Annotated in this window: 51 protein-coding genes and 1 pseudogene (1 of these 52 cut by a window edge); 16 read left to right on the top strand and 36 right to left on the bottom strand. The window is 71.1% G+C overall.

Annotated elements, in window-relative coordinates; genetic code table 11:
• Nucleotides 1–151: 151 nt before the first annotated feature.
• Nucleotides 152–1831, top strand: coding sequence for a DNA polymerase/3'-5' exonuclease PolX (gene polX, locus WBK31_RS06745; protein WP_364066547.1), 1680 nt, complete (start codon nucleotides 152–154; stop codon nucleotides 1829–1831).
• An 839-nt stretch (nucleotides 1832–2670) separates the two neighbouring features.
• Here polX and WBK31_RS06740 read toward each other — a convergent pair.
• On the bottom strand, nucleotides 2671–3108 hold the full coding sequence (locus WBK31_RS06740; RefSeq protein ID WP_378784278.1) for a YkvA family protein: 438 nt from the start codon (nucleotides 3106–3108) through the stop codon (nucleotides 2671–2673).
• A gap of 1084 nt (nucleotides 3109–4192) precedes the next feature.
• On the opposite strand from WBK31_RS06740, the gene WBK31_RS06735 reads away from it, so the two are divergent.
• Nucleotides 4193–5239, top strand: coding sequence for a sulfite oxidase (locus tag WBK31_RS06735; RefSeq protein WP_364066553.1), 1047 nt, complete (start codon nucleotides 4193–4195; stop codon nucleotides 5237–5239).
• Nucleotides 5240–5376: 137 nt separating this feature from the next.
• Complete coding sequence (locus tag WBK31_RS06730; protein WP_406674489.1) at nucleotides 5377–6864, top strand: WS/DGAT/MGAT family O-acyltransferase; 1488 nt, start codon at nucleotides 5377–5379, stop codon at nucleotides 6862–6864.
• Here the strand turns inward: WBK31_RS06730 and WBK31_RS06725 are convergent.
• Entirely contained in the window at nucleotides 6802–7347 is a 546-nt protein-coding gene (locus WBK31_RS06725) for a helix-turn-helix domain-containing protein (protein WP_364066559.1), read from the bottom strand. The genes WBK31_RS06730 and WBK31_RS06725 overlap by 63 nt on opposite strands.
• Before the next feature lie 147 nt (nucleotides 7348–7494).
• Here WBK31_RS06725 and WBK31_RS06720 point away from each other — a divergent pair, with 147 nt between their 5' ends.
• Entirely contained in the window at nucleotides 7495–8070 is a 576-nt protein-coding gene (locus WBK31_RS06720) for a TetR/AcrR family transcriptional regulator (protein WP_378784282.1), read from the top strand.
• A 185-nt stretch (nucleotides 8071–8255) separates the two neighbouring features.
• Here WBK31_RS06720 and WBK31_RS06715 read toward each other — a convergent pair whose 3' ends face one another.
• Nucleotides 8256–8705, bottom strand: coding sequence for a helix-turn-helix domain-containing protein (locus tag WBK31_RS06715; protein WP_378784283.1), 450 nt, complete (start codon nucleotides 8703–8705; stop codon nucleotides 8256–8258).
• Between the two features lie 143 nt (nucleotides 8706–8848).
• Between WBK31_RS06715 and WBK31_RS06710 the strand changes: the two are divergent.
• Nucleotides 8849–9187: pseudogene (locus WBK31_RS06710) on the top strand (STAS domain-containing protein); the annotation flags it as partial.
• 288 nt (nucleotides 9188–9475) lie between these two features.
• Here WBK31_RS06710 and WBK31_RS06705 read toward each other — a convergent pair.
• The gene (locus WBK31_RS06705) at nucleotides 9476–10405 is read right to left on the bottom strand and encodes an aldo/keto reductase (RefSeq protein WP_364066567.1); all 930 of its coding nucleotides are present in this window, start codon (nucleotides 10403–10405) and stop codon (nucleotides 9476–9478) included.
• 268 nt (nucleotides 10406–10673) lie between these two features.
• Nucleotides 10674–11696 (bottom strand): polyprenyl synthetase family protein, encoded by a 1023-nt coding sequence (locus tag WBK31_RS06700; protein ID WP_364066570.1) that lies wholly within the window; start codon nucleotides 11694–11696, stop codon nucleotides 10674–10676.
• 425 nt (nucleotides 11697–12121) lie between these two features.
• Here WBK31_RS06700 and WBK31_RS06695 point away from each other — a divergent pair, with 425 nt between their 5' ends.
• From WBK31_RS06695 to WBK31_RS06685, 3 genes are read left to right on the top strand one after another with little or no spacing between them, the layout of a single operon-like run.
• Entirely contained in the window at nucleotides 12122–13471 is a 1350-nt protein-coding gene (locus tag WBK31_RS06695) for a cytochrome P450 (RefSeq protein ID WP_364066573.1), read from the top strand.
• Nucleotides 13468–14160 carry a hypothetical protein gene (locus tag WBK31_RS06690; RefSeq protein WP_406674488.1) on the top strand — a complete coding sequence of 231 codons (693 nt, stop codon included), beginning with the start codon at nucleotides 13468–13470 and terminating at the stop codon, nucleotides 14158–14160. Before WBK31_RS06695 ends, WBK31_RS06690 begins: the two co-directional genes overlap by 4 nt.
• A gap of 43 nt (nucleotides 14161–14203) precedes the next feature.
• A complete protein-coding gene (locus WBK31_RS06685) occupies nucleotides 14204–15043 on the top strand; it encodes a prenyltransferase/squalene oxidase repeat-containing protein (RefSeq protein WP_378784288.1) in 840 nt (279 codons plus the stop codon).
• A 15-nt stretch (nucleotides 15044–15058) separates the two neighbouring features.
• Here WBK31_RS06685 and WBK31_RS06680 read toward each other — a convergent pair whose 3' ends face one another.
• The gene (locus WBK31_RS06680) at nucleotides 15059–15460 is read right to left on the bottom strand and encodes a terpene synthase family protein (protein ID WP_406674487.1); all 402 of its coding nucleotides are present in this window, start codon (nucleotides 15458–15460) and stop codon (nucleotides 15059–15061) included.
• A gap of 140 nt (nucleotides 15461–15600) precedes the next feature.
• Between WBK31_RS06680 and WBK31_RS06675 the strand changes: the two genes are divergently transcribed.
• From WBK31_RS06675 to WBK31_RS06655, 5 genes are all read left to right on the top strand, one after another.
• On the top strand, nucleotides 15601–16053 hold the full coding sequence (locus tag WBK31_RS06675; RefSeq protein WP_406674486.1) for a hypothetical protein: 453 nt from the start codon (nucleotides 15601–15603) through the stop codon (nucleotides 16051–16053).
• A gap of 371 nt (nucleotides 16054–16424) precedes the next feature.
• Nucleotides 16425–18731, top strand: coding sequence for a nitrate- and nitrite sensing domain-containing protein (locus WBK31_RS06670; protein ID WP_364066582.1), 2307 nt, complete (start codon nucleotides 16425–16427; stop codon nucleotides 18729–18731).
• Complete coding sequence (locus WBK31_RS06665; protein ID WP_406674485.1) at nucleotides 18728–19150, top strand: roadblock/LC7 domain-containing protein; 423 nt, start codon at nucleotides 18728–18730, stop codon at nucleotides 19148–19150. Before WBK31_RS06670 ends, WBK31_RS06665 begins: the two co-directional genes overlap by 4 nt.
• Before the next feature lie 35 nt (nucleotides 19151–19185).
• Nucleotides 19186–19527, top strand: coding sequence for a DUF742 domain-containing protein (locus tag WBK31_RS06660; protein WP_364066588.1), 342 nt, complete (start codon nucleotides 19186–19188; stop codon nucleotides 19525–19527).
• The gene (locus WBK31_RS06655) at nucleotides 19508–20095 is read left to right on the top strand and encodes an ATP/GTP-binding protein (RefSeq protein ID WP_364066591.1); all 588 of its coding nucleotides are present in this window, start codon (nucleotides 19508–19510) and stop codon (nucleotides 20093–20095) included. Before WBK31_RS06660 ends, WBK31_RS06655 begins: the two co-directional genes overlap by 20 nt.
• Nucleotides 20096–20275: 180 nt before the next feature.
• Here the strand turns inward: WBK31_RS06655 and WBK31_RS06650 are convergent, their stop codons facing one another.
• From WBK31_RS06650 to WBK31_RS06620, 7 genes are all read right to left on the bottom strand, one after another.
• A complete protein-coding gene (locus WBK31_RS06650) occupies nucleotides 20276–20986 on the bottom strand; it encodes a TioE family transcriptional regulator (protein WP_364066594.1) in 711 nt (236 codons plus the stop codon).
• A 118-nt stretch (nucleotides 20987–21104) separates the two neighbouring features.
• Nucleotides 21105–23102, bottom strand: a complete 1998-nt coding sequence (locus tag WBK31_RS06645) for a hypothetical protein (RefSeq protein WP_406674484.1) — start codon at nucleotides 23100–23102, stop codon at nucleotides 21105–21107.
• Nucleotides 23099–25645 (bottom strand): glycoside hydrolase family 38 C-terminal domain-containing protein, encoded by a 2547-nt coding sequence (locus WBK31_RS06640; protein ID WP_364066600.1) that lies wholly within the window; start codon nucleotides 25643–25645, stop codon nucleotides 23099–23101. The genes WBK31_RS06645 and WBK31_RS06640 overlap by 4 nt, the downstream gene beginning before the upstream one ends.
• 29 nt (nucleotides 25646–25674) lie before the next feature.
• Nucleotides 25675–26259: an SIS domain-containing protein gene (locus WBK31_RS06635; RefSeq protein ID WP_364066603.1), complete on the bottom strand. Its 585-nt coding sequence runs from the start codon at nucleotides 26257–26259 to the stop codon at nucleotides 25675–25677.
• A 140-nt stretch (nucleotides 26260–26399) separates the two neighbouring features.
• On the bottom strand, nucleotides 26400–27365 hold the full coding sequence (locus tag WBK31_RS06630) for an ROK family protein (protein ID WP_364066606.1): 966 nt from the start codon (nucleotides 27363–27365) through the stop codon (nucleotides 26400–26402).
• A gap of 1525 nt (nucleotides 27366–28890) precedes the next feature.
• Nucleotides 28891–29934, bottom strand: coding sequence for a LacI family DNA-binding transcriptional regulator (locus tag WBK31_RS06625; protein ID WP_378784295.1), 1044 nt, complete (start codon nucleotides 29932–29934; stop codon nucleotides 28891–28893).
• Nucleotides 29931–31778: an MBL fold metallo-hydrolase gene (locus tag WBK31_RS06620; RefSeq protein ID WP_364066612.1), complete on the bottom strand. Its 1848-nt coding sequence runs from the start codon at nucleotides 31776–31778 to the stop codon at nucleotides 29931–29933. The genes WBK31_RS06625 and WBK31_RS06620 overlap by 4 nt, the downstream gene beginning before the upstream one ends.
• A gap of 32 nt (nucleotides 31779–31810) precedes the next feature.
• Between WBK31_RS06620 and WBK31_RS06615 the strand changes: the two genes are divergently transcribed.
• Nucleotides 31811–33433, top strand: a complete 1623-nt coding sequence (locus WBK31_RS06615) for a beta-N-acetylglucosaminidase domain-containing protein (RefSeq protein WP_364066615.1) — start codon at nucleotides 31811–31813, stop codon at nucleotides 33431–33433.
• 55 nt (nucleotides 33434–33488) lie between these two features.
• Here the strand turns inward: WBK31_RS06615 and WBK31_RS06610 are convergent, their stop codons facing one another.
• The 12 genes from WBK31_RS06610 to WBK31_RS06555 form a co-directional block, all read right to left on the bottom strand.
• Nucleotides 33489–35003 carry an FAD-dependent oxidoreductase gene (locus WBK31_RS06610; protein ID WP_364066618.1) on the bottom strand — a complete coding sequence of 505 codons (1515 nt, stop codon included), beginning with the start codon at nucleotides 35001–35003 and terminating at the stop codon, nucleotides 33489–33491.
• Nucleotides 35000–36709 (bottom strand): hypothetical protein, encoded by a 1710-nt coding sequence (locus WBK31_RS06605; RefSeq protein ID WP_406674483.1) that lies wholly within the window; start codon nucleotides 36707–36709, stop codon nucleotides 35000–35002. The genes WBK31_RS06610 and WBK31_RS06605 overlap by 4 nt, the downstream gene beginning before the upstream one ends.
• Nucleotides 36710–36717: 8 nt before the next feature.
• Entirely contained in the window at nucleotides 36718–37545 is an 828-nt protein-coding gene (locus tag WBK31_RS06600; RefSeq protein WP_364066624.1) for a carbohydrate ABC transporter permease, read from the bottom strand.
• Nucleotides 37542–38426 (bottom strand): sugar ABC transporter permease, encoded by an 885-nt coding sequence (locus WBK31_RS06595; protein WP_364066627.1) that lies wholly within the window; start codon nucleotides 38424–38426, stop codon nucleotides 37542–37544. The genes WBK31_RS06600 and WBK31_RS06595 overlap by 4 nt, the downstream gene beginning before the upstream one ends.
• A gap of 49 nt (nucleotides 38427–38475) precedes the next feature.
• Nucleotides 38476–39867, bottom strand: a complete 1392-nt coding sequence (locus tag WBK31_RS06590; protein ID WP_364066629.1) for an extracellular solute-binding protein — start codon at nucleotides 39865–39867, stop codon at nucleotides 38476–38478.
• A 340-nt stretch (nucleotides 39868–40207) separates the two neighbouring features.
• A complete protein-coding gene (locus tag WBK31_RS06585) occupies nucleotides 40208–41806 on the bottom strand; it encodes a cation acetate symporter (RefSeq protein ID WP_378790123.1) in 1599 nt (532 codons plus the stop codon).
• Between the two features lie 17 nt (nucleotides 41807–41823).
• Entirely contained in the window at nucleotides 41824–42153 is a 330-nt protein-coding gene (locus WBK31_RS06580) for a DUF485 domain-containing protein (protein WP_364066631.1), read from the bottom strand.
• A gap of 205 nt (nucleotides 42154–42358) precedes the next feature.
• On the bottom strand, nucleotides 42359–43210 hold the full coding sequence (locus WBK31_RS06575; protein ID WP_406674482.1) for a carbohydrate ABC transporter permease: 852 nt from the start codon (nucleotides 43208–43210) through the stop codon (nucleotides 42359–42361).
• Entirely contained in the window at nucleotides 43207–44091 is an 885-nt protein-coding gene (locus WBK31_RS06570) for a sugar ABC transporter permease (RefSeq protein ID WP_364066634.1), read from the bottom strand. Before WBK31_RS06570 ends, WBK31_RS06575 begins: the two co-directional genes overlap by 4 nt.
• Nucleotides 44088–44246 carry a hypothetical protein gene (locus tag WBK31_RS06565; protein ID WP_406674481.1) on the bottom strand — a complete coding sequence of 53 codons (159 nt, stop codon included), beginning with the start codon at nucleotides 44244–44246 and terminating at the stop codon, nucleotides 44088–44090. The genes WBK31_RS06570 and WBK31_RS06565 overlap by 4 nt, the downstream gene beginning before the upstream one ends.
• Nucleotides 44243–45247, bottom strand: coding sequence for an extracellular solute-binding protein (locus WBK31_RS06560; RefSeq protein WP_406674480.1), 1005 nt, complete (start codon nucleotides 45245–45247; stop codon nucleotides 44243–44245). Before WBK31_RS06560 ends, WBK31_RS06565 begins: the two co-directional genes overlap by 4 nt.
• A gap of 163 nt (nucleotides 45248–45410) precedes the next feature.
• Complete coding sequence (locus tag WBK31_RS06555) at nucleotides 45411–46568, bottom strand: PLP-dependent aspartate aminotransferase family protein (RefSeq protein ID WP_364066638.1); 1158 nt, start codon at nucleotides 46566–46568, stop codon at nucleotides 45411–45413.
• Nucleotides 46569–46579: 11 nt separating this feature from the next.
• On the opposite strand from WBK31_RS06555, the gene WBK31_RS06550 reads away from it, so the two are divergent.
• Complete coding sequence (locus tag WBK31_RS06550) at nucleotides 46580–47626, top strand: LacI family DNA-binding transcriptional regulator (protein ID WP_364066640.1); 1047 nt, start codon at nucleotides 46580–46582, stop codon at nucleotides 47624–47626.
• Between the two features lie 68 nt (nucleotides 47627–47694).
• Complete coding sequence (locus tag WBK31_RS06545; protein WP_406674479.1) at nucleotides 47695–48711, top strand: hypothetical protein; 1017 nt, start codon at nucleotides 47695–47697, stop codon at nucleotides 48709–48711.
• Here the strand turns inward: WBK31_RS06545 and WBK31_RS06540 are convergent.
• The 11 genes from WBK31_RS06540 to WBK31_RS06490 form a co-directional block, all read right to left on the bottom strand.
• Nucleotides 48708–50195, bottom strand: a complete 1488-nt coding sequence (locus WBK31_RS06540) for a cation acetate symporter (protein WP_364066646.1) — start codon at nucleotides 50193–50195, stop codon at nucleotides 48708–48710. The two genes, WBK31_RS06545 and WBK31_RS06540, sit on opposite strands and share 4 nt — an antisense overlap.
• 25 nt (nucleotides 50196–50220) lie before the next feature.
• On the bottom strand, nucleotides 50221–50694 hold the full coding sequence (locus WBK31_RS06535) for a hypothetical protein (RefSeq protein WP_364066647.1): 474 nt from the start codon (nucleotides 50692–50694) through the stop codon (nucleotides 50221–50223).
• Nucleotides 50691–51440 (bottom strand): LytTR family DNA-binding domain-containing protein, encoded by a 750-nt coding sequence (locus WBK31_RS06530; protein ID WP_364066649.1) that lies wholly within the window; start codon nucleotides 51438–51440, stop codon nucleotides 50691–50693. Before WBK31_RS06530 ends, WBK31_RS06535 begins: the two co-directional genes overlap by 4 nt.
• A 33-nt stretch (nucleotides 51441–51473) precedes the next feature.
• The gene (locus tag WBK31_RS06525) at nucleotides 51474–52655 is read right to left on the bottom strand and encodes a histidine kinase (RefSeq protein ID WP_364066651.1); all 1182 of its coding nucleotides are present in this window, start codon (nucleotides 52653–52655) and stop codon (nucleotides 51474–51476) included.
• 270 nt (nucleotides 52656–52925) lie between these two features.
• Complete coding sequence (locus WBK31_RS06520) at nucleotides 52926–53330, bottom strand: HIT family protein (protein WP_364066653.1); 405 nt, start codon at nucleotides 53328–53330, stop codon at nucleotides 52926–52928.
• A gap of 21 nt (nucleotides 53331–53351) precedes the next feature.
• On the bottom strand, nucleotides 53352–54086 hold the full coding sequence (locus WBK31_RS06515; RefSeq protein WP_364066654.1) for a DUF1838 family protein: 735 nt from the start codon (nucleotides 54084–54086) through the stop codon (nucleotides 53352–53354).
• Between the two features lie 25 nt (nucleotides 54087–54111).
• Nucleotides 54112–54567: a protease inhibitor I42 family protein gene (locus WBK31_RS06510; protein WP_406675457.1), complete on the bottom strand. Its 456-nt coding sequence runs from the start codon at nucleotides 54565–54567 to the stop codon at nucleotides 54112–54114.
• Nucleotides 54568–54631: 64 nt separating this feature from the next.
• On the bottom strand, nucleotides 54632–56023 hold the full coding sequence (locus WBK31_RS06505; protein ID WP_364066656.1) for a DUF3618 domain-containing protein: 1392 nt from the start codon (nucleotides 56021–56023) through the stop codon (nucleotides 54632–54634).
• On the bottom strand, nucleotides 56020–56400 hold the full coding sequence (locus WBK31_RS06500; protein ID WP_364066658.1) for a phage holin family protein: 381 nt from the start codon (nucleotides 56398–56400) through the stop codon (nucleotides 56020–56022). The genes WBK31_RS06505 and WBK31_RS06500 overlap by 4 nt, the downstream gene beginning before the upstream one ends.
• A 61-nt stretch (nucleotides 56401–56461) precedes the next feature.
• A complete protein-coding gene (locus tag WBK31_RS06495; protein ID WP_364066660.1) occupies nucleotides 56462–56647 on the bottom strand; it encodes a hypothetical protein in 186 nt (61 codons plus the stop codon).
• 9 nt (nucleotides 56648–56656) lie between these two features.
• Nucleotides 56657–56852, bottom strand: partial view of a methyltransferase domain-containing protein gene (locus WBK31_RS06490; protein ID WP_406674478.1) — the 3' portion only. Its footprint extends 620 nt past the window's final position; only the last 196 of its 816 coding nucleotides appear in the window; the start codon falls outside the window, past its right edge — the gene reads right to left on this strand; the stop codon is at nucleotides 56657–56659.

The raw sequence follows: 56852 nt of genomic DNA, 5'->3' as shown, positions 1-56852 counted from the left end.
CGCGCCGATCGATTGTTGACCATCTCCCATGATCCCCTTGCGCTAGGAGAGCGTTGGACATCGCGGACGCTCTGTCCGGCCGTGTTATTGACAATTTCGTCGGCAAATCGGGCTGCGCGGAATTGTCGGAGCGAGGCCCTAAGGTGGGGGCATGCGGGCAAACGAGGAGGCTGCGGCGGCGCTGCAGGAATACGCCGAGCTGTTCGCGCTCACCGGCGGCGACGCCTTCAGGGTGCGCAGCTACCAGAAGGCGGCGAAGGCCATCGCGGGGTTCCCCGAGGACATCTCGGTCGTCGACGTGCGCTCGGTCCCGGGGGTCGGCGAGGCGATCGCGAAGAAGATGGAGGAGTTCCTGCAGCGCGGGAGCTTCCGCCAGCTCGACGACCTGCGCGGGCGTGTCCCCGAGGGCGTGCGGCGGCTGACCAGGGTCCCCTCGCTCGGGCCCAAGACCGCCATCATGCTGTACGAGGACTTCGGCATCGACTCCACCGAGGCGCTCAGCGAGGCCATCACCTCGGGCCGGCTCGACGGCGTCAAGGGCCTCGGCCCCAAGACCCTGGCCAACCTCCTCAAGGGCATCCAGCAGCTCGAGCAGTCGGGCCGCCGGGTCCACATCGGCATCGCGATGGCGCTGGCCGAGCAGGTGATGGAGTCGCTGAAGGCCGAGCGCATCGCGTACGCGGGGTCGCTGCGGCGCATGAAGGACACCATCGGCGACATCGACATCCTCGCCGTGGCGCCCGAGTCGATCATGAGCGACTTCCGCGCCCAGCCCTACGTCGCCGAGGTCATCGCCGCCGGCGACAAGAAGACGTCCGTACGCACCACCTCCGGCATCCAGGTCGACCTGCGGGTGGTGCCGGCCGGGTCGTGGGGCGCGGCCATGCAGTACTTCACCGGCTCCAAGGAGCACAACGTCGCCATCAGGGAGCTGGCGGTCAAGAAGGGCTGGAAGCTATCCGAGTACGGGCTGTTCGAGGGCGACCGGGTGATCGCCGCCGAGTCCGAGGAGGACATCTACCACGCGCTGGGCATGCAGTACGTACCGCCGCCACTGCGCGAGGACGGCGGCGAGGTCAAGGCGGCGCTGGCCGGCGAGCTGCCGGTGCTGGTGGAGCTGGGCGACCTCAAGGGCGACCTGCACACCCACACCGACCTCACCGACGGCATCGCGACGCTCGAGGACATGGTGGCCGCCGCCGCTGCCCGCGGCTACTCCTACTACGCGGTCACCGACCACGCCCCCGACCTGGCGATGCAGCGCATGACCCTGGACAAGGCGCTGGAGCAGCGCGGGCGGGTGGCCGAGCTGCAGGCGAAATACCCGAAGATGCGGCTGCTGCACGGCACCGAGCTCAACATCGCGCCCGACGGCTCGGTCGACTGGCCCGAGGAGATCCTGCGGGAGTTCGACGTGTGCGTGGCCTCGGTCCACTCCCACTTCACGATGTCGCGCGACGAGATGACCCGCCGCTTCATCGCGGCCTGTGAGAATCCGTACGTCGACATCATCGGCCACCCCACCACCCGCAAGATCGGCAAGCGGCCGCCGGTCGACGCCGACTGGGACGCCGTCTTCCGCGCCGCCGCCCGCACCGGCACCGCCATGGAGATCGACTCCTACCCCGACCGCTCCGACCTGCCGTCCGACCTGGTACGGCTGGCCCGGCACCACGGGGTCAAGTTCTCGATCGACAGCGACTCTCACGCGATCCCGCACCTCGCGCACCAGCGCTACGGGGTGGGCATCGCGCAGCGGGCCTGGCTGACAACGGACGACGTCATCAACACCTGGCCCCTCGACCGGCTGCTCGCCTTCCTGGGCAGGTAGGTTTCCCCGGTTCGCTTGCTTGGGCAGGCGGGTCTGCCCTAAGTCATCACCCGGAGCCGTGACGCCGGCCCCCACCTCCAGGACCTGCCACGACACCCGACGAGCCCAACCGCCTGACCCACCGCCTGACCCCACCGCCTGACCCGAGCGGACGGCCTGCCGGGCGCCAGGCGAGCGAGGCGGGAGCCGGGCGGGGCGCAGCCGCGCGAGGCGGGAGCCGGGCGGGGCGCAGCCGCGCGAGGCGCAGCCGCACGAGGCGCAGCCGCACGAGGCGCAGCCGCACGAGGCGCAGCCGGACGACGGTGTTCCCTGGGTCGGTCACCAGATGCGCGGGCCTACATGGCAGGCCAGCGGAAGCACGACACGTGCGCGAGGTTTTCCCCGCCCGCGAAGCACGTCCACGCGACCTACGTGCCAACGCCACTCACCGCCCCGAGCGCCCGATGCGACTCAAAAGGCGAACCCAAGGATCAGAAACCCGAGCGCAGGATCCTGTCGTCGGTGCGGCTCGCCCGCCTCCAGTCCCACCGCGAACGACCCACCACGCCGTCACCTCAGGACCGACCCACCACACCATCGCCTCAGGACCGACCCACCACGCGGTCGCCTCGGGACCGGCTTTCCACGTGGTCGCCTCTGGAACCACCGTCCAGCCGCCACAACCTGCCTGCCGTCCATCGCGCGGAGACGATCGAGCCGCGTGAGGCCGTCAGCGCCTTTGCGGGCTTCCTCCGTGGGTGGGCGGTGGCAATCACGCTGTTCGCGAAGCCCCCCGCGCCTTGATCGGCTTGCGGTGGGTTGCACCGGCGGAAGGCGAAGCCCGCCGGTGGGGCGGGTGCTCACCGTGGAGACTCAGGCGCATCAGGAGTGCTCAGGCCGGTGAGGCGGGTGAGGGCGGTGAAGCCGTCCGGGGTGCCGGGCCAGTGGCGGCGTACCGTGTCGAGGCCGGCTCGCCGCACCACCGACCGCAGGACGGCCGCCACGACGATGGCGTCGTCGGCGTACCCGATGACGGGGATGAAGTCCGGTATCAGGTCGATCGGCACCGCCAGGTAGGCGACCAGCAGCCAGAGCCGCACCCGTACGCCACGGGGCAGGTCCCGGTCGGCGGCGAGGCGGCGAACGAGTCGCAGCATGTCGGGCAGCAGCCGCAGCGACTCCCGGAGCAGGCCGCCGCGCGGCCGGACGGCGGCGAGCACGACCACCAGCGCCACCCAGCAGGCCACGACCGCGACCGCCACCCCGATCAGCAGATCCCACCACCACGTATCGGTCAACCGCTCGACACCTTTCCCACCGCCGACAAGACCACGACCACGGTGCAGCCAGAATCCGAAGACGGCAACCCGCCGAGAGCCGGAGCCGGCCGACAGGAGCCGCCGGCGACCGTAAGTCACCACGAGTCGGGGCCGGCTGGGAGCGCTTCTGTGTGTCGTGCTCATTGGGCGCGGCGCATTGTCCTGCCATCCCACCGCGACGTGACGCCCTGCCGGGCAACGGCCGAAGCCCCCGTGGGAGGTTCACGCGGGCGCGCCGACGCTCGGCGAACGGCCGGCCAAGGCGCCCAGACCAATGGCACGACGCCCATCACCACCGGACCACCGGCGGCCAGGCGGCGAGAACCGACCGAAGCCGCAGGCGCGGCGGAGAGAGATGGGTGGCGCGGACAAGCTCCGGCAAGTGGCATGAGGCACTACCCGGTACGAGGCGGTGGCCACGGAGCGGGGCGACAAGCCCGACACAGGACAGCGGCCCCGGTGCAGGGTGACAAGCCCAAACGGGCGGCGGCGCAAAGCGGAACGACAGGCCCGCCACGAGACGGCGACCCCAGAGGCGAGACGGCGAGCCCCGAACGGGCGACAACCCCAGAACGAGCGGCCCACCTGGTGCAGGGCGGTGGGCTCGGTGCAGGGCGGTGGGCTCGGTGCGGGGCTTGGGACGGGCGAGGGCGCAGACGGGGCGTTAGGCGGGATCGCGGCAGTCGCGCGTAACCACCACACCGCTCCCCCTGACATCGTCACCGCACCCCGATCGCCAGCACACCCACGCCCCTCGCACGCCAATGCCGTGCGCCCCGGCATGTCCCCACTCACCCGCGAGTGCCCGTGTGCGGTGAGGTCGGGGCAGGGGTGAGGGCGCAGCCGGGGCGTTGGTCATACGGCGTGGCCGGGGCCGTTGGGCGGGGGCGTTGGGCGGGGCGCGACGAGGGTCGTTGGGGTGGGGTGGGTGGCGGGTAGGTGAGCGGGCGGGGAACGTTCCTGTACAGGCTGGGCAGATTTCGGCAAGGAAGGGCGCGCGGAGTCAGCCGCAGGAGATTAGATGGTTTCCAGGTAGGAAATAGTCACAACGAGGTGATGCTCCATGAGGCAAGCCACGGCATCGATCGTCAAGCCGCTGCCCGACCACCTGTTCCGGGTGCACGGCAACAGCGCCGAGATGAGGTGGGAGTCCATGGCGGGCCTCGGCTATCACACGCCGAACGACCGGTTCTTCGTCAGGAACCACACCTCGACGCCCCTCATCGACGTCACCACCTGGCAGCTGCGCGTCCACGGCCCCGGGGTCCGGCGGCCGCACGCGTTCACGTACGACGAGCTGCGCGCGATGCCGTCCCGCACGTACGACGTGGCGCTGGAGTGCGCCGGCAACGGGCGGCGCTTCTACCGGACGCAGCAGCACGACGGCGCTCCCGGCACGCAGTGGGGTCTCGGCGGGATCGGGGTGGCGCGCTGGCGCGGGGTGCCGCTGAAACACCTGCTCAAGGAGGTGGGCGTGCGGCCGGAGGCGGTGGACGTGCTCGCGACGGGGCTGGACGAGCCGTTCGAGGAGTACGGCCACGTGCGCCGGCCACTGCCGATCGCCAAGGCGATGGACGACGTGCTCGTGGCCTACGAAATGAACGGTGTGCCGCTTCCTCCGGACCATGGATTTCCGGCGCGGCTGGTGGTGCCGGGATGGGTGGGAATCGCGTCGATCAAATGGCTCGGGGAGCTCGAAGTCGCCACAGAGAAGATCTTCACGCCGTGGAACACCGTTTTCTACGCGGACGTCACCACGCAGCCGATCAAGAGCGCGTTCGAGCTGCCGTGGAATGCGAGGGTGCCGCTGCCGGACGTCCGGATCCTGCGCGGGCGGTCGTGGTCGGGGCGGGGCAGGATCGTCAGGGTGGAGGTGAGCGACGACGGCGGGCTCACCTGGCGCGAGGCCGAGCACCACGGCCACCACCTGGCGAAAGCCTGGCTGCCGTGGCACATCGAGTGGACGCCGCGGCGCACCGGCACGAGGCTGCTGATGGCCCGCGCGACCGACGAGACCGGCGCCACGCAGCCGCTCACGTGCACCAAACACCCGATGGGATATCACTTCGACGCCGTCGTACGACACCCCGTGCACGTCGTCTTCGGCTGACGAAAAAGTCATCCATCGCCCGCCTTGGGCAATTTTCATCTGACAAAGCGGCTGAATTCATCTGGCGGACTCCCCGGGAAACCTTCCGGAAATCCCGTCATGTGATGCTGCCGGCATCACCGGGAAAAGGAGAGCCGATGCGTCAGCTGACCGCACTCGACGCCCAATTCCTCCACCTGGAGTCGGCGACCACCGCCGCGCACGTGGCCGGACTGGCGGTGCTCGACCCGGCGGACGGCATGGTCCGCAGAGACGCGCTGGCGGAGCTGCTGCGCGCCCGCCTGCACCTGTCCCCCGCGCTCAGCATGCGCCTGGCGGAGGTGCCGCTGGGGCTCGATCATCCGTACTGGGTCGCCGATCCCGATCTCGACATCGACCGCCATCTCTTCGAGCTGACCCTGCCGGCGCCGGGCGACGACCGGCAGCTCGCGGCGGCGGTCGCGGAGATCCACGCCCGCAGGCTCGACAGGACGCGGCCGCTGTGGGAGATGCACCTGATCAAGGGCCTGCGCGGGGGCCGGGTCGCCGTCTACACGAAGGTGCATCACGCGGCCATCGACGGGGTTTCGGGGGCGGAGACCCTGGCGGCGCTGCTCGATCTCAGCCCCGACGGCCACTTGACCTCGGCAAAGACGCGACCGGCCGCGCCAGCGGCGCCCCAGAAGGCGGGGCTCGCGGGGATGCTGGTCGGAGCGGCGGTGCACGGCGCCGCCCAGCCGCTGCGCGCCGCCCGTTCGATGATCAGGGCGGCGGCGGATCTGGACGCCATCCCGCTGGCCGCCGCGCTCCCGGGCGCGAAGCTGATCGCCAGGGCGGCCAGGGCGGTCAGCGGCGACCGGCAGCACCGGCCCGAGCTGCCGCGCCTGGCGGTGCCGCGCACGCCGTTCAACGGCCCGATCAGCGCCCGCCGCCACCTGTCGTTCGGCTCACTGCCGCTCAAGGACATCAAGAAGATCGCCAAGGCGCACGGCATGAGCGTCAACGACGTGGTGATGACGCTGTGCGCGTCCGCGCTGCGCTCGTGGCTTGTGGAGCGGGACGCGCTGCCCGACGCGCCGCTGGTCGTGGCCGTGCCCGTCGCGGTGCGCCGTAAGGGAGCCGAGGACCTGATCGGCAACCAGATCTCGGCCATGATGGCCCCGGTGCCGACGAACGTACCGGACCCGCTGGAGCGGCTGCGGGTCATGGGCGCGGTGATGAGCCGGGCCAAGCGCCGGTTCGCACTCGCTCCCGCGACGTGGCCGAGCGAGCTGTGCTCGCTGCTGCCCGCCCCGGTCACGAGCCTGGCCACGCCGGCCGTGTTCCGCCTGGCCGGCATGGCCTTCCCGCCGGTCAACCTGATCGTCAGCAACGTGCCGGGGCCGCAGTTCCCGCTCTACCTGTGCGGCGGGCGGGTGCTGTCGTACTACCCGCTGTCGGTGCTGAGCGACGTCAGCGGCGGCCTCACCATCACGTGCTTCTCGTACGACGGCATGCTCGACTTCGGCATCGTGGCCTGCCCCGAGCGCGTGGACGACGTGTGGAGCCTGCTCGCCCACCTGCGCACGGCGCTCGACGAGCTGTCAGACGAGCGAGTGGGCGATGAGTTCCGCGACGGCGTCGGGGTCGATCTGGTGGCCGGTTAGCTGGCACAGGTTCTCCTGGTACAGCAGGGCGGCGGCGAACATGGCCGCCGCCACCTCCAGCCTGGCCGCGTCGCCGCGCGCCCCGGGCATGGCGAGCTCGAGCGCGAACCTGGCCCGCCTGACGAGCTCGCCGTTGAGCCGGGTGAGCCGCTCCTTGACCGAGCCGTGGGTGTCGGCCTCGCGGAACAAGATGCGCCGCATCGACGGCGAGGCGCGCAGCGGCAGGGCGCGGGCGAGCCGGGCGAGCGTGCCGGCCAGGTCGCCGGGCACGGCCTCGACCTCGCGGCCCTCCTCGATGACGGCGCGTTCGTTCACGAGAGCGACCAGCATGTCGATCTTCTGCGGAAAGTACTGAGCAATCAGCCGCTTGGGCACTTTCGCGAATTTCGCTATGACCGCGGTCGTGGTGGCCTCGTACCCGCGGCCCGCGAACAGCTCCTCCGCCGCGTCCAGGATGCGCGTGCGGACGTCACCGATCACCACAGCTCAGCACATTAATGCGGGGTGCGAGTGACACGCCATGCCGTCGGGGCGAGAGGGGTGTCGCACGTGTCACCCCGGACGCACCTCGCGAGACCGCCGTGTAGCATTTGAGACGAAACTGTCTCGTTAGCTACGCAGGTGTCTGCCATGGCCGTGCGCCGCGACCAGATCATGAAGGCCGCGATCCATCACCTCAACGAGAACCCGCTCGCCTCCATGACGCAGCTCGCCGAGGCGGCCGGCGTCAGCAGGGCGACCTTGCACCGCCACTTCAGCAGCCGCGAAGAGCTGATGCTCGCGCTCGCGCACCGCGCCCACGACCGGCGGGAACGTCTCCAGGAGCAGTGCGGGCTGGCCGCCGCGACCGCGTCGCAAAATCCGAAGGCGCTGGCCGAGGCGCTGGACGCGCTGATCGTCGGCATGATCGAGATCGCCGACGAGTACGGCTTCGGCCTGACCGACTACACGCTCATGATCGAGCCCGAACTGCGCCGCCGCGCCGAGGAGCTGGAGGCGCGCGAGCTGGAGTTCTACGCCGCCGCCCAGCGCGCCGGGGTGCTCCGCGCCGACCTGCCCGTGCGGTGGGTGAGCAACACCGTGTACGGGCTGATGGCGACCGTACGCGAGAGCCTGCGCCACGGTGACGTGGCCCGCCGGGACCTGCCCCGGCTGCTGCGGGCCACGTTCCTGGAGGGCGCCGGGCCCGAGAGAGGCGGATCATGACGGCGGTCACCACCTCGCGGCGCCGGCCGTTCAGGCGCGGGCGGCCCTCACCGAGTCTCTGGTGCTGACGAGTGCGGCCGGGGCGGCGCCGATGCCGGCCGGCAGGCTGGTGGTGCGGCTGCTGACCCCGCGCCGTCTGAACGTGGCCGCCGCCGAGCACCGACGGCCTACGCCCGGAGACCGGCTCAGGGCTGGGGGTCGGGGCCGGCGACCTGGTCGGCCACGCGGCCGATGCGGGCCAGCCGGGCGAGCGCCGGGCGCGAGAGCACCTCGCCGATGTCGTGCAGGGCGATGATCAGCTCTTCGACTCCGTCGAGCGGCATGTCGGGCTCCCTGTTCAGCAGGATGCCCCGGTAGTCCTCGGGGGAGACGGCACCGCCGGGCAGCTCGATGCGGTCGTTCTCGGCGCGGAACAGCACCGGGACCGAGGTGTCGAGGGCGAGCGCGAGCGCGGTCAGCTCGGCTGCGGTGAAGGCGCGCTGGCCGCGCTCGGCCTGGTGGACGGCCTGGCGGCTCCAGGGCCTGTCGAGGTAGCGGCCGAGCGCCTCGCCCAGCTCGGTCAGTGACATCCCGCGCTCCGCCCGCAGGCGTGCGATCTGTCGGCCGATGGCCTCTTCGACCCGCAATGCGATCACCCCTTCGGAGTGTCATTGTGCACGATGACACCGAAAGTCAAGCGTTGACGACAAGGCGATCGTGGCAGTACCGTCAATGTACAGATTTCCCCGTCAATGTTGCCGATGACAGGCCGCGGATACGGCCGATGGTGAGGCGCGACATGCAAGACATCAGCATCGAGGTGGTCGGACCGGTCGGCGACTGCGCCGTGCTCAAGATCGCCGGTGAGGTCGACGTGTTCACCGCTCCGAAGCTGCGCGAGCAGGTGATCGGCCTTGCGAGCCAGGGCGTCGTCCACCTCATCGCCGACCTGAGCACGGTCGAGTTCCTCGACTCGACCGGCCTCGGCGTCCTGGTCGGCGGGCTCAAGCGGCTCCGCACGCAGGAGGGCTCGCTGGCGCTGGTGATGACCACCGAGCGGATCTCCAAGATCTTCCGCATCACCGGGCTCACCGCCGTCTTCGCCTCCCACTCCTCCGTCGGCGAGGCGATCACCGCCGACCCCCACTGGAAGCAGGTCGTCGAGGAGGCGGCCGGCAGCGTCGAGGACTGGTGCAAGCAGCACGGCCTGTCCTGACCCCGGCCTGACCTGCGGTCCGGCGTCGACGTGCGCGAAATGCGCCGCCGCATCGGGCTGGTCGCCTCCAGCCGGCGGCTCGTCGACGAGGAGCTGATGGGGTAGCCCGGTCGCATGGCCTGTGCCTGGTCCGCGATCCGGCCTCAGCCCCAGTGCGGCCCGGCCGTGGCCCGGCCGCAGCATGATCAAGATCCCAAGGCGTCGTGCCCGTCAGGGGCGCGACGCCTCGTCCAGCAGGGCGAGCTCTTCGGCGGTCAGCGTGGTGCCGGCCGCCGCGAGGAGGGGCCCGAGCTGCTCGACGTTGCGGGCGCTCGCGATGGGCGCGGTCACCGTCGGCTGGGCGGCCAGCCAGGCGAGCGCGATCGTCGCGGGCGCCGCGCCGCGCTCCTCCGCCACCCTGTTCAGCGCCTCCAGCACCTTGGGGCCGCGCTCGGTGTTCAGGTACTCGCCCGCCTTCGACGCCCGGGGGCTGTCCACGGTGGCGCCCGGCTTGTACTTGCCGCTCAGGAAGCCTCCAGCGAGCCCGGAGTACGGGGTGCTCGACAGCCCCTCGCGCGCCACCAGGTCGCGCAGCTCGCCCTCGTAGCCGCGCTCGACCAGGTTGTACGGCTGCTGCAACGCGACGTACCTGGCCAGGCCCTCCTTATCGGCGGTCGCGAGCGCCTCGGCCAGCCGGGGCGCGGTGTAGTTGGACGCGCCGATGTAGCGGACCTTGCCCTCGCGGATCAGCGCGTCGAACCCGGCCAGCGTCTCGGCCAGCGGCGTGTCAGGGTCGTCGAAGTGCGCCCAGTAGAGGTCGATGTAGTCCGTACGCAGCCGCCGCAGCGAGTCCTCGGCGGCCGCCTTGATGTTGTCGGCCTTGAGCCCGCTGCGTCCCTCCAGCGAGCCGACCTTGGTGGCCAGCACGATGGACTCACGGTTGCCGCGCGCGGCCAGCCACTCGCCGATGATGGTCTCGGACGTGGGCTCTTCGGTGGCCCAGTACGGGTACACGTCGGCGGTGTCGAGGAAATTGCCGCCGCCTTCGACGTAGGCGTCCAGGACCGCGAACGAGGTCTCCTTGTCGGCCGTCCAGCCGAAGACATTGGTGCCGAGCGAAATCGGAAATACGGACAGGTCGGAATTGCCAATAGTTCTCATCCCGCCATTATCCGCAGCCCGATCCCGGCGGCCTGGCGCGGCCCCGCCCTTGGGCCCTCATGAGAGACGAGCGCGCGGCACGCGGTGGTCTGACGCGTGGCTCCTCGGCCAGGCGCTCATGCGCCCGGGATTCAGGTGACCCGGGCCTCCGCCCCTTACCACGCCGACCAGGACCGATGCCGGCTCGACCGGCGCTCACAGCCCGAGGCTCAGGCGACCCGACCTCCGCCCTGCCCGGTGCTCACCGGTGCTTCTGCGATCCGGGTGATCAGGCGGACCGGTGAACCAGGCTGCCGCACAGGGCGCGCAGGTCGGTGGCGTGCGGCAGGCACTCGTCGAGTACGCCGAGCGCCGAGGCCACGTACCGCTCAGCGAGGCTCTCGGCACCGGCGCGGCCGCCGGCCTCCTCCACCAGTCGGGCGGCGTGCCGTACCGACTCCTCTCCTTCGACGCCCGCCGCGAGCAGGTCGGACAGCTCGCGCGCGGCCGGTCCGTCGCCGGCCAGCGCGGCGAGCACCGGCAGAGTCTTCTTCTCCCGCCGCAGGTCGCTGTGGACGGGCTTGCCGGTCATACGGGGGTCGCCCCAGATGCCGAGGATATCGTCGGCGATCTGGAAGGCGACGCCGAGGTCGCGTCCCATCTGCCACATGCGCCCCGCCAGCTCGGGCGCACCGCCCAGGGCCACGCCGGCCGCGGCGGCGGCGCCCAGCAGGCCGCCGGTCTTGCCCGCCGCCATCGCGGCGTACTCGTCCACGGTGACCTCGCCGGGCCCGCGCCAGGGGCGGTCCTCGAAGGCCATGTCGGCGGTCTGCCCCTGCACCAGCTCCATCAAAGCGGCGGACAGGTAGGGCATCGCCTCGGGACGCCCGGCGAGCTGGCCGACGGCCAGCGCCAGCAGCGCGTCGCCGGTCAGCAGCGCCGGCCCCACACCGTACGCCTTCCACAGCGCGGCCCGATGCCTGCGCAGCTCGTCGCGGTCGATGATGTCGTCGTGGGCCAGGGAGAAGGCGTGCACCAGCTCGACCGCCACGGCGCCGGGCAGCGCGGACTCGGCGGTGCCGCCGACCGCTTCGGCGCTGAGCATGACGAGAGCCGGCCTGACGCCCTTGCCGACACCGCCCTCAAGCGGGCGGCCGTCCACGTCGGACCAGCCGAGCGTGAACGCGGCCATCTTGGCGCCCCAGGGATGCAGCGCCGCGACGGCCTCACGCAGGGCGGGTTCGAGCAGGCGACGGAAGCGTGCCAAGGGGTCGGCGCCCTGCGGCAGAACGGCCGGGCGGCTGACGCTCATCGGGGGCCCCTACCTCCGGTTGATCTTGAAACTCCATGCAGAAGCATGTGATACTCCACGTGGTTTTGATATCTGTCATGACATGCCCGTCATGTGAGACAGGTGCCAGCAGAGCCGACGCGCGTCCCGAGCACCGCTTGCGAGCGACCTCCGGGTTCCGCACACCATCGCACCCGGGAGAAGTGACTGGTCGAGGACGGCGGAGATGGAGCCGGAAACCGTACCACGAATGGAACCGACCACCATCATTCCTCCGCGAATCAACAGAAGGGCGACATCTCTCTTTTCCGCCCAAGCTTGATCATACACGCACTTTCGTACAATAATCACTCATTGAGTGAGATTTCCTCACATAGAACACTTCTAGCTACATAACGCTCTCTGATCGGGGTATCGCCGCCATGCCGCACCCCACGGAAACCTCCGTGTCCACTCCCCACGTCGTCCCCTTCCACCGGGCACTACCCCGCCTGGTGAAGGACCCGGTGACGGAACTGGCCAACATGGGAACAGAGGCCGCGGGCCGGATCGTCCGCGTCAATCTGGGTCCATTCCGGCCGTATCTGGTCTCGCACCCGGATCACGTGGAGCAGGTACTCAAGACCCACTGGACCAATTTCGTCCGTGAAGGCATGTTCTGGCGGCCGCTCCGCCGCGTGACCGGCCAGAGCATCCTCGGTGAAGGCGAGGCGTGGGCTTCCACCAGGAAGATCCTCGCGCCGCTGTTCACCTCGCGCTACATCGCCTCGCTGGCCGACGACATGGCCGACATCATCGCCGAGTGCATGCTCGAGATGGACAAGTTCGCCGAGACCGGACGTCTCATCGACGGCGGGCACCAGATGACCACGATCGTCAACCAGGCGGTCATCAAGGTGCTGTTCGGCGGGCGGATCTCGCGTGACACCGCCGAGCGGCTGGCGCCGGAGTTCGCCACCTGCGCCACCTCGATCGGGTTCCGGTTACTCTTCCCGTTCGCGCCGTACTCCATCAAGGTGCCGGGCGACCGCGCGTTCCTGCGCTCGGCCCAGAAGATCGACGAGATCGTCTACCCGCTCATCGAGCAGGCCAAGCGCGAGGACACCTCCAGCAAGGAGGTCGTCTCCAAGCTGCTGTCGGCCCGCCTGGAGAAGGAGGGCCGCGCCGACCTCAAGCAGGTGCGCGACGACCTGGTCAGCATCTACGGCGCCGCCTCGGAGACCACCGCCATGTCGCTGACCTGGCTGTGGTCGGTGCTGCACGACCACCCCGAGGTCAACGCCCGGCTGCGGCAGGAGATCGACGACGTGGTGGACGGCGGGCCGGTGCGCGCCGAGCACGTCGGCCAGCTGCCGTACTTGCGGATGGTGCTCCAGGAGCTGCTGCGCGTCTACCCGTCGGCGTGGATCATCCCGCGGCAGGCGGTCAACGACATCGAGATCGGCGGCATGCGCATCAAGGCCGGCTCGCAGGTGCTGGTCAGCCCGTACACGACGCACCGGCTGAAGGAGTTCTGGGACCGGCCGGACGAGTTCGACCCCGACCGCTGGGCCGACGAGAAGGCCGCGATCAAGCACCGCTACTCCTTCATTCCGTTCGGCGCGGGCCCGCACGTGTGCCTCGGCCAGCACCTGTTCTACGTCGAGGCCCCGCTGGTGATCGCCAACGTGCTGAGCAGGTACCGGCCTGAGCTGACCAACCCGCAGCGGCTCACCCCGCTGCCGGGCGCGTCCGTACGGCCGAAGGAGAAGCTGTGGCTGCGCCTGCACCCCAACGAACGGCGGCGCGCGGCGTGAAGAACGGGACCAACGTGAGCCTCGCCACCGCCACCGACCCGGCCGACCTGACCGCGACCGCGAACGAGCTCCTCGCCAGCCTCATGCTCCGGCCCTGGGGCCAGGTGTCGCCCTCGGTGTACGAGACCGGCCGCCTCGTCTCCCTCGCCCCCTGGCTGACCGGCCACGGCGAGCGGATCGGCTACCTCGTCCGCACCCAGCGCCCCGACGGCTCCTGGGGCGCACCCGACGGCTACGGCCTGGTGCCGACGCTCAGCGCGACCGAGGGCATCCTGGCCGCGTTGACGCGGAGCGACCCCGGCATCGGGCGCGACCGCCTGCTGGAGACGGCCGAGCGCGGCCTGAAGGTGCTCGGCGGCTGGCTGAAGGAGCGGCTCGACCTGCCCGACATGCCGGCGATCGAGCACATCGTGCCGTCGCTGGTGTCGCTCATCAACCAGCACCTCGCCGAGCTGGGCGCGGGTCACGAGCCGCTGCCGCTGCCCGAGGGCATGACCTACGACACGCTCCGGCTCGTCAGGGAGTGGATCAAGTCGGGCGCCGAGGTGCCGGAGAAGCTGCTGCACGCGCTGGAGATCGCCGGCGCGGAGGCGGCGGGCGCGCCCGGCATCCGCCCGACGCCGATCGGCACGATCGGCGCCTCCCCCGCCGCCACCGCGGCGTGGCTGGGCCGCCCCGAGGCCGGCTAGGGGGAGCCCGGACGGCGAGCCCGCCAGGCAGCACCTGGAGGCGGTGGTCCGGCTGCACGGCGGCCCGGTGCCGGTGGGCCTGCCCATCACCGTGTTCGAGCGGAGCTGGGTGCTGAGCTGGCTGGTACGCGCCGGGGTGCCCGTCGAGGTGCCGCCGGAGATGCTGGCCGACATCAGGGCGGCCATCGGGCCCGAGGGCACGCCCGCCGGATACGGCCTGCCGGCCGACGCCGACACCACCTCCGTGGCGCTGTACACGCTGTCGCTGGCGGGGGCGCCGTACGAGCCGGACTGCCTGTGGCGCTTCCGGTCGGGCACCCATTTCGCGACCTGGCCCGGCGAGCAGGGCACCTCTGTGAGCGTTAACGCGCACGTGCTGGACGCCTTCGGCCAGTACGTCGCCCGCCGCCCCGACGCCGCGCCCCGCTACGCCGAGACGATCGCCGACCTGTCGGCGTGGATCGGCGAGCGCCAGCAGCCCGACGGGAGCTGGACCGACCGCTGGCACGCCTCGCCCTACTACGCCACGGTGAGCTGCGCGCTGTCGCTGGACGAGTTCGGCGGCCCCGGCGCGGCTCCGGCGGTGCGGGCGGCGGCCGAGTGGGTGCTGTCCACCCAGCGGCCCGACGGATCGTGGGGGCGCTGGGAGGGCACCGCTGAGGAGACCGCGTACGCCATGCAGGTGCTGCTGCTGACCGAGGGACGGGACGATCCGCGCCGGATCGAGGCCGCCGACCGGGGGCTCGCCTACCTGGCGGGCTCGACGGGCGGCGAGCACCCGCCGCTCTGGCACGACAAGGACCTCTACGCGCCGTTCGCCATCACCCGCGCCGCCGTCATCGCCTCGTCGTATCTGGCGGCGCGGGCGACCGTGACGTCTTGAGCGACGCCCGTGTTTCTAAGACTGCGACTCGGAGCGGGCGTCCGCGGCCAGCTCGGCCACGGTGTAGGCGTGCGTGTCCCTGGCCATGTACCAGGCGCCGTTGAAGGCGACGCTCCTGCGCTGTCCCTCGACGACGCCGGCCAGTTCGGCGGGCAGCCGCCGCAGCTCGGCGTCGAAGGCGGCGTTGAGCTCGGCGATGTGCGCGCGCACCCGCTCGACGGCGTCCTCCGTGCTCGTCCCGGCGCGCTCCAGGATGAGCACGGAGTTCGGCTTGCCCTCGCGCCGCTCGCGCTCGAACGTGCGCAGGTCGTTGGCCAGGCGCATGCACTCGGCGCCGAGCGCGGTGGCCGGCTCGACCACGGCCCAGTGCTCGGTGCGGGCCGGCTGGGGCCGCAGACGCCCAGGGCCGCCGCCCACCAGGTGCGGTAGAGGATGGTCAGTCCGCCGTTGTCGAGGTAGCGGTCGTAGCCGGGCCAGGGCTCGCCGCCCATGGCCCAGCGGCGTTCCAGCGCCATGGCGCGGCCGGCGAGGTCGAGCTGGCCGAGCAGCGACGGCACGTGCGCTTCGGCTCCCGGGTGGGCGCGGAAGCGCCCGCACCAGGCCCGCCACGCGCTCAGCGCCTCTCCCATGGGACCGGAGTCCTCGGACTCGCCGGGCTCGTCGCCGGACAGCACGCCGCGGATGCGGGCGAAGAACGCGTCCACGTCGGCGTCGGTCCAATCGCCCGCGATGCTGTCGGCGATGTCGTCCATGCCGAACAGGACGGCGGTGAGCGCGCCGAGGTCGGCGATCTGGTCGCGGCGCGCCGCGGGGAACGTGGCGGCGGCCGACAGGCAGCTGAAGGCGAGCCGGCTGGAGGCGCTGTCGCCGTCGGCGAAGAGTGTGGTGTGGGGGCGCAGCAGCCGGTCGGCCTCGGGCACGGCGTCGAGCGCCGCCGTGAGGACGGCCGCGCGGTCCTGCTCGGGGACCCCGGCGAGCTGATGGGAGGCTTTGAGCAGGCGGTCTGCTAGGTCATTACGAATGTCGAAGTATGCGGAGCTGGCGTCTTGCACCCGCGCAGGATATCCATTTTATCCGATTTCTGACTAAATCTGTCAAAAATCGGATATTTGTGTGCAAAGCGATTGGTGTTGCTTGAGGGGCACTTTGTCCTGCGGTACAGTCTCGTGATCGACACCGTCCGTTGCCACCGCCGTGCGTGCAGGTGGCCAGCACTCAGTATCACTTTCTCAGGGTGGGTAAAATGGGCTCCCGCAATACGAGACTGCGGACCAAAGTCACGGCTCTGCTACTCTCCCTGGCGGCGCTGTGGGTCTTCGCGGCATGGGTAACTCTACGCGAAGGCGTCAACCTCCTGTGGGTCACCCAGGTCAATGACAGCGTGGTCGACCCCAGTGAGCCTCTGCTGGTAGAGCTGCAGAAGGAGCGCCGGATCTCGGCCGTTCACCTGAGCGACCCCACCTCCCGCTCTCGTAAGGAGATGGAGGCCCAGCGCAAGCGTTCCGACAGCACGCTCGCCTCCTTCAGGGAGGCCGCCACGGGCACGCTGGTCGACTGGGCCACCGACGAGGAAGGCTCGGAGCGGCTCAACGAGGTCTTCCGCCGCCTCGACATGATCAAGCAGACTCGCCAGGCCGTCGACGCCGGCAGGCTCAACCGCGTGTCGGCCACCGACGCCTACAGCGAGATCATCGACTCGATCTTCAACCTGTACGGCGCGCTGGCCACCCTCGACGACAAGGCGCTGGCAAGCGACATCCGCAACCTGCTGGCGCTGAGCCGGGCCCGGGACATCATCACCAAGGAGGACGCGCTGCTGTCCGGCGCGCTCGTCAGCGGGCGCCTGTCGGCCTCCGAGCACGCGCAGTTCGTCGCCACCACCGGCGCCTGGAAGATCGTCGCCGACCAGGCGGGCTCCGAGCTGTCCGACTTCAACCAGTCCGAGTACGAGAAGGTCATCAACGGCCAGTCGTTCAACCGGCTGCGCAACCTGGAGACCCTCGTCGCCGAGCAGGGACCGGAGAACGGCGGCGTGCCGTTCACCTCCTCGACCTGGCGCCAGGCCACCGACACCGCGCTCAACGACCTCAACACGATGGTCCTCGCCGCGGGTGACCGCGTCGTCGAGCGGGCGATCCCCGTCGCCGTCAACGTCATCGTCCGGCTGGTCCTCGCCGGTGGTCTCGGCCTGATCGCGGTCATCGCGTCCATCGTCCTGTCGATCACCACCGCACGTGCCCTCATCGCCCAGCTGCAGAAGCTGCGCGACGCCGCGCACGAGCTGTCCGACCACCGTCTGCCCAGCATCGTGGAGCGCATCGGCCACGGCGAGAAGGTCGACGTCGCCAAGGAGGCCCCCGCGCTCGACTTCGGTGACGACGAGATCGGCCAGGTGGGCCAGGCGTTCAACACCATGCAGCGCACCGCCATCGCCGTCGCCGCCGAGCAGGCCGAGCTGCGCCGCAGCATCCGCGACATTCTGCTCAGCCTGGCCCGCAGGACGCAGGGCCTGGTGCACCGCCAGCTCACCGTGCTCGACGTCATGGAGCGCCGGGAGACCGACCCGGAGGAGCTCAAGGAGCTGTTCCGGCTCGACCACCTGGCCATCCGGATGCGGCGCAACGCCGAGAACCTCATCGTTCTGTCCGGCTCCTCCCCCGCCCGTACGTGGCGGCGCTCGGTCCCCATGGTGGACGTCGTCCGCGGCGCCCTGGCCGAGGTCGAGGACTACACCCGCGTCTCGCTCATGCCCATGGGCGACGTGGTGCTCGCCGGCCGGGCCGTCGGTGACGTGATCCACCTGCTCGCCGAGCTGATCGAGAACGCCGTGTCGTTCTCCCCGCCGTACACCAACGTGCAGGTCAGCGGCCAGCTCGTGGCCAACGGCTACGTGATCGAGATCGAGGACCGCGGTCTCGGCATGAAGCCCGAGGACCTGGAGGCGGCCAACAAGCGCATCGCCGACCCGCCCGAGTTCCGCATCTCCGGCACCGCCCAGCTGGGCCTCTACGTGGTCAGCCAGCTCGCCAAGCGCCACGACATCCAGGTGAAGCTCAAGGCGTCCCCGTACGGCGGCACGACCGTCGTGGTGCTGCTGCCGCAGGAGCTCGTCCAGCTCGACCCGTCACCCGACAGCACGGACGGCGGGCGCGAGCGGCTGCCGCGCCGCACCCCCGGCAGGGAGCGCGGCAGGGAGGCGGGCGTCGCCACGGCGACCAGGCCGCTGGCGGAGAACGTCCGCACGCTCAGCTCGGCGCGCTCGGCCACCCCGCTCGCGGCGCCGACGCCCGTACGCGAGGTCAAGGAGACCCGGCAGGCCCCCGAGCCCGCGAGCAGGCCCGAGCCGGTCTCCCGGCCGAGGCCCGAGCCCGTGACCAGGCCGGCTACCGAAACCGAGCCCGTTCAGGAGGACACTTCTGAACGAGAACCACAGAAAGAAACGCCGGCCACGGAGCAGAAACCTGTGACCGAGTTCACACCGTCGGGGCTGCCCTTCCGGGTACCCCAGGCCAACCTGGCACCAGCGCTGCGTGAAGAAGCGCCCACGCAGCCCGATTTCGAGGAGGACGATGACGAGCGCTCGCCGGAGGAGATCCGCGCGATGATGGGATCCCTGCAGTCAGGCACCCGTCTCGGCCGCTCCGAGGCGGCCAAGATGCTGGATGAGCAGACGGGAGGTACGGAATGAACCCCACCACGTCGGGCACCGACCTCAACTGGCTGATGGACGACCTGATCGGCCGCGTCAAGGACGCGGAGCACGCCATCGTGCTGTCGTCCGACGGTCTGCTCATGGCGTCGTCGGCCGGGTTGCAGCGGACCGACGGCGAGCATCTGTCCGCCGTCGCATCCGGGCTTCAGAGCCTGGCCAAGGGCGTGTCCGACCACATCTCCGGCGGCAGGGTCCGGCAGACGGTCGTCGAGTGGAAGAGCCAGTTCCTCATCGTGACCACCGCCGGCGAGCGTGCCTGCCTCGCCGTCCTGTGCAACCAGAACGCCGACATCGGCCTGGTGGCGTACGAGATGGCGATGATGGTCGCCAGGGTCGGCCAGTACCTCACCTCCGGCGCCCGTAACGCCGAGGCGATCGCCGGGAGCGACGGGTGAGAGGGCCGGACGACGAGCCCACGGACGAGCACTGGGTGGATCCGGAGATCATCCGCCCGTACGTGGTGACTCGTGGCCGTACGCAGCCTGCCCACGGCAGGTTCGACCTGATCTCCATGGCCTTGGCGGTCGGCCCGCCGCCGGGCCCCGACGCCGGGCTGGACCCCGAGCACCTGCGCATCCTGCAGCTGTGCCGTGAACCCAAGTCCGTCGCCGAGATAGCCGCGTACCTGGATCTGCCCGCCGGCACGATCCGGGTGCTGCTCGGTGACCTGTTCGACCGCGAACTCGTCTCTGCCCAGGAACCGCAATCCGAGGTGGACATGCACGACATAAAGATGTACAGGGCGGTGCTCGATGGCCTTCGCTCGCTCTGAGCGTCCGCGCCTTCCGACGGCGATCAAGATCCTGATCGCGGGCGGTTTCGGCGCGGGCAAGACCACGATGGTGGGCGCGGTCTCCGAGACCAGGCCGCTGCGTACCGAGGAGGTGCTGACCGATCGCAGCATCGGGGTCGACGACCTCACCTCGGTGGAGGCCAAGCGCACCACCACGGTGGCGATGGACTTCGGCCGTATCACACTCAACAACGACTATGTCCTGTACCTGTTCGGCACGCCCGGCCAGGAGCGGTTCTGGTTCGTGTGGGACGAGCTGGCGGAGGGGGCGCTGGGCGCGGTCATCCTGGCCGACACCCGGCGGCTGGCCGACTGCTTCCCCTCGGTCGACTACTTCGAGCGGCGGGGCACGCCGTTCGTGGTGGCGGTCAACTGCTTCGAGGGCGCGCCGACGTTCGAGCTGGACGAGGTACGCCTCGCGCTCCAGCTCGGGCCGGACATCCCGATCGTCATGTGCGACGCCCGCAAGCGCGACTCCAGCCGTGAGGTGCTGATCACGCTGGTCAAGCATTCGGCACGGCTGCGCGCAGAACCGGTCGGCAGCTGACCCCTCCCTGCTCCGGCCGTGCGGTCAGGCCCGCCTGTGAAGGCGGGCCTTTCTGCGTTCCAAGGCCGGTCAGCGTTCAGGGCCTGTCAGTGTTCAGGGCCGGTCTGCGTTCCAGGGCCTGTCCGGCTGTCGGGAGGCGGGCTCTGTCGGGAGGCGGGCTCTGTCAGGAGGCGGGCTCTGTCAGGGGGCGGGCTCGACGTGTTCGCTCAGGTACGTCTCCAGCTCGGCCGCGCCCTTGATCATCGCCCGGCCGCGCGCCGACAGGCGGCCCCGCCACTCGCGCAGGGCGCTCTGCAGCGGCTCCTGGCCGCCCGCCGCGCGCACCTGGGCGAGCAGCGGGGCGATCTGCTCCAGCAGGTAGCCGCCGCGCCTGAGCTGGTGGACGAGCTGGGCGTCGCGGACGTCGGCACCGGTGTAGACGCGGTAGCCCGTACGCGGGTCGCGGCGCGGCTGCACGAGCCCGGCCCGTTCCCACTTGCGCAGGGTGGCGGGCCGGATGCCCAGCCTTCTGGCCAGCGGGCCGATGAACGTCACCCCCGGCTCGACCGGTCTGGCGGGGGCCAGCGCGCGCAGCGCCTCCTCCACCGCCTGGAGGGTGCGGCGGTCCTCCAGAAGCTGGGCGTGGCTCTCGTCGATCAGCTTGAGCGCCGCGTCCGTCTCGCCCCGGTTGATCGCCTGCATGATCGCCGTGGCCGTGCGGTGGCCGTGGGCGGGGATCAGCGCCACGAACGCCCGCAGCGCCTGGGCGTGGCGAGGGGTGTAGGCGCGGTAGCCGCTCTCCGTGCGGGCGGCGGGCGGCAGGATGCCGGCCTGCTCGTAGTTGCGCACCGCCTGGGTGGACAGGCCGTGCGGGCGGGCCAGGTCCACCGGCCGCAGTCGGCCACCGGGCATCGACGCACCTCGCCGGATTTGAGGGTGTACGCGCGGATGTGCGCGGACACCGGGGTCGAAGGTTCAACCGGCGTCCAATCCTAGCGGCGAGCCGACGGAAGATCGAACCGGTGCAATGTCACGTGGGCTCTGCTCGGTAGGCGTCTCCCGGTTTGGCAGCGAGCACCTGTTCGCAGGCCAGCAGCAGCACCCCCGCGCTCCACGCGTGCGACAGCGTCAGGTACATGCCCTTCGGCTGGAAGCAGTCCGTCTGGTAGTACCGTTCGGTGATCATGCCACGGTAGGCGTTGATGTCGCCGTCGGCCACCGGGAGGAGCTGGCGGAAGCAGTCGAGCGTCTCCTGCGCCCGCTCGGCGTAGTACGGATCCCCCAGCGCCTCCGACAGCTCGGCCAGCTCCGCCGTGCACACCAGCCCGTACGCGTGCAGGTGCTGGTTGGACGGCGACGCCTGATCCGCGCCCCGGGTGGCGAAGCCGTACGCGCCGAGCGGGGTGCGCGGGCCGAAGCGCACGTTGTAGGTGTAGCGGAAAGTGAGCATCCAGTCGGCAGCCCGGCGGGCCAGGTCGAGCCAGCGGGCCGCGCCGGTACGGCGGTGCAGCGCCATGTACGCCATGACCGCCGCGTACCCGTCCTCGGAGGTGGGTGCGAGGTCCACGTCTTCGGGCGCGCCGTAGATGAACTCGTCCTCGACGAACCTGGCGTAGTACTCCCCCGCCCGCTCGGCCGCCCGCAGATCGCCGGGCTCGCCGGACTCGGCGAGGGCGGCCACCCAGGTCAGGCCGGACGCGCCCGACCAGGACAGCACCTCGCCGGTCTCGGCGTGGTGCAGGGTGCCGAGGTTGCCGTCGGGGCGCTGGCGGGCGACCATGACGTCCAGGTTGGAGCGGGCGGCGGCGGCCCACTCGGGGTTCGGCCGCAGGCGCAGCGCGCGCAGCAGGAACAGGGTGGCCTCGCCGAGCGTGCGCGCGTGCAGGGCGCCCTTGACCGGGCTCCAGCTCTGCGACCAGCCGCTCTTGCGGTACCAGGTGCCCCAGAAGGTGCCGGACGGCGACAGGTTCGCGCAGATGAAGCCGATGACCCGTTCCGCGGCGGCGACGTGCTCGGGCCGCCCGGTGCGCAGGCCGTGTTCCAGGAGCGCCGCCGCCCAGGGGATGCCGCTCACCCAGCCGACGTGCATGGCCTGCCGGTCCACCGGCCGCCCGTCGCCGCCGCTGACCTCCCTGTCGAAGCCGACCGTCTCCAGCAGCACGCCGGGGTCGGGGTCGTAGTGCCAGCGGTACAGGCCCTCGGCGGCGATGTCGGCGGCGGTGGTCACGTCCTCCCACGGCTCGATCGGGGCCGCCGGCAGCCGCAGCTCACGGTCCTCGCGCAGCAGCGGCGCGTACGCGTGCCGGTCGGCGGGCAGCGGCGCGGTGGCGAGCGTCAGCGACCGCGACTCGCCCGGCCGCCAGACGTGAGTGGCGGCCTGGGCGGGCAGCGGGTCCGCCGAGCCGTAGTAGGTGATCGGATGCTCCCGGTACGGGAACAGCAGCGCGACGGTCGCCCGCCCCTCCGCGTACGAGAGCTCAAGACCGGTGATGCCGAGCGGCGAGACCTCGTCGGCGATCAGCGCGGCGCCCCCGTCGTCGCCCCACACCAGGACGGCGGGGGTGGCGGCGCGGTCGGCGCGGAACCCCCACGAGGCGGAGACCATCTCGCCGGGACGGTCGGCGCCGGGCTCGAAGCGGGGGAAGACGCGGTGGCAGCCGGCCGGGCGGTTCTCGCCGTAGAACAGGCCGGGGATCAGCCACCACGGGGCGGCGGCCGAGGCCACCGACCTGCTGACGCGTACGGTGGCCGCGGCCGGCTCGGCGCCGTCGTAGCGTATGTCGAGCCGCAGCGCGCGGCGGCCGGTCGGCAGCGGCTCGCCCCAGCTCCAGTCCACCGCGAACGGCCCCGTGCCGAGCACCTCGACCCGCAGCTCGCCACCGCCGGGCACGGCGATCACCACGGGCGCGGCCCCCTCGGCCTCCGGAGCGGCGACCGCCGAAAGGCCGCCGGCCGCCGCGGAGGCGTCGCCGGGCGGGTGCGGGTCCTGCTCTCCCCCTGCTCCGGCGGGGCCGGGGTCGTCCGTCACCACGGCTCCACCGTGAACGCGCCCTTGCGGACCTCCATCTCCACCAGGTCCGTCTCCACCGCCGAGAGCGGGTCGTCCAGCGGGATGCGGAACGTGCGGATCTGGCAGGGGCCGAAGTCGGCGGTGAGCCGGATGCCGGCGACGGGGATGTTCAGCGTCGCCGTCCCGGGCCTGCCGGTGGTCTCGACGGCCCTGACCACGAGATCGCGAGGCGTGTCCTCGTGCAGCTTCACGGCGGTCACCATCACCTGGCCGCCGCCGTCGTCGAGGTAGCCGCGCGAGCTGGGCAGCGGCCCATCGTGGAAGCTCTCCAGCATCGCCCGTACCGGGGAGCCGAGCAGCGCGGCGCGGCGGGTGAGCCCGGCCTCGCGCCAGTCGCCCGCGTGCGGCACCAGCAGGTACGAGAACCGCTGCACGCCCTGGTCCTGGTAGGAGTAGAAGCCGTCGGGGTCGAGCAGCCTGGGGTCGTGCCAGGAGTAGACGGGGCTGCGCACGGCGGTGATGCCGATGCTGTGGCTGCGGCCGGGCCCGGGAGGCGCGACGTCGTAGCCGTGCTTGGCGTTGTTGACCACGGCCAGGCCCGCGCGGGTGCCGCCGATCGAGCCCGACAGGTCCACCCACGACTGCGCCGGTTCCTCTGCTCCGTCGATGGGCCTGGTGAGGTGCGCGAACGGGATCTCGTACGTCGCCACCGGGCTCTCGAGCCCGACCGGGAAGCGCAGCTTCATCAGGTGCGCCTGCTCGCGCCAGTCGAGCGTGACCCGCACCTCCACGGCGTCGTCGTCACCCGCGCCGAGGATGAACTCCTCGGCCATGGTGGAGCGGCCCCACTCGCGCTCGACGCGGATGCGGGCGCGCAGCGGCCCGCTCTCGCGCAGCACGATGTCGGTGACGGCCATGGGCTGACCCGGCCAGTCGTAGGAGACGACGCGGTGGCCCCAGGTGTCGGTGGGGTCCTCGCACACCTGCGTGTGCTCGCCGGACGCGCCGGCCACCAGGTCCACGCCGGTGCGCTTGTCGACCAGGCTGGACAGCCAGCCGGTGACCGGGTCGAGCTCCAGGCGCAGCACGTCGTTCTCAAGGTGGTGCCGGGACGCCGACAGCGTGCCGGCCGGGTTCATGCCGGGGCCCTGGCGCAGCCGGTAGAGGCGGTAGCCCAGCGGCGGCAGCTCGGCCTTGAACACCGTCGCGCCGCGGCCCTTGTCGTCGGTGGTGGCGACCGACTGGATGCGCTGGCACGGCACGTCCGCGCCGTCGGCGTCCACCACGTGCACGCCGTTGGGGGCGACGCTGTATTGCAGCTCGACGCGGGTGGAGACCGGCCACGGGTGCGGGTTGAACACGATCACCGGCTGGGTGCCGGGCTCCTCGGGCACGTGCACGTCGCGGGCGATCACGTTGTGCGCCCTGGTGATGATGCGCTTGGAGATCGCGACGGCCTCGCCGAGCTGGTCGCGGGCGTCGTCGTACGCGGGCTCGATGGCCGAGCCGGGCAGCACGTCGTGGAACTGGTTGAACAGCACCTGCTTCCAGGCCCGCTCCAGGTCGGCGCGGGCGTCGTGACCGGCGATGGCCGCCCACCGCTCGGCCGACAGCACCGCCGCCTGGGCGCGGCGCTGCCACAGCTTGATGCCGGAGTGCGACGAGTAGCAGCCGGCCGCGTGGTGCTGCAGGTCGTCGCGCCAGACCGGCAGCTCGGCCAGGCCCTCCTCGCCCAGCCGTTTGATCATCTCGTCGAAGTAGCGGCGCGGCGACGACAGGATCATCTCGCCGAACGAGCCCATCCGGTCGTAGCGGTGGATCGACTCGATGTTCGCCTTGGTGGGGCCGCCGCCGTGGTTGCCCACCCCGTAGAAGATCATCAGGTCGCCGAGCGAGCGGTCGAGCTGGGCGAGCGCCTTCTCGGTCTGGCCGGCGACGTCGCCGGGCGGGCTGCAGTACTCGAACGGGATGCGGTAGGCCAGCACGCGGCTGCCGTCCGGGGCCTCCCACCAGAACATGGTGCCGGGCAGCTCGCTCTCGTGCGGTCCAGGACGGAGGAAGGTGTAGGAGTCCATGCCCTGGCCGCGCAGGATGGCGGGCAGCATGGCGTTGTGGCCGAACGGGTCGACGTTCATGCCGACCGTGGCGGTGACGCCGAACTTCTCCTTGAGGTAGCGCTGGCCGTACAGGCCCTGGCGGACGAACGACTCGCCGGACGGCATGTTGCAGTCGGGCTCCACCCACCAGCCGCCGGTCATCACCCAGCGGCCCTCCGCCACCTTCTCCTGGATCCTGGCGAACAGCTCGGGGTCGGACTCCTCCACCCACGAGAGCAGCACGACCTGGTCGCAGGTGAAGACGAAGTCGGGGTACTCGTCCATGCGGTGGATCGCCGACCAGAACGTGGCCCGCGCCTCCTGGTAGCCCTCCTGCCACGGCCACAGCCACACCGGGTCGAGGTGGGCGTTGCCGATCATGTGGAGGGTGCGCTGGGGGGTGGCCGCCGGGCGCTGCGCGCGGGACAGCCCGGAGGGCTGGCTGCCGGAGGGCGCGTTCGACATGGGAGCCCGCGACCTGGAACGACGCCTGGTCATGCGGCCGCCCACGCGTCGATCTTGTCGCTGATCATGTGCAGCATCAGTGTGTGGATCTCCTGGATGCGCGGGGTCTCGGTGCTGGGGGCTAGGAGGAGGTGGTCGGCGTACGCGGCGGCCTTGCCACCGTCGTTGCCGCCGAAGAGTACCGTCACCGCTCCATTGCTCTGCGCGGCCTGCAGCGCGCCGACCACGTTCGGGGAGTTTCCGCTGGTCGTGAAGGCGGCGACCACATCGCCTGGCTTGGCGAGCGCCTGCACCTGCCGGGCGAAGACGTCCTCGTAGACGTAGTCGTTAGCGATGCAGGTCATGACGGTGGCGTCGGTGGTGAGCGTCACGGCGGGCAGCGGGCGGCGGTCGCGCCGGTAGTGGCCGATCAGCTCGCCGGTGAAGTGCTGGGCGTCGGCCGCGCTGCCGCCGTTGCCCATCGTGTAGAGGGTGCCGCCCCTGGTGAAGGTCTCGATGAGCAGGTCCGCGGCGGCCTCGACGGCGGGCAGCAGCGCCGCCATGCCGCGCGCGGCGGCGAGGTGGCCTTCTACGTGCTGCGCCAGCAGCTCGGGCGTGGAAGAAACGTCGGACATGGGTCTTTCCTGTGGAGAGGTCGGTGGGTCTTCGGCTCCGCTGCGGACGGAACTTCGCGCCTCGAGGGCCTTACGCTGAGCGGTTCATCAGGGCTGGGGCCTTGCCGAGGGCCTTCTGGGGGTCAGCGGCCTTCTGGGGGTCAGCGGGGGGCGCCCGCGACGAGATCGTGCGCGACGGCACCGGCCCCGACCACGCACACTCCCGCGCCGAGCTTGGCCAGCTCGATCCGGGCGCTGCGGGCGGCCGGCGGCATGGCGTCCCTGGCGACCGCCGCCGCGACGGGGTCGAGCAGCCGGGCGCCCGAACGGGTGACGCCGCCGCCGAGCACGACCAGCTCCGGCTCGAACGCGTTCACCAGGTCGGTGAGCGCGCTGCCCAGCGCCCATGTGGTCTCGTCCCAGATCTCGACGGCGAGCGGGTCGCCGGCCTCGGCGGCGCGGGAGACGTCCTCGGCGGTCGGGTTCTCGATGGCGGACAGGGACGAGGGACGGCCGGCGGCCAGCGCCTCCCTGGCGCGCTCGGCGATGGAGGTGCCGGACGCGTACGCCTCCAGGCAGCCGTGCCGCCCGCACGAGCAGCGGCGCCCGCCCGGCCGCACCATGACATGCCCCAGCTCGCCGCCGTTGCCGGCCGCGCCGCGGTGCAGGCGGCCGCCGATGACCGAGCCGCCGCCCACGCCCGTGGAGATCGTCAGGTAGAGCATGGTGCTGGTGCCGCGCCCCGCGCCGTACCGGAATTCGCCCAGCGCCGCGGCCGTGGCATCGTTCTCAAGGGCTGAGGGGACGCCGTACGCCTCCGTGGCCAGCGCGCCGATCGGGACGTCGATCCACCCCGGCAGGTGCGGCGGGCACTCCAGCACGCCGGTCGCCGTGTTCAGCGGCCCGCCGCAGGAGATGCCGACGGCGGCGATCTCGGGCATCCCGGCCTCCGCGATCGCCTTCCTGCCCAGGTCGAACAGCCTGGCCAGGACGCGCTGCGGGCCCTCCTTCCTGCGGGTGGGGGCGAGCTGCCAGCCGTGGATCAGGCCATCGCCTGTGACCACGCCCGCGGCGAGTTTGGTGCCGCCGATGTCCAGCGACAGAACTGGGGGAAGATCGTGCTCCATTGGGCCTCCGACGGGAACGACTGACGCACATGCCTATGACATCGTTCCCACATTGGATCCTAGGGCGAGTTTTCCCCGCGGGTCAACGCACGGCGGCCGTGAAATGTCAGATCGCAGACATGTGTGTCCACTTCTTGAGACATGCAGAGCGCCGGGGGCCTGTCACGCGGCTGGGCAGCGGCCGTCGCCGACGTGCCGGCGATCCGCCGATCGCCCACGAACCCGCACCGCGACCCGCACCGCGACCCACACCGCGCGCCGGCCACCCGCCGGACGACCGAAGCGCCCAGCCGTAGGGCACGCATGTGCCGCTCACCTCGGGGTCACAGGGCAAGAGGGCTCGATGCGACCGCACCCGCACCGCCCGGCAGTGAGCCGCCCAGGCGACGGGCGCCGCTCCGTACCGGCCGCACGCTGGGGTCGCGAAGGCGCCGACCGCGACGCAGCCGAGGACGAGGCGCGTGGCGACCATGCGCCAGGTCACGGTCACCGCCCGGAGCCTCGCGGGCGCGATCGTGAAGGTCGCCGGCCCGGCGATCGTCCCTGGACCGCACGCAGCCACCCCTGGACCGCACGCAGCCGCCCGTGGACAACATGCAGCCACCCCTGGACACCACGCATCCGCCCCTGGACGGCACGAAGCGCCCGTGGACGGCACGAAGCGCCCGTGGGGTCGGCTGGCGACCGCGTCGCCTGGCACCGGGCGACGGACGCGCCCCGAATCGCCTGCCACCGGGCGACGGACGCGTCCCGTAGCGCCGAAGCGCCGGGCCCGAAGGGCTCCAGCGCACGCGCCGTCCGTCGTGGCTCGCGCCTCAGGCCACGGGCATCGCGCCGCCTTCAGTGCGCACCAGAGCCCCCCGTCACGCCGCTTCGGCTGCGTCCGTGGATCGCAGGGCACGACGCGGCGGCACCGCGCCAGATGCGCCGAAGCGCTGGGCTCGACGCGGGCGGATCGCAGGCACCGCACCGTGACGGTCGCCCCCGGCGCCGCAGGCACCACCCCGCACGATCGCTCCCCACACCACAGGCACCGCCGCGCCGCGACTCGCACCGCACGCCAGAGCGCCAAACGCGGCGGGGGCAGATCGGCAGGCACCACCCCGCAACGATCGCTCCCCACACCACAGGCGCCGCCGCGTCGCAACTCGCACCGCACGCCAAGGCGCCAAACGCGGCGGGGGCGGATCGCCGGTCCCGCGCGGTGCCGATCGGGCTGGTTGTGCGAGGTGCGTGGTGCGCGGCCCTCTCCCGAGGCGCGGGGCGCGAAAAGCACCCTGGGGCGCAGGAAGCCACCTTCCGGGACGCGAAAGGCGCTTCGGGACGTGGGAAGCACCCCTCGCGGACGTGGAAAGCACCCCCGGAGCGCAGGCAGCACCCCCGAGCGCAGGCAGCACCCCCAGGACACGAAAAAGCGCACCGCGGGACGCGAGAACCACCCCTCGCAGAGGCGGACAAGACCCTGGAGCGCGGGAAACACGCCCTGGACGCGGGGCGGTCCCAACGCTCGGCAAAGACGAGGCGCTCAGAGGGCGGGTGGTGGGGCGGTGGATTCGCGTTCGATGAGGCGGACGTTGAGTACGGTCGTGACCGAGTCGGCGTCGGGCATCTCGATGCGCTCGTGGAGCCGGCGGACGGCGGTGGCGCCCAGGTTGAAGGTGTCCTGGGAGACGGCGGTGACCTGGGGCGAGACCATGCTCATCCAGGGGGCGTCGTCGAAGGCGACCAGGCTGATGTCCCGTGGTACGGCCAGGCCGCGCTCGCCGATGGCCCGCCAGACGCCTTCGGCGAGGACGTTGTTGGCGGCGAAGACGGCGGTGGGCCGGTCGGGGCCGCTCAGCATGTCGAGGGCGCGGCGGCGGGAGTCGGCGACGTCCCAGCCGGAGGAGACGACGAGGTCGGGGTCGACGGTGATGCCGCCGGCCGTCAGCGCCTCAAGGTAGCCCTGGTAGCGCTCGTAGCCGGTGGTCCAGTCGGTCTCGTCGATGAACAGCGCGATGCGGCGGTGGCCGAGCCCGACGAGGTGGGCGGTGGCGGTACGGGCGCCGACGCGGTTGCCGACCACGACGCCGTCGGTGGAGCCGGCGGCGAACTGGCGGTCGACCTCGACCACGGGGATGCCGTGTGAGGACAGGTAGGTGGAGACGGCGGAGGAGTTGGGGGTGACGATCACGCCGGCGACTCTGAGCGCGACCAGCGCCTCGGCGGCCTCGGTCTCGGTCTCGCCGGACAGGCTCGTGTCGGCGAGCACCATGGTGTAGCCGCGCTCGCGGGCCGCGGCGCTGGCCCCTGCGGCGAGCTCGGCGTAGAACGGGTTGCGCAGGTCGCTCACCAGCACCCCGACAGAGCGGCTGACCTGCTGCTTGAGCGTGCGGGCCATGACGTCGGGCACGTAGCCGAGCTCTTCGGCGGCGCGCAGCACACGCTCGCGCACGTCGCTGGCCGCATATCCGCGCCCGGTGAGGGCCCGGGAGACGGTGGAGCGGGAGACGCCGGCGGCTTCGGCGACATCCTTGATCGTGGGACGGCGGGAACGGCCTGCGGGGGTGCGGCGCCGTTCTACGGTCATCGGTTCCCTTCCGTGACCACGTCGACCAGCGCCTCGGCGTGCTGCCCGAGTCGCAGGTCGCCGATGGTCAGATCGACTGCCAGGCGTACGCGGCGGCGCGGCTCCGCGGGCGCGCCGAGCCGCAGATGCACCTGCTCCATACCCCCTCCGGGCAGCCTAAGCGCCAAAGATCCCGGCTCGCGCCGCCAGCCGGGCGGCACCACCGGCTCGATGGTGGCCACCGCCTTGTCCGGCCACGGGTTGCGCACGGTGGCGGTCAACGTGATCTCGCCGCCCGCGGGGACGCTCGTATAGTACGGCGTCAGCCGGCACAGCACCCCGTCGGCACCGAGATCGAACCGGTCGGAGGGCAGCAGCTCGCGGTGGAGCGCGATCAGCTCCTCACCGCGTTCGGTGAGCATGCGCAGGTAGTCGTCGTCCACCCAGCGGGGCCGCCAGTGGCCGCTGACCATGAGGTCGGGGCGGAGCCGGTTGTAGAGCGCGGCGCTCTTGCGGTAGTCCTCGATCTGGAAGCGGTTCTTGTACTGGAAGTTCAGTATCTCCTGGCGCTCGCCGGGGACGCCGAGGCCGTCCTGCTGGTCGCCGGTGACCAGCACCCGGTGGCCGTCCACCTCGAACGCGTACGCCGCCGCGTACATGGTGTGCCCCGGCAGGTCGTACACCGTGATCTCGTACTCCCGCCAGCGCACGGTCTCCCCCAGACCGAGCACCCGGTCCGACGGGATGGGGTCGAACCACGTGCAGGGCAGGTCGTGGTGGAGCGGCGTGGCCAGGATGGGCGCGATGTGGGACGGCGTCCAGATCTCGGTGCCCTCGACGTCGCGCAGCAGCGGCATGCCGGCGACGTGGTCGTCGTGGTAGTGGGTCGGCACGGCCACCTCGACGGCGGTGACGCCGTAGTGCTCGCGCAGTGCGGGCAGGGAGGCCAGCCAGGGCCGCCGGGCCTCGCGGGCGGTGCTCTTGACCAGGCCGGTGCACATGTCGTAGCCGAAGTCGAAGACCATGGCGGCGCCCGACTCCGACAGCAGCACGTAGCTGTAGGACTGGCTGGACCTGTTCATCAGCAGGTGGGGCGTGATCTCGATGAACGGGTTGGTGAGGAGGCCGCGCAGGTCCCACGGGCGGGGGCGGCGGAAGTCGACGTAGCGCTGCATGGCGGCCGAGAGCCGGGACAGCGCGTCGGCGGGCTCGGTCATCGGGTCGCCGTGGGAGGGCAGCAGCAGGTCAAGGTCTTCGCGCTGGAGCAGCTCGGCGCTGATGACCACCATGGCGGGGCCCTCGTTCTCGGTGTACGACCACTGGGTGGCGGCCAGCGACCACACCTTGCCGGGCGCGTAGATCAGGTCGCCGGTGAAGGCGATCCTGCCGACCACGTAGGTGACCGAGCCGGGCGTGTGGCCGGGGGTGGGCAGCACGCGTACGTCCATGCCGCCGTACCGGGCCGTGCGGTACTCGGGCACCACGCTGGTGATCTCGACCGGCTCCAGCAGCGAGAAGCGGTCGTCGCGCAGGTCGTAGTCGTTGTAGATCTGGCGGCCTGACCACAGCTCGTCGACCTTGTCGAACAGGTCGCGCTCGACCGGCGGCACGTGGATCGCGACGCCCGCGGCCGCCGCGCGGTGCAGCCCCTGCACCTGGTCGCGGTGGTGGTGGGTGACCAGCACGTCGGTGATGCGGTCGAGGCCGAGCTCGTCGAGCAGGTCGAGCACCCGGCCGGAGCCGAAGTCGACGGCGATGCCGGTGCGCTGCCCGTCGGGGCGGTCGGGGGCCTTGATGACGTAGACGTTGCAGGTGTCCTCGACGCGGAGCACCCCGGGCGCGACTTCGGTGACTTCCTTACCCACGGGCCAGGAGTCTATCCGGTATCGTTCCCACAATGGATGCCCTGGAGTGGATTGTCCCCCGTCCGAAGAAGGCCACCATCGGCACCGATCACGTCGTTTTGAGCGGGTGCCGGATCACGGGCGATCCCGCCGCGGCCAGCGCCGTCGCCGTACTCACCGAAACTCTGGGCACCGGCGAAGCCGTGCCCGTCGAGGTGCGGGTGGACGCCGAGCTGCCGCCCGAAGGCTACGCGCTCAGCGCGGGACCGGGCGGCGTGCTGATCAGCGGCGCCGACCCCGCGGGGGCGTTCTACGGCGCGCAGACCCTGCTCGCGCTGCTCGCCGCGCCCTGCGCCGCGCACGCGGCCTGCGTGCCGGAGATCGACGTGCGCGACTGGCCGGACCTGCCGCTCCGGGGCACGATCGAGGGTTTCTACGGCACGCCGTGGAGCCACGAGGAGCGCATGGAGCACCTGCGCTTCTCGGCCAGGCACAAGCTCAACACGTACGTGTACGCGCCCAAGGACGACCCGTACCACCGCGAGCGGTGGCGTGAGCCGTACCCGGAGGAAGAGCTGGCCAGGCTCGGCGAGCTGGTCGCGGAGGCGCGCAGGCGGCACGTGAGGTTCGTCTTCGCGCTCAGCCCCGGCCTGTCGATGGTCTACAGCGACCCGGCCGAGCGGGCGGCGCTGCGGGCCAAGGCCGAGCAGGTGTGGGAGATCGGCGTACGGGAGTACGCGCTGCTGTTCGACGACATCCCGCCCGAGCTGAGCCACGAGCCCGACAAGGCGGCGTACGGCACGGCGGAGGGCGCGAGCGCGAGCGCCCACGCGGCGGTCTGCCGCGACTTCGCGGACAACTTCCTCGCCCCGCGCGGCGCGGACCGGCCGCTGACCATGGTGCCCACCGACTACGCGGGCACCGCTCGCTCGGCCTACCGCGATCGGCTGGCCGCCGAGCTGCCCGCCGACGTGCTGGTCTGGTGGACCGGGTCCGACATCGTCGTGGGCGCGATCACCGCCGGCGAGACGCGGGCGGCGGCCGACTCCTACGGGCACCGGGTGGCGCTCTGGGACAACTTCCCGGTCAACGACTTCGACTTCTCCCGGGTCTTCCTCGGGCCGCTGACCGGCCGGGCGACGGACCTGGACGGCGCGCCGCTGGAGGGCATCACGGCCAACCCCATGGTGCAGGCGGCGGCCTCGCGCATCGCGCTGACGACGGTGGCCGACTACGCCTGGCACCTGGCGGCGTACGAGCCGGGCAGCGCGCACGAGCGTGCGGTGCGGCTGGTGCCGGGCGCGGCCGAGCTGCTGCCGCTGGTGCGGGCCTGCTCGGCCTGGCCGCCCGGCGCGGACCAGAGCCCCGAGCTGACCGCCCTGTGCGCGTCCGTGCTGGAGGGCGGGCCGGACGAGCGGCTGCGGGCCGAGCTGGACCGGCTCGCGGGCCTGCCGACGGACGTGCCGGGGGCGCTGGCGCGGGAGCTGGAGCGCTGGGTGGCGGCCGCCCGCGACATGGCCGCGGCCGGCCTGGCCGCGCTCGACCTGCTGCACGGGGGCCGCACGCCCGAGCAGGTGGCGCAGGCGCTGGCCCGTGCCGAGGAGCACGAGGCGAACGTGCTGCGCCGCGTCATCCCGCCGTTCATCCGCCAGGTCCTCGACCGCGCGGGCGCCTGACGCACGTGCGCCCGCCCCGGGGCGGGATCCCGGGGCGGGCGCTCACGTACACCGGTCAGAGCGAGAGGACCTGGCCGGCCGCCACCAGCTCCTCCTGGAGCGCGGCCACGTCCACGTCCTGCACCGCCTTGCCGCTCCCGGCGGCCTGGGCGGCGGCGAGCCCGGCCGCGTGGCCGAGCATCTGGTACTGGACCTCCATCCGGATGGAGGAGAACGCCACGTGCGAGGCCGACACGCAGACGGGCACGAGCAGGTTCGCGCACTCCTCCCTGCGCGGCACCAGCGCCCGGTAGGGGATCTGGTACGGCGCCACGCCGACCGACAGGTATCCCTCGGTCACCACCATGGGGATGGGGTCGGGGTGCTCGTACACCCAGCGCCAGGTGCGCTGCACCTCGCGGATGTCGAGGTGGTAGGAGCCCATGGCGACCGCGTCGGCGTGCCGCCGCCCCTCGACGAGGTCGTGCTCGGTGAGGTGGACCTCGCCCAGCATGCGCCGCGCCTCGCGGACGTAGAGCTGGTGCGGCAGGTGGCCGGTGTCGGCGAACTCGTCGGGCGGCAGCCCCCAGCGGCTCAGCTCCGCGCGTACCGAGGCGGGCACCTCGGGGTCGTGGGAGAGGAAGTACAGCAGGTCCTGGGCGTGGTGGAGGTGGTGCAGGCGGATGCGCTCGCGCTCCTCGGGCCCGGCGTCGGGGTAGGCCCAGGCGGAGCGGTCGAGCACGCTCAGCGAGAACGGGCCGAGGGAGTTGCCGTCGCACTTGCCGTTCGGCAGGTTCGGCTCCAGGCCGACGAGGCGGCCCGCGCGGGGCTCGTAGCCCTGCTCGCGCCAGTGGCGGAAGAGCCTGCGGCCCAGCTCCCAGTGGTCGTCGTCGTAGCCGGGCCGGCGCTCGAACGGGATGCGGCCGGGCGCGGTGGTCATGCAGACGCGGTAGCCGTACGACATGACGCCGCCGTCCCCCTCCCCCACCTCGGCCATGGGGCCGTCGGCGACCTGCGGGAGCAGCGTGCCGTCGTCCCTGAACGGCGAGATGTACGGCGGGAAGTTGTGCATGCCGGGCATCACCTCGCGCCGCCCGGCGAACCGCTCGCCGTGCAGGGAGCGGTCCTCGCGGCCGACGCGGTAGCCCACCCCGGCGGCGGCCATCAGGTCGCCCTCGTAGCTCGCGTCCACGAAGACGCCGCCCGCGTAGTCGCCCTGCCGGGTGACGGCGGAGAAGATGCGGTCGCCCGAGGTGACGACGGTGCGCAGCGGCGCGTCGAAGACGACCTCGACCCCGGCCCGCTCCAGCCAGGACGAAAAGATCCGCTCGGCGACGTGCGGCTCGGGGCCCGCGTAGTGGCCGGGCGCGACCCCGTACGCGTCGGCGACGGCCTGCCGGAACTCGGCCGCCATGCCGCCGAGCACGCGGACGTCGCCGATGTCGGTGTAGCCGAGCCCGCCCGAGGTCATGCCGCCGACGTGCCTGCCGGGTTCGAGCAGCACGGTGTCCAGGCCGCGCCGGGCGGCGGCCACGGCGGCGCACACCCCGCCCGACGTGGCGCCGTAGACGACGACCTCCGCCTGCCTCACCGCCGCCACCATCGCGCGACCTGGCGCAGGTCGTCGCCGGTGATCGGCTCGCGGCTGTTGTCGATGGACTCGACGTAGTAGAGCGCGGGCACGCCCAGCTCGGGCTGCGCCTGCGCGTACGCGAGCCAGTCGGCCTTGGTCGGCATCGGCCACTGGTCGGTGTCGATGAGGTGGCCGGGCATGGCGTGCGCGGCGACGGCGTGGCGGTAGCGGAGCTGGTCGACGGCGGGCACCGGGTCGCCGGCGGCGTCCAGCTCCAGCACGTCGTTGAGCCTGATCATGTCGCTGACGTCGCCGAAGGCGGGGTGCGGGGTGTGGGTGACCATGAGGGCGTCGGGTTTGACCTGCTTGGCGGCGTCGTACATGGTGGCGAGCAGCTCGTGAAGCAGGGCGAGGCCCCAGGTGGAGCCGTACGTCTTCAGGTGGGAGCCGCTGGGCGACCACTGCGTGAAGTCGATCTTGAATCCGTCGGCGTCGAGGTCGCCGAGGAGCCGCTGCATGATGGCGCGGACCCGCCGCCGGTAGGCGGGGTTCGTCGGGTCGGCGGCCACGGCCCTGCCCGCGGCGTCGGTGATGCACTCCTCGACCGGCAGGCCGTCGGCCGACCAGGCCCGCCACCACAGCAGCACCCGCTGGCCGCGGGCGTGCCTGGCGGCGATCCACTCGCGCAAGTCCGGCCACTTGGTCTCGTCGGGCTCCAGGTTGCCGTAGGTGAGCTGCCAGCGGTCGTCGATGACGATCGTGCCCGGCACCAGGCCGTGCTCCTCCAGCCTGGCCAGCCACTCGTCGTACAGGTCGCGGCGGGAGAGCGTGACCGGCGAGACGCCGTCGGCCCTGGCGCACTGGGCGCCCCAGCCGCAGAAGATCGGCTCGCTCCACCACGCGGCCCGCTCCCCCTTCGGCCCCTGCGGGGCCAGGCCGTGCTCGATCAGGTCGGCCCGGTGGTGGCCGATCGCCTCCCATGGCGAGGCGGCGAGGCGGAGCACGACGGCGGGCGAGGTCCAGGAGCCGTGCACCTCGGTGTGGCACTCGTAGTCGAAGCGCAGCAGCGCGCCGCCGTCCACCGGCTCGTACGCGACCTCGGTGAAGGTCAGATCGGCGATCCCGGCGCGTACGGAGGCGCCCAGCCACGGCCCGTCCGGCACCGCCGTCGCCCCGGACGGCACGTCCTTGCAGAAGGCCAGCACCAGCGGCGGCGGCGAGAAGACGGCGTGCAGCCGGCCTGGTGAGGCGTCGCCGACGACGGTCAGCGCGACCGGCGCGGACACCGGCCGCACCACGCTCACCGGGTGCGCCGGCGTGGGGCTGAACACGCCGTGCGCGTGCACCCCGGAACGGAACACGCCGGACGCGCGCGTGTTGAGCACGGCCCGGCCGCCGAGCAGCGTCACGTCGCTGAGCACGCCGTCGCCCTCGACCCGCACCTCGACCGCGACCGTCTCGGGCGTGCAGGTGAGCCTGACCGTCTTGCTCTGCCACTCGGTGGTGCGCTGGGGGAAGTCGAACACGGCCGCGCCGTCGCGCTCGGCGAGCACGGGCGGCAGCGTCTCGTACGTCTCGTCGCGCCCGCCCCTGGTGCTGACCGAGGACAGCAGGTTGAGCGACATCCACCCTTCGAGCTCGGCGCTGGGGTCGGTACGGGAGACGGTCAGCCGGTAATGGCCGCTGTCGAGGTGGTAGGCGGTGTCGGTGGTGGTGATCCGCATGGGCAGGCTCATCCCTTGCTTCCCGTCGTGGCGATGCCCCTGATGAAGTGCTTCTGGCCCAGGAAGAACAGGATGATCATCGGGATGGTGGTGATGACGCTGGCCGTCATGACGATCTCCCAGTGCCACTCGCCGCCGAAGCCGAACTGGTCGAGCAGCGCCTTCAGCCCGCGCGGCACGGTGAAGGTGCTGGAGTCGCGCAGGTAGATGAGCGGCCGCATGAGGTCCGTCCAGGCGGCCTGGAACTCGAACAGCAGGGTCACGACGACCGCGGGCTTGCACAGGGGCAGGGCGATGCGGGTGAAGATCTTCCAGTTGTTCGCCCCGTCGATCTTGGCGGCCTCGAACGGCTCGCGCGGCAGGCCCATGAAGAACTGCCGCAGCAGGAAGATGTAGAAGGCGCTGCCGAACAGGTTCTGCGCCCACAGCGGGGTGAGCGTGCCGACCGCGCCGAGCGAGTTCCAGATGAGGAACACCGGGATCATGGTGACCGCGCCGGGCAGCATCATCGTCGCCAGCACGATGCCGAACAGGAAGTTCCTGCCCGGGAAGCGGAAGTAGGCGAACCCCCAGGCCACCATCGCGCTGGTGATCGTCACCGCGACCGCCGCGAGCACCGTCACCAGCAGCGTGTTGGCCATCCACAGGCCGAGCGGGGCCTCGTGCCACACCCGGATGTAGTTCTCCAGCGTGAACGTCTCGGGGATGATCCGGTTGTCGAAGACCTCGCTGCGCGGCTTGAAGGAGGCGCTGAGCAGCCAGATGAACGGGTAGATGAACGCGATCGTGAACGCGCCAAGCGCGACCCAGGTCGCGATCTTCGCGGCGCGCCTCATGGGTTACCCCCTTCGTAGTGGACGAAGCGCCTGGTCACCACGATCTGCACGGCGGTGATCGCCATGATCACGATGAACAGCAGCCAGGCGAGCGCGGAGGCGTACCCCATGTGCAGGAACTCGAAGGCCTGCTGGAACAGGTAGATCGCGTAGAACAGCGCCGCGTCGTTGCTGTAGGTGGTGTTGCCCGCGCCGAAGAAGGCGGTGTACGCCTCGGTGAACGACTGCAGGGCGTTGATGGTGTCCACGATGAACAGGAAGAACAGCGTGGGGCTGATCATCGGCACGGTGATGCGGAACAGGCGCTTCCACCAGCCCGCGCCGTCCACGAGGGCGGAGTCGTACAGCTCCTGCGGGACGCCGCGCAAGGCGGCGAGGATGATGACCACGGAGGAGCCGACCGTCCACAGGTTCATCAGCACCAGGCCCGGCTTGACCCAGTCGGGGTCGGTGGTCCAGGCGGGGCCGTCGATGCCGAAGAGGCCGAGGAAGGCGTTGATCAGGCCGTTCTGGCCGTTGAACAGCAGCAGCAGGAGGATGCCGATCGCGACCGGCGGCGTCATCTTCGGCAGGAAGAAGGCCGTGCGGAAGAAGCCGGTGGCCTTGCTGGCGCTGTTGAGCAGCAGCGCCAGCCCGAGTGCGACCACGAGGTGGGTCGGCACCGACAGCACGGAGAACACGAACGTGTTCCACAGCGCCAGGCCGACCTTCGGATCCTCGAAGAGCTGCACGTAGTTGTCGAAGCCGACGTAGTTCGGGTCGTTGATGACGTCGTAGTCGGTCAGCGACAGATATGCGCTGTTGATGACGGGCCATGCGGTGAAGACCAGGAACCCGACGATCCAGGGGCTGATGAACAGCAGCGCCGCCCTGGTCTCCATGAACCGCATGGTCCGCCGTCGCGGTGCTCGGACGTGGGAAGGGGACATCTCAGTTCGTACGCTTCGTCCAGCCGGCCCACGCCTTGTCCAGCGCCTCCTGCGCCTCCTGCTGAGCCTTGTCGAGGGCCGCCTTCGGCTCGTCCTGGCCGTTGAGCACCCGGTTCACCGCGTTCTGCCAGGCGTCCTTGAACTCCTTGTCGGCCGGGTTGGCGGGGAGGCTGAAGGTGTGCTTGTTGGCCTCGTAGAACGCCTTGACGCCGGCGTCCCAGACCTCGCCGCCGGAGGTGAGCATCTTCTCGATCTCGGCGTCGGCCTTGACGTTGCCGGTGAGGATGCCGGTGAACGGCTTGTCCTCGGCCTTGCGCTTCTCGACGCGGGCCTGGGCGGCGGCCTTCCAGGTGTCGACCAGCGTCATGGTCTTGGCGAAGCGGCAGGCGGCGCCGGGGTTCTTTGCGCCCTTGGGGATGGCCCACGCCGAGCCGGAGGAGTAGGCGAGCGGCTTGCCCTCGGGGGTGCGGAAGGTGTCGAAGGCCATCGGCGCCTTGGGCGAGACGTCGTTGAGTACGTTGACGTACCACTGCTCCATCGGCATCGCGCCGAGCGCGTTGGTGGCGTACTGGTTGCCCTTGCCGAAGAAGTCCGCCGAGTCGCGCACGGCCTTGACCTTGGCGAAGCCGCCCTGCGCGTCGTAGATGGAGACGGCGAACTCCAGCGCCTTGACCACCTCGGGGCTGTTGAGCTGGGCGGTCTTGCCGTCGGCCGAAAGCAGGTCGGCGCCGAGCGACTTGGCCCACAGGGGCAGGAACTCGGGCAGCTTGCTGTCGAAGCCGATCACCTTGAGCTTGCCGCCCGACGTCTTGGTCAGCTTCTTCGTCGCGGCGGTGATCTTGTCCCAGTCGGAGCCGTTGACGTCGTCGATGGTCAGTCCGGCCTGCTTGAGCAGATCGGCGTTGGCCATCGTGATCTGGACCTGGTTGAACTCGGGGATGCCGTAGACCTCGCCGCCGAACGTCACCTGGGCGAGAGCATCCTGGTTGTACATCGAGGTGTCGATCTGCTCGCCCTGGACACAGGCGGTCAGGGGAACGATCGCACCTCGTGAGGCGAAAGTGCCGATCTGGTCGCGGTTGGCGTAGATGATGTCCGGCGGGTCGCCGGCCGCGACGGACGACAGGAACTGCTGGATGTCCAGGTCACCCTCGATGAGCTTCACGTCGGCGCCGCCGAGCGCCTTCTTGGCCAGATCGACACGGGTGCTGCCGATCTCGTCGGTCGCGCCGAAGCCCATGACCGAGATCGTGCCCTGGTAGGAGGCAGTGGGGTTGAACTGGCCGGCCGACGAGGTCGGGGCGGCCGCTCCGCCGGTGCCCTTCGCACAGGACGTCAGCGCGAGCGCCAGCGACACGGACAGGACGGACCAGCGGACAAGTGGGGTTCTCATGGGGGTTTCGCCTCCACACTGATCAAGCGGGGCATCAGGCATGCTGATGACGGCCACGTGGCGCCAGGCCAGTGTGGCAACGTTCACACATCTGAGAACGTACCCATACCGCTGAAATCCCGTCAACCACTCCATGCACTGCGTTTCGGTGACGTTAACTACTCCCAGGGTGTGGAACGCGCCACTCAGACGCCCACAACCCCTGCCACGCCGGGGATTCCGCGCACGCGAGAGGGCCCGGCCGGAGAACCGTCGGCCGGGCCCTCGGGTGCAGGCGCCCTGGGGCAGGGACGGGCGCCCCTTCTCGGAGGAGGCGGTTGCCGGTGTCAGCCCCCGATCATCAGTGCTGGCTCGCCTTCTCGGCGCCGACGCCGGTCAGCGAGCGGACCTCGATCTCGGCGTACTTGGCGGCGTTGTACTCCTTGCTGAGGACGGTGCCGATCCAGCCGCACAGGAAGCCCAGCGGGATCGAGATGATGCCGGGGTTGCTCAGCGGGAACCAGGCGAAGTCCGCATCCGGCAGCAGCGCCGTCTTGGTGCCGGAGACCACCGGCGAGAAGATCACCAGCAGCAGGGCGGAGACGAGACCGCCGTAGATGGCCGAGACCGCGCCCGCGGTGTTGAACCTCTTCCAGAACAGGCTGTAGAGGATCGCGGGCAGGTTGCCCGAAGCCGCCACCGCGAACGCCAGCGCCACCAGGAAGGCCACGTTCTGGCCCTGGGCGAGGATGCCGAGGCCGATCGCGATCGCGCCGATGATCAGGGCGGAGACGCGGGCCACCACGACCTCCTGCCGCTCGGTCACCTGGCCGCGCTTGAAGACGTGCGCGTACAGGTCGTGGGCGAAGCTGGAGGAGGAGGCGAGCGTCAGGCCGGCCACCACGGCGAGGATCGTCGCGAAGGCGACGGCGCCGATCAGCGCCAGCAGGATCGTGCCGCCGACGGTGCCGAAGATCTCCTCACCGATGCGTTGTGCCAGCATGGGCGCCGCCGTATTGCCCGCCGCGTCGCCCGCCGCGATGTCCTCCTTGCCGACCAGGGCCGCCGCGCCGAAGCCGAGGACCAGGGTGAGCAGGTAGAAGACGCCGATGATGGCGATGCCCCAGAGCACCGACTTGCGGGCGTCCCTGGCGGTGGGCACGGTGTAGAAGCGGATGAGGATGTGCGGCAGGCCCGCCGTGCCGAGCACGAGCGCGAGGCCCAGGCTGATGAGGTCGATCTTGCCGGCCAGGCCCTGCGCCTCGGTGCCGTACTTCAGGCCGGGGATCAGGAAGCTCTCCGGGTTGCCCTCCGGGCCGCTGGTGGCGGCGGCCTGGCCGAGCAGCGCCGAGAGGTTGAAGCCGAACTTGCCGAGCACCAGCAGCGTCACCAGCGCGGCGCCGCCCATGAGCAGCACGGCCTTGACGATCTGCACCCAGGTGGTGCCCTTCATGCCGCCGAAGACGACGTACACGATCATCAGGGCGCCGACGCCGACGATCGTCCACGCCTTGCCCGCCTCGCCGGTGATGCCGAGCAGCAGGCCGACCAGCGCGCCCGCGCCGACCATCTGGGCCAGCAGGTAGAAGATGCTGACGACGATGGTCGAGACGCCCGCCGCCGTGCGGACCGGCCTGGGGCTCATCCTGAAGGCCAGGACGTCGGCCATGGTGAACTTGCCGGAGTTCCGCATCAGCTCGGCCACCAGCAGCAGCGCCACCAGCCAGGCGACGAGGAAGCCGATCGAGTAGAGGAAGCCGTCGTAGCCGGACAGGGCGATGATGCCGGCGATGCCGAGGAACGAGGCGGCCGACATGTAGTCGCCGCCGATCGCCAGGCCGTTCTGCACGCCGCTGAACGACCGGCCGCCCGCGTAGTAGTCGGCAGCCGTCTTGGTCTGGCGGCTCGCCCAGACCGTGATCGCCAGGGTGGCGGCCACGAAGGTGAGGAAGAGGATCATCCCCAGAGTCGTCGAGCTCACTTGGACTTCGCCTCCACCTCGTGACGCAGCTTGTCGGCGATCGGGTCGAGCTTCTTCTCCGCGTGCCTGGAGTAGGCCCAGGCGATGAGGAAGGTCGAGACGAACTGGAGCAACCCGAAGATCAGCCCGACATTGATCTCTCCGAGCACCTTGATGCCCATGAAGCCGCGCGCCCAGCCCGACAGCACCACATACAGCAGGTACCAGACGAGGAACGCCACGGTCATGGGGAACGTCCAGCGGCGGAAGCGCCGCTTCAGGTCCTGGAACTCACTGCTCTCCTGCACTTGTTCATAGACCGATGCGTCATGTTCTTGTGTCGTCACGAGACCTCCACTGTGATGCGGATCACGCCCAACGTAAGAGCGCAACCTACCCGTCGTGGAGGGCCGCCGGTGGGTTGTTCGGCGAGCCGCTGGCTCACCGCGCTTAGTTGGGGGTGGCTTGCGGTGAAAGGTCTTTCTCGCGCGATGAGCGGTCGATAGAACCGTTCATCGCCCTATCTCACCCTCTTCCTCACCCTCCTCGCCGTCACCCCTTCACCGCGCTTGCCGTCAGCCCCTCGACGATGTAGCGGCGGACGGCGGCGAACAGCACGAGCGTCGGCAGCACCGAGACGACGGTGGCCGCCGCCATCGAGCCCCAGTCGATGTCGTACTGGGTGATGAAGGAGTTCATGGCGACCGGGATCGTCTTGGCGTCCTCGCTGTCGATGAACGTGATCGCCAGGAACAGCTCGTTCCAGCACTGCACGAACGCGAAGATGAAGGTCGCCGCGATGCCCGGCAGCATGACCGGGATCACCACCCGCACCATCGCGGCGAGCCGGGAGGCGCCGTCCACCTGCGCGGCCTCCTCCAGCGCCACCGGCACCCGCTCGTAGAAGCCGCGCATGATGATCGTCGAGAACGGCACCAGCATGGCGACGTACACCAGCATCAGCCCGGCCAGCCTGTTGAGCAGGTCGAGGTCGGACATCAGCAGGTAGAGCGGCCCCAGCGCGATGAACAGCGGGATCATCTGGGTGACCAGGAACGCCAGCATCAGCGCGCCGCGCCCGGGGAAGGCGAAGCGCGCCAGCGTGTAGCCGCCGAGCACCCCGATCGCCGTCACCACCCCGGCCGAGACCAGCGACACGAGCAGCGAGTTGAGCAGGTAGGTGCCGAAGTCGGCGAATGAGAACAGCTCCTCGTAGTGCTCGAAGGTCACCTTCGACGGCCAGTAGCGCAGCGGGACCGTGAAGATCTCCGGCTGCGGCTTGAGCGAGGTGACGACGATCCAGTACAGCGGGAAGACCGTGATCAGCAGCCAGGCCGCCAGGACGACGGCCTTGGCGGCGGTGGCCAGGCGCCGCAGCGGCGCGCGCGATGTCTCGGCCGTCATCGTGCCTTCTCGAATCTCGTGGCGTTGAGGTAGAAGACGCTGAAGGCCAGCAGCAGCCCCAGCACGAGCAGGCCGACCGCGCCCGCCCTGCCGTAGTCGCCGCCGATGACCTGCTGGATGAGGAACGTGGTGACGATGTCCGTGCTGCCGGCCGGGCCGCCGCCGGTCATCGCGTAGATCAGGTCGGGGAAGTTGAGTATCCAGATGATCCGCAGCAGCACGATCAGCGCCAGGGTGGGCCTGATGTGGGGCAGCGTCACGTGCCAGAACCGCCGCCACCGTGAGGCGCCGTCCACGGCCGCCGCCTCGTACAGCTCGCCGGGCACCGACTGCAGCGCGGCCATGATCATGATGGCGAAGAACGTGACGCCGTACCAGATGTTGGCCACGATCACCGACGTCATCGCCCAGCCCGGCGTGGCCAGGAAGCCGATGCGCTCGTCGATGATCCCCGCCTTGAGCAGCAGGTCGTTGATCACGCCGAACTGGCCGTTGAACAGCCACCGCCACAGCAGCCCGATGAGGAACCCCGACATCGCCCACGGGAAGAACACCCACGCCTGGTACAGCCCGCGTCCCCGGAAGTGCCTGCGCAGCAGCAGCGCCAGCCCGAAGCCGAGGAAGAACTGGAAGAACAGCGAGACCGCCACCCAGGTGCCGGTGTTGCGCAGCGCCGTCCAGAAGCGCTCCTCCGCCAGCACCGCGCGGAAGTTCTCCAGGCCGGTGAACGGGGTCGAGGTCAGGTCGAACAGGGAGTAGCGCTGGAACGCGATGACCGCGCCGCGGATCATCGGGTAGTAGGTGAACAGCGCGACGAAGACCACGCCCGGCAGCAGGCACAGCGCGATGAAGCGGGCGCGCCGGACGGTGAACGTCCTCAAGAGACCTTCTTGGCCTGGTCGGTCCAGAACGCGTCCCACGCCTTCAGGACCTCGGCCGTGCTCTTCTTGCCGGTGATCAGGGCCTGGACGTCACGGTCGGAGTCCACGAGGAACCGGCTCCAGCCCGGGTAGTCCACCGGCCTGATCGTGATCACTTGTTTCGGGTCCTGCTGCGCCTCCAGGTACGCCTTCCACGCGCCTTGCGAGAACTGCGGGTCGTTCTGGGCCTGCTTCGAGATCGGGATGAGCGAGTTGCCCTTGGCGAAGGCGATGCTCTGCTCGGCCTCCGACAGGTACTGCACCAGCTTGACCGCCTCCTCCGGGTGCTCGCTGAAGGAGGTGACGCCCAGCCGGCGTAGCCGACGGGCTGGAAGGCGTACCCGGTGGGGCCCTTGGGGATGGGGGCGGTGGCCCAGTTGGTCAGGCCGCTCTCCTCGACCGTCTTGATGACCTCCGGGTCCTGGATGAGCATGCCGGTGACGCCCGAGGTGAAGCCCTGCACCATCTCGGGGAAGCCCCAGGCCACGGAGTCGGGCGGCGACGCCTCCCGGTAGATCTTGACGAACAGGTCGAGCGCCTGCGCCGCCTCCGGCGTCGAGAAGATCGTCCGCTTGTCCTTGAGGAAGAACGACTTCTCGGGGTCGAGCGCCTCGCCGTTGTACGCGCTGATCATCATGACCGCGTAGTCGGCGCCGCCCTTGCCGCCGCGGAAGGAGTAGCCGTACCGGTCGCCGGTGGTCTGCTTCCTGGCCTCCTCGTACAGCTCCTGCCAGGTGGCGGGCGGGCGGGTCATGCCGCGGTCGGTGCGGTAGAACAGCGTGCGCTGGTAGAAGCCGTACGGGATGAGGTACGCCTTGCCGCCCACCTCGACCGCCTTCTTCCTGGCCAGCTCGGTCAGGTCGGACCAGCCCTCCCACTCGGTCGTCGGCAGTTCGGCCAGCCAGCCGTTGTTGGAGAAGGACTTGGCCGTGTGGTCGCGCACCTCCAGCACGTCCAGGTCCTTCTTGGTCTGCAGGATCTGGGTGATCTTCTGGTCGGCGCTGTCGAGGGGCGGGGAGACCAGCTCGACGGTGACACCGGGATTCTCCTGCTCGAAGCCCTCGATGAGGGACTTGATGAGCTTCGTACGTTGGGGACTGGTCAGACTCTCGATCATCCGCAGCCGCCCGCCTCCCTCGGCTCCCCCGGACTGGGATCCGGAGGAGCCACATCCCGCGAGGACGAGTGTGACGGCGGCTGCGGCGGCTAGGAGGGGACTTCTCATGACGAGCCTCCCGCGAGGGACAGACAGCGCTGTCAATCACATGCTGTCCTTCACGTTAGGCGGACACGCCCTCCAGCGCCAGACCGAGATCCTTGATGAGGGTGTCGGCCGGTTCGAGGCCGACGGAGAGGCGGACGAGGCCGACGGGGATGCCCATGGTCCGGCGGACGCTCTCCTCGGTGGTCAGCGCGGGCGCGTTCACCAGGCTCTCGAACCCGCCCCAGGACACCCCGATCCGGAAGTGCCGCAGCTTGTCGAGGAAGGCTCCGACCTCCGCGCGCGACTCCGTGTTCAGCACGAGGCTGAACACGCTGGAGAAGCCCGACATCTGCCGCAGCGCGATCGCGTGCCCGGGATGCGACGGCAGGCCGGGATGGTTCACCTCACGCACCGCGGGATGGCCTTCCAGGAACGACGCCACCGCGAGCCCGCGCTCCTGGTGCGCCGCCATCCGCACCGGCAGCGTGCGCAGCCCCTTGATCACCTTGGCCGCGTCGTGCGGCGACATCGCGGCGCCGTAGAGCTGGTACTCCTGCAGCGCCAGCGGCCTGATCAGCCGGGACGGCCCCACCACGACGCCGCCCACGAGGTCGCTGTGCCCGCCGATGTACTTCGACAGCGAGTGCACGACGAGGTCCACGCCCATCGTGAGCGGCTTCTGGAACAGCGGGGTGGACCAGGTGTTGTCCATCACGGTCACCAGCCCGCGCTCGCGCGCCCACGCCGTGACCTCCGCGATGTCCACGACGCGGTAGGCCATGTAGGACGGCGACTCGAAGTACAGTAGGCGGGTGCTGGCTCTGATAGCGCTATCACCCGCCCCGAGGTCGTCGACGTGCGTATGCGACACCCCGAACTTCTCGAGATAGCGCAGAAACTGGGTGGTGGGCCCATAGACCGCGCCGAGCACCAGCACGTGATCGCCCGCCGACACCAGCGAGGAGATGGTCGCCGAGATCGCGCCCATGCCGGAGCCGAAGCACTTCGCGCGCTCTCCCCGCTCCAGCGCCGCCAGCTTACGCTGGGCGAGATCCACCGTCGGGTTGGTCCCCCGCCAGTAGACGTAGCGCTCGTCCTCGTTCCTGACGGCCTCGCCGAGCTCTTCGGCCGTCTCGAACGTGAACAGGGAGTTCTCGAAGACCGGCGGGTTGACCGCGCCCAGCACCCAAGGCTCGTCCTCACCCAACCGGCTACAGATCCATTCGTCATCCATGGGGGCACACTATGACAGCGCGCGAGCAGGGCGACCTGGTGGCTCCGGCCGGCGAGGCTCGCGCGGCGGTCACCCGCAAGCCCACCATGGCCGACGTCGCCAGGCACGCGGGCGTGAGCCTCAAGACCGTCTCCCGGGTCGTCAACCAGGAGCCGCACGTGCGGGCCTCGCTGCAGCAGCGGGTGCAGGCGGCGATCGACGCGCTCGGCTACCGCCGCAACGAGGCCGCCGCCCGGCTCGCCAGGGGCGCGTCCATGCTGACGCTCGGGCTCGTCATGGAGAACATCTCCAACGAGTTCTACGGCCGCCTGGCCGCCGCCGTGGAGGCCGCTGCGGCCGAGCACGAGGCGCTCGTCGTGTTCGGCTCGTACGAGGAGAGCGCCGACAAGGAGCGCATGCTCATCGAGTCGATGTACGCCCGGGGCGTCGACTCGCTCATCGTCGTGCCCTCCCCCGCCGACCACGGCTGGCTGGCCCGGCACCCCGGTCTCACCACGGTGTTCGTCGACCGGGTGCCGCCCGGCCTGGTCACCGCCGACGCGGTGCTGCTCGACGACGTGCGCGGCGGCCAGGTCGCCACCGAGCACCTGCTGGCCCACGGGCACCGCAGGATCGCGCTGATCTCCGACGACGAGGGCATCAGCTCCGTGCGCGACCGGGCGGCCGGCTACCGTGCGGCGCTGGCCGCCGCCGCGATCCCCGCCGACGAGCGGCTGGTCGTGCACGCGGTGTACGACCCGGCCCGCGTGGCGGGCGAGGTGGGCAGGCTGCTCGACCTCGACGAACCGCCCACGGCCTTCTTCGCCACCAACAACCGCGCCGCGATCGGCATCCTGCAGGCGCTGCGCGAGCGTCCCGAGCGGCCCGCGTACGTCGGGTTCGACGATTTCGCGCTGGCCGGCGTGTTCAACCCGGGCGTCACCGTCGTGCGTTACGACACCGCGCGGCTGGCCAGGGCCGCCGTGGACCTGCTGCTGAACCCGTCACGCACGGCGCGCAGGGTGAAGGTGCCCGTCGAGCTGGTGGCCCGCGGCTCCGGCGAGCTGCCGCCGCGCTGAGTCCAAAAGCTGGTCACGTCTCCACAAGACCGCGAACGCCGCCCGGCTGAGCGGGTAGCTCACACGGGATGACGGCTCAAGGGAGCGGACCGGCGTCCGACGGCGCCGAGGCGGCCAGGGTGAACACCGACCCGGACGTCTACCTCGACGTGCCCGAGGTCAAGGTGGACGAGATCACGCTCGACGTGCAGGACCTGCGGGCCAGGGTGTCGCTCCAGGCCGAGGTGCTCGACCTGCTCAAGCTGAACGTCGGCGCGGACGTCTTCCTCGGCAGCGTCAACCTCACGATCAAGGGGGTGGAGGCGCAGGCGCTGCTGAAGGTCCGGCTGGACAACGTGGCCCGCATCATCGATCGGGTGCTGCAGACCATCGACACCAACCCGCAGCTCCTCGAACACCTCACCAGGGGCGTCGGGCGCGCGGTCGAGGACCTCGGCACCGGCGCAGGCCACGCGGTCCGCGACGTCGGTGCGGGCGCGGGCGGCGCGGTCCGCGACGTGGGCGCGGGCGCGGCCGGTGCCGTGCGCGATCTCGGTGCGGGCGCGGGCGGCGCCGTACGGGACGTGGGCGCCGGTGCCGGAGGCGCCGTACGAGACGTCGGGGCGGGCGCGGGCGGCGCCGTCCGTGACGTGGGCACGGGAGCCGGAGGGGCCGTGCGCGAGGTCGGCACCGGGCCGGCGGCGCGGTCGGCGACGTGGGAACCGGCGCCGGAGGCGCCGTACGCGAGGTGGGCGCGAGCGCCGGCGACACCGTACGCGACGCGACGGGCGTCGTACGCGAGGTCGCACCACCCGCGATCCCTGGCAACGAGGAGGAGAGGCAGGATGCCGAAGCCGCAACACCCGACGAACCCCGACGTGGAGATCAGCGCGAAGGCGAAGGCGAAGGAGCTGCGCCACCACCGCAAACCCAAGGTGGTGGTCCGCGCGATGGTCGAGCCGGATGGCGAGTGCTTTTTGGGTAGCGACCGGACGAACCTGCCCGACGAGGTCGAGCCCGGCGTCACGTACCGCGACGTCAGCATCGACTTCCGCGTGGCCGCCGCGCTCACCGACCCGCAGGACGGAGAGAAGCGGCGGGGCTAGGACGAGCGGGGCCGCCAGTCGCCGCGGTCGAGGTCGAGGTTCTCCGGCGTGTGCAGCCGTACCATCGTCCGCGCCACCCCGGCGGGCACGCGGTGCGGCGTGAGGAACGACACCGCGATCATCACGGTGAACGCGATGGGCACCGTCCAGGCCGCCGGCTGGGCGAGCAGCGCGCCCGCCAGACCGCTCTGCGGCCCGCCGACGATGGTGATGAGGACCGCGCCGCAGGCCAGCCCGCCGCCCACGAGCAACCCGGCGAGCGCACCGATCGTGGACAGCCTCCGCCACCAGATGCCGAGCACGAGCAGCGGGCAGAACGACGAGGCGGCCACCGCGAAGGCCAGCCCCACCACGTCCGCCACCGGCAGCGCCCGCGCCCACAGCGCCAGGGCCAGCGGCACCGCGACCGCCATCAGCGTGGCCTCCCTGAACGAGCGCACGCCGCCCTTGAGCAGGTCCTGGGCGATGACGCCCGCCACGGACACGGTCAGCCCCGACGAGGTGGACAGGAAGGCGGCGAACGCCCCCGCGGTGACCAGCGCGGTCAGCAGGTCGCCGAGCGTGCCGCCGATCATCCGGCTGGGCAGGGTGAGCACGACCGTGTCGGTGCGCACGAGGTCGGGCGCGTACAGGCGGCCGAGCCAGCCGTACACGGCGGGCAGCAGGTAGAACGCGCCGAGCAGGGAGAGCACGACCAGCGTCGTGCGGCGGGCGGCCCGGCCGTCGGGGTTGGTGTAGAAGCGCACGAGCACGTGCGGCAGCCCCATGGTGCCCAGGAAGGTCGCGAGGATCAGCGAGTACGTCGAGTACAGCCCGTACTCCTTGCCGCCGACGAGCGGCACCTGCCAGGTGGCCTGGTCGGCGGGGCTGAGCCCGGGAGCGCCGTCGCCGTGCCAGGCGATCAGCAGGAACACCAGCGGCACGGCCAGCGCGGTCAGCTTGAGCCAGTACTGGAACGCCTGCACGAACGTGATCGACCGCATGCCGCCCGACAGCACGTTGACCGCGACGACCACGGCGACGAGCAGGCCGCCCACCCAGACGGGCGCGCCGGTGATCGTGCGCAGCACCAGCCCGGCGCTCTGGAACTGCGGCATGAGGTAGAGCCAGCCGATGAGCACGACGAGCACGCTCGCGGTGCGGCGCACGGTCATCGACTCAAGGCGCGCCTCGGCGAAGTCGGGCAGCGTGTACGCCCCCGACCGCCGCAGCGGCGCGGACACCAGCACGAGCAGCACAAGGTAGCCGCCGGTCCAGCCGACCGGCAGCCACAGCATGTCCACGCCGAAGGACAGGATCAGCCCGGCGACGCCCAGGAAGGAGGCCGCCGACAGGTACTCGCCGCCGATGGCGGAGGCGTTCCACAGGGGGCTGACCGTGCGGGACGCGACGTAGAAGTCGGACGTCGTACGGGAGAACCTGATCCCGAAGGCTCCGATGAGCACGGCCGCCACCATGACGACCAGCACCGCTGTCAGGCTCATGCGATCCGCCCGCCCGCCCGCGCCTTCACCGGCGTTCGACCAGTTCGGCGAAGTGGCGTTCGTTGCGCTCCGCCTGGCGGACGTAGAGCCAGGCACCGGTGACGAAGGCCGGGTAGATCAGCCCGGCGAGCACCGCCCACGGGAGCGGCACCCCCAGCAGGTGCACCTCGCGCAGCTCGGGGATGAGCAGGAACAGCAGCGGCAGCCCGCCGACGACGCAGGCGAGCACCGTGCAGACGAACATGGCCAGCCGGAACTGGGTGCGCAGCAGCGAGTGCATGTAGACCTCGCCGAGCCGGGTCTGCTCGTCGATCTCGCGGGTGGCGGGGTAGCGCGGGCGGCGGGCGGCGGCCGTACGGGGGCTGGTGACGGCGACGCGGCGCGGCACGTCGGCGCCCCTGCGGCCGTCCGGCGCGCGCCGGGAGCCGTCGGCGGAGCGGCGCGTCCCGTCGGTGCGGGGCAGCGGCGAGCGCCGGCCCTGACGCGGCTCGGGGCTCATTCGTGCCTGCCTTTCCTGGCCCGCCGCACGAGCAGGTCGCGCAGCTCCCGGGTGTGCCTGCGGCTGACCGGCAGCTCGGTGTCCCCGACGCGTACGGTGCACTTGCCCGAGTCGATGTGCAGCTCCTTGATGTGCTTGACGGCGACCAGGTGGCTGCGGTGCACGCGGACGAACCCGGCCGACGACCAGCGCTCCTCCAGCGTGGCGAGCGGGATGCGCACCAGGTGGCTGCCCAAGGCGGTGTGCAGGCGGGCGTAGTCGCCGTGCGCCTCCACGTAGATGACGTCGGCGCTGGAGACGAACCGGGTCACCCCGCCCAGCTCGACCGGGATCGTGTCGCTCTCGCCGCCCTCTGCGGGCACGTCGGCCGAGACCGCCACCCGCCTGATCGCCTCGGCCAGCCGCTCGGGCCGCACCGGTTTGAGCAGATAATCCTCCGCTTTGATCTCGAACGCGTCCACCGCGTGCTCCTCGTACGCGGTCACGAACACCACCCTGGGCGGGTTGGCGAACTGCGACAGCAGCCGTCCGAGCACCACGCCGTCGAGGCCGCGCATCCTGATGTCGAGGAACACGGCGTCGATCGGTCTTCCTTCGGCGATGGCACGGTCGAGCAGGCGCAGCGCGGCCGCGCCGTCCCTCGCGGTGACCACCTCCCCGATCCTGGGGTCTGCGCGCAGCAGATACGACAGGTCTTCCAGAGCGGGCAGCTCGTCGTCGACCGCGAGTACCCGGAGTTGTGCCATAGACAGTGATGAAACCGACATCGAAGATCGAGGTCAACGGGCGGAGACACCTGGGTGATATTTCGGCAATCGGATGTTGACTTTGGTGCCGGCGCCCTTGGCGGTCTCGACCACGAGCCCGTACTCGTCGCCGTAGACCTGGCGCAGCCGCTCGTCCACGTTGGCCAGCCCGACGCCGCCCGCCGGGGCGATCTCACCCGCGAGGATGCGGCGCAGCCGCTCGGGGTCCATGCCGAGCCCGTCGTCCTCGACGCTGATGCGGCACTCCGCTCCCGCGTCCTCGGCGATGATCGTGATGCGGCCGACGCCGTTCTTGCTCTCAAGACCGTGGCGTACGGCGTTCTCGACCAGCGGCTGCAGGCACAGGAACGGCACCGCGACCGGCAGCACCTCCGGCGCGATGCGCAGCGTCACCTGAAGCTGGTCGCCGAACCTGGCCCGCTCCAGGATCAGGTAGCGGTCGATCGAGCGCAGCTCCTCGGCCAGCGTGGTGAACTCGCCGTGCCGCCGGAAGGAATAGCGGGTGAAGTCGGCGAACTCCAGCAGCAGCTCCCTGGCCCGCTCGGGGTCGGTGCGCACGAACGAGGCGATCGTGGTGAGCGAGTTGTAGATGAAGTGGGGCGAGATCTGCGCGCGCAGCGCCCGCACCTCGGCCTCCATGAGCAGCGTGCGCGAGCGGTCCAGCTCGGCCAGCTCAAGCTGCGAGTCCACCCAGCCGGCCACCTCCTGGGCGGCTCTGACCAGCCCGGCCGAGGCGTTCTGCCCGTAGGCGGCGAGCGTGCCCACCACCCGGTCGTCGGTGGTCAGCGGCACCACCACGGCGTGCCTGATGGGGCATTCGAGCAGGTCGCAGTCGATGGTGAGCACCTGGGTGCGGCCGTCTTTGAGCGTGGCCGCCGCGTGCTCGAACGCCTGGCCGGCGTGGTGGTCGTCGCCCTCGCCGTCGTAGACGAGCAGGCGTTCGCCGTCGGTGATGGCCAGGGCGGCCGAGCCGAGCAGCTTGCGCAGGTGGCGGGAGGCGCGCTCGGCGCCGTCGGCGGTCAGCCCGGCCCGCAGCGGCGGCCCCGCCATGGAGGCGGTGTGCAGGGTCTCGAACGTCGCCCGCTCGGCCGGGCTGGTGCCCAGCTCCCTGCGCCCGCGCATGACCCGCCACAGCACGACGCCGGGCACGCCGACGAGCACCGCGACGACGGCCGAGCCGACGAGGTACTCCACGCGGCCTGAGCCTAGCTCACAGCGGCCGCGCAGCCGAGTGCGCGCGAGCCCCCGGCCGCGCTTTCCGCACGCCCCGCTCGCGTCTTCGACGCACCCCCGGCGCTTTCGGCGCGGTCCCCTCAGCGCTACGGGCGCGGATCCCTCGGCGCTTCCAGCGCAGTCCCCTCAGCACTGCGGGCGCGGTCTCACGGCGCTTTCAGCGCAGTCCCCTGAGCGCTCGCGGACGCGGTCCCTCGGCGCTTTCAGCGCAGGGGTGTTTCCGGAGGGGGCTCAGAGGGCTTTGGCGATGCGGGCGGCGTAGGAGGCGGCCTCGTCGGCGGACTCGTACGTGGTGCGCGGCCAGAAGAAGCCGCGCAGCCCGTCCTTCCTGTGGCGCGGCACCACGTGCACGTGCAGGTGGGGGACGCTCTGGCTGATCCGGTTGTTCATCGCCACGAACGTGCCACCGGCCTCCAGGCCCTCCTCGACAGCCCGCGCCACGGCCTTGACCCGCTCGAAGAACGGCCCGACGTCATCGAGGTCGGTGAGCGTCTCGACGTGGACGCGCGGCACCACCAGCACGTGTCCCTTGAAGACCGGCCGGATGTCGAGGAAGGCCAGCGCCACGTCGTCGGAGCTCACCATGTGGGCGCTTCGCTCACCGGCGATGATCTCGCAGAACAGGTCAGTGCTCACGCGCCGACCCTACCGCTCCGCCTACCGCTCACCCGTGCCTGCGCCCTGGCCGCCTCTCGCGCGGCGTGCGAAGGCCGTCCAGCTCGTCATGTTGGGCTCCGACCAGCGCTCCGGCGCGTGCAGGAAGTGCTCGCCGATCCGCTCGCGCAGCCGTACGGGGACCTCCGGCACCTTCGCGCCCCGGCAGTGGTAGACGAGCCCGCCACCGCGCTGCCCCATCGCCATCCACGGCAGCCACGGCGAGACCCGGCACCACGAGAACACGCACGGCACGTCCGGCACGCCCGAGTCCAGGTCGGCCGCCGCGACGAAGAACTGGAACAGCTCCAGCGCCCGGTAGGTGTCACTCGCCGAGTTCTCCGGATATTCGGCCACCTTGAGCGGCGATGGGTAGGCGAGCCGGACGTCCACGTTGTAGACGACCTGCCCGCCGAGCCGCGTCTCCGGCACCGGGTGGCCGCCGAGGCGCTGGTTGACCGGGTCGTTGAAGACGTGCTGGACCTCGACGTCGCGCCCGGTGAGCGGGTTGTGCCAGGTGTCGAGGACCCGCCGGTCGCGGGGGTCGAGGTAGAGCGCCGCCTCACGGGCGAGCAGCCGCCACCCGTCGCCGGTCTCGACGGCTCTGGCGACGTTCACGCCCTCGAAGCCGAACAGGTGGTGCGGGCCGTCGTCGTCCTGCCAGCCGTAGACGTCGCCGGTCCAGTACGAGATCGTCTCCGCGCCGTCGGAGGACGCGCGGACCCGGATGAAGTCCATGCCGCGCAGCCTACGGGCGGCTCGGCTAGCGGGGAATGCCGGTGGACGGCCGCTCGCGCACGGTCACCGTGAAGACCGCCTCGCCTGACTGCTGCCTGCTCTCCTCGGTGGCGGTCGTCCTGTCCTGCCCGCAGCGCCAGCAGTCGCGCAGCCTGATCTCGGTCGTGCCGGGGTGCTTGCCGTTGAAGACGAAGTACGCGGTGCCGCTCGATCCGGGCTCGTCGCCCTCGCTCTCGTGCTCCTCGCTGATGAACGAGGCCACCTTCGTGTCGGGCAGCTCCACCAGGTCCCAGTCGTCGCCCACCGAGCGGTTCTCCGGCACGGCCAGCGAGAACCGCTGCCCCGGCGTCACCTCCACCTGGACGCTCGTGCCCTTGCCGCCCTTGGCGACCTTCCCGTAGTCGGTCACCCACTCCCCGGCGCCGCACCCGGACACGGCGAGCAGCGGGACGAGCAGGGCGGCGGCCACCGTTCCACGCATCACCCTGGAAGGCTACCCGCCGGGACCCTGCGTCCCGCCGCAGGCCCTGCGGCTTCTGCCGCCTTTATGGAAGCCTGATGACGATCCGGATCCGGTCCCGGTGCCGCCCGACCTCGACCAGGCGACGCCGGGCCATGGGCCGCCTCGTCCTCGTCAGGAACGACATCGACCGGCCGCGCGCCGTCCGGCTCGGCTTCACCCGGCGCGCCACGGACTCGCTCAGCGCCGTCCGGGCCGGCATCACCCGGCGCGCCACCGACTCGCTCAGCGCCGTACGCTCCGACAGCGACCGGCCCGGCATCGACCGGGTCGCCATCGCCTGGCGCAGCGCGCTCCGGTAGGGCTCGATCCCGCGCTCCATCGACCGGCGCGGCTCCGTCCGGCGCAGGAGTGTCCGGCCCATGAGGGACCGGCTCGGGAGCGTCCGGCCCATGAGGGACCGACGCGTGAAAGTCCGGCTCGCGAGGGTCCCGCGCGGCGGCGTCCGGCTCGGCAGGGCCCGGCCGAGTACGGCCTGGCCGAACGGGGTCCTGCGCGGCGGCATCCGACCGGTCATGGACAGGTGGAACACCGTCCGGCCCAGAGTCGTCCGGCGCGCGGGCATCGACCGCTGCCGCATCATCTGGCGCAGCGCGAACACGCTGGCCGCGCCCGCCGCCACCATCACCACCAGCAGCGCGGGCCGCCTCCTGGCACCGGCCGCCGCGTCCTTGACGTGCTCGGGCACCCCTTCACGGGCCTTGATCGCCACGTCGGCCATGTGCGACGCCCTTCCCTTGACGACTCCAGCAGCGCCCGCGGCGCGTTCCCTAGCGACCTCGGCGGCATGCTCGGCGCGTTCCCTCGCGACCTCGGCGGCATGCTCGGCACGCTCCCTCGCGACCTCGGCGGCATGCTCGGCACGCTCCCTGGCCACCTCTCTCGCATGCCCTGCCCGGTTCCTGGCGCGGGCCCTGGCTCTGCCGGCCGCGTGCCCGGCCCAGTTTTTGACGTTGGCCTTGGCCATCAGCGCCCCGACCGTCGCGCCCAGCTCCCGCCGGGTCTCCTCGATCTCACGGCGCAGGTCGTCCTCCGTCATCGGAGGCGAACGCCGCCCGGACGCCTCGCGTTCAGTTGTCCTTCCGTGGCCGTCCCCGCGTACCGGGACCGCCTCACCCTGGGTGCTCATCCGGCTGGACGTACGCCGCTCCCTCCCGCCGCGGGATCCCCGCAGCGACTTCTCCTCGGTGCGCGAGTGCTCGGCGGCGTCCTCGCGCTCGTCCCGCACGGGGGACTCAGGAATGAACGTCTCGTGGCCCTCGCGTGCCAGCTCGGCCTCGTGCGCGTTCTCGGCGGCCCCGGGCCGGGTCTGGGGGACGTTCATGGACTCGCGGTCGGTCGGCTCGCCCACGGTCGCTCTGCGGGCGCCGACGTAACCGGCATGGTGATCGCTGAATCCGGGGTCGGTCTCGCTCATCGCCGTGCACTCTCCTTGACCATGTCGATGTCGGCCTTGACGCTGGCGATGGTCTGCCTGGGGACGGGCGGCTGAGCCCGCTTGACCTCCTTCTTGCCCGCGAGCCCGAGCACCGCCGCGACGATGAACAGCGCCACCGCCACGATGGCGGCGGCGGCCCAGCCGGGCAGTACGAGAGCGAGCAGCATGATGACGGCGGCCACAAGGGCGCCACCGCCGAAGAACGCGGTGATCCCCGCCGCGCCGAACATCCCGGCGCCGAGACCCGCTCGCTTGCCTTTGGCGGTCAGCTCCATCTTGGCGAGGCGGAGCTCATCCCTCACGAGCCTGGAGACCTGCTCGGAGAGGTCGGTGACCAGCTTGTGGGTGTCGTTCACGACGTTCGCCTCCTCCGCTGAGGAAGGCGACTACCCAGACAGGTGGTCTTCTATCGCGGATCTATCGCTTGGTGGCGGCCTTGAGCAGGAAGCCCAGAACGGACACCACCGGATCCTTGCCCGGCCCGTCGGCCTTGTCGGCCTTGCACCAGTTGTCGGGCTGCTTCGGCCTGCTCCACGGGGAGGGCAGCTCGCACGAGGGAGCCTGCGGCTTGGGCCGCTCACACCACGATCCGGGAGTGTTCATATCTTCAGCCTACTCCCCTGCGTTCGCCGCGTTCCCGGAAAATCCACCGCCTCGGTGCCGGCTGCTCGCGGCGATGAAGTGGGTCAGCGGGGCGACGCTCCGGTACGGGTCGGTCCTGCCCGCCCGCTCCTCGGCCGCCAGCAGGCCGTCGAGGTCGTCGGGCACGGGGGCCGTGTCGGGTGCGGTGTCGGTGAACACGCGTACG

The organism is Nonomuraea sp. N2-4H, assembly GCF_045291505.1.
GTDB lineage: Bacteria > Actinomycetota > Actinomycetes > Streptosporangiales > Streptosporangiaceae > Nonomuraea > Nonomuraea fastidiosa.
This window is presented reverse-complemented; position numbering and strand designations above follow the sequence as displayed.

Excerpts from the sequence above, each read along its gene's own strand:
- WBK31_RS06585 (WP_378790123.1), bottom strand. The coding sequence starts at position 41,806 with ATGATCCTCTTCCTCACCTTCGTGGCCGCCACCCTGGCGATCACGGTC.
- WBK31_RS06575 (WP_406674482.1), bottom strand. The coding sequence starts at position 43,210 with ATGACGGCCGAGACATCGCGCGCGCCGCTGCGGCGCCTGGCCACCGCC.
- WBK31_RS06505 (WP_364066656.1), bottom strand. The coding sequence starts at position 56,023 with ATGAGCGAGACCGACCCCGGATTCAGCGATCACCATGCCGGTTACGTC.
- WBK31_RS06590 (WP_364066629.1), bottom strand. The coding sequence starts at position 39,867 with ATGAGAACCCCACTTGTCCGCTGGTCCGTCCTGTCCGTGTCGCTGGCG.
- WBK31_RS06545 (WP_406674479.1), top strand. The coding sequence starts at position 47,695 with ATGACGGCTCAAGGGAGCGGACCGGCGTCCGACGGCGCCGAGGCGGCC.
- WBK31_RS06535 (WP_364066647.1), bottom strand. The coding sequence starts at position 50,694 with ATGAGCCCCGAGCCGCGTCAGGGCCGGCGCTCGCCGCTGCCCCGCACC.
- WBK31_RS06655 (WP_364066591.1), top strand. The coding sequence starts at position 19,508 with ATGGCCTTCGCTCGCTCTGAGCGTCCGCGCCTTCCGACGGCGATCAAG.
- WBK31_RS06515 (WP_364066654.1), bottom strand. The coding sequence starts at position 54,086 with ATGGACTTCATCCGGGTCCGCGCGTCCTCCGACGGCGCGGAGACGATC.
- WBK31_RS06550 (WP_364066640.1), top strand. The coding sequence starts at position 46,580 with ATGACAGCGCGCGAGCAGGGCGACCTGGTGGCTCCGGCCGGCGAGGCT.
- WBK31_RS06555 (WP_364066638.1), bottom strand. The coding sequence starts at position 46,568 with ATGGATGACGAATGGATCTGTAGCCGGTTGGGTGAGGACGAGCCTTGG.
- WBK31_RS06635 (WP_364066603.1), bottom strand. The coding sequence starts at position 26,259 with ATGTCCGACGTTTCTTCCACGCCCGAGCTGCTGGCGCAGCACGTAGAA.
- WBK31_RS06530 (WP_364066649.1), bottom strand. The coding sequence starts at position 51,440 with ATGGCACAACTCCGGGTACTCGCGGTCGACGACGAGCTGCCCGCTCTG.
- WBK31_RS06595 (WP_364066627.1), bottom strand. The coding sequence starts at position 38,426 with ATGGAGACCAGGGCGGCGCTGCTGTTCATCAGCCCCTGGATCGTCGGG.
- WBK31_RS06650 (WP_364066594.1), bottom strand. The coding sequence starts at position 20,986 with ATGCCCGGTGGCCGACTGCGGCCGGTGGACCTGGCCCGCCCGCACGGC.
- WBK31_RS06600 (WP_364066624.1), bottom strand. The coding sequence starts at position 37,545 with ATGAGGCGCGCCGCGAAGATCGCGACCTGGGTCGCGCTTGGCGCGTTC.
- WBK31_RS06630 (WP_364066606.1), bottom strand. The coding sequence starts at position 27,365 with ATGGAGCACGATCTTCCCCCAGTTCTGTCGCTGGACATCGGCGGCACC.
- WBK31_RS06700 (WP_364066570.1), bottom strand. The coding sequence starts at position 11,696 with ATGAGCGTCAGCCGCCCGGCCGTTCTGCCGCAGGGCGCCGACCCCTTG.
- WBK31_RS06605 (WP_406674483.1), bottom strand. The coding sequence starts at position 36,709 with ATGCGGATCACCACCACCGACACCGCCTACCACCTCGACAGCGGCCAT.
- WBK31_RS06735 (WP_364066553.1), top strand. The coding sequence starts at position 4,193 with ATGAGGCAAGCCACGGCATCGATCGTCAAGCCGCTGCCCGACCACCTG.
- WBK31_RS06495 (WP_364066660.1), bottom strand. The coding sequence starts at position 56,647 with ATGAACACTCCCGGATCGTGGTGTGAGCGGCCCAAGCCGCAGGCTCCC.
- WBK31_RS06665 (WP_406674485.1), top strand. The coding sequence starts at position 18,728 with ATGAACCCCACCACGTCGGGCACCGACCTCAACTGGCTGATGGACGAC.
- WBK31_RS06560 (WP_406674480.1), bottom strand. The coding sequence starts at position 45,247 with ATGATCGAGAGTCTGACCAGTCCCCAACGTACGAAGCTCATCAAGTCC.
- WBK31_RS06720 (WP_378784282.1), top strand. The coding sequence starts at position 7,495 with ATGGCCGTGCGCCGCGACCAGATCATGAAGGCCGCGATCCATCACCTC.
- WBK31_RS06705 (WP_364066567.1), bottom strand. The coding sequence starts at position 10,405 with ATGAGAACTATTGGCAATTCCGACCTGTCCGTATTTCCGATTTCGCTC.
- WBK31_RS06540 (WP_364066646.1), bottom strand. The coding sequence starts at position 50,195 with ATGAGCCTGACAGCGGTGCTGGTCGTCATGGTGGCGGCCGTGCTCATC.
- WBK31_RS06625 (WP_378784295.1), bottom strand. The coding sequence starts at position 29,934 with ATGACCGTAGAACGGCGCCGCACCCCCGCAGGCCGTTCCCGCCGTCCC.
- WBK31_RS06510 (WP_406675457.1), bottom strand. The coding sequence starts at position 54,567 with ATGCGTGGAACGGTGGCCGCCGCCCTGCTCGTCCCGCTGCTCGCCGTG.
- WBK31_RS06730 (WP_406674489.1), top strand. The coding sequence starts at position 5,377 with ATGCGTCAGCTGACCGCACTCGACGCCCAATTCCTCCACCTGGAGTCG.
- polX (WP_364066547.1), top strand. The coding sequence starts at position 152 with ATGCGGGCAAACGAGGAGGCTGCGGCGGCGCTGCAGGAATACGCCGAG.
- WBK31_RS06615 (WP_364066615.1), top strand. The coding sequence starts at position 31,811 with ATGGATGCCCTGGAGTGGATTGTCCCCCGTCCGAAGAAGGCCACCATC.
- WBK31_RS06640 (WP_364066600.1), bottom strand. The coding sequence starts at position 25,645 with ATGTCGAACGCGCCCTCCGGCAGCCAGCCCTCCGGGCTGTCCCGCGCG.